Source organism: uncultured Merdimmobilis sp. (assembly GCF_902471145.1).
Lineage (GTDB): Bacteria > Bacillota > Clostridia > Oscillospirales > Ruminococcaceae > Merdimmobilis > Merdimmobilis hominis.
Genome location: NZ_CABRJC010000009.1, coordinates 1 through 53801 on the forward strand (window position 1 = coordinate 1; position 53801 = coordinate 53801).

Annotated in this window: 69 protein-coding genes; 53 read left to right on the forward strand and 16 right to left on the reverse strand. The window is 55.4% G+C overall.

Going from position 1 to position 53801, the window contains the following annotated elements; translation table 11 throughout:
- Positions 1 to 676 precede the first annotated feature (676 nt).
- The 32 genes from rpsJ (at position 677) to rplQ (ending at position 16211) form a co-directional block, all read left to right on the forward strand.
- Positions 677 to 988: a 30S ribosomal protein S10 gene (gene rpsJ, locus RDQ42_RS05725; RefSeq protein WP_054331553.1), complete on the forward strand. Its 312-nt coding sequence runs from the start codon at positions 677 to 679 to the stop codon at positions 986 to 988.
- 75 nt (positions 989 to 1063) lie between these two features.
- Positions 1064 to 1696, forward strand: coding sequence for a 50S ribosomal protein L3 (gene rplC / locus RDQ42_RS05730; RefSeq protein ID WP_054331315.1), 633 nt, complete (start codon positions 1064 to 1066; stop codon positions 1694 to 1696).
- Between the two features lie 17 nt (positions 1697 to 1713).
- The gene (gene rplD / locus RDQ42_RS05735) at positions 1714 to 2337 is read left to right on the forward strand and encodes a 50S ribosomal protein L4 (RefSeq protein WP_054331316.1); all 624 of its coding nucleotides are present in this window, start codon (positions 1714 to 1716) and stop codon (positions 2335 to 2337) included.
- Complete coding sequence (rplW, locus tag RDQ42_RS05740; RefSeq protein ID WP_071427590.1) at positions 2337 to 2633, forward strand: 50S ribosomal protein L23; 297 nt, start codon at positions 2337 to 2339, stop codon at positions 2631 to 2633. Before rplD ends, rplW begins: the two co-directional genes overlap by 1 nt.
- A gap of 70 nt (positions 2634 to 2703) precedes the next feature.
- Entirely contained in the window at positions 2704 to 3537 is an 834-nt protein-coding gene (gene rplB, locus RDQ42_RS05745) for a 50S ribosomal protein L2 (protein WP_054331317.1), read from the forward strand.
- 27 nt (positions 3538 to 3564) lie between these two features.
- Positions 3565 to 3846, forward strand: coding sequence for a 30S ribosomal protein S19 (gene rpsS / locus RDQ42_RS05750; RefSeq protein WP_054331318.1), 282 nt, complete (start codon positions 3565 to 3567; stop codon positions 3844 to 3846).
- 24 nt (positions 3847 to 3870) lie between these two features.
- Positions 3871 to 4206, forward strand: coding sequence for a 50S ribosomal protein L22 (gene rplV / locus RDQ42_RS05755; protein ID WP_054331319.1), 336 nt, complete (start codon positions 3871 to 3873; stop codon positions 4204 to 4206).
- 20 nt (positions 4207 to 4226) lie between these two features.
- Complete coding sequence (rpsC, locus tag RDQ42_RS05760) at positions 4227 to 4910, forward strand: 30S ribosomal protein S3 (protein ID WP_054331320.1); 684 nt, start codon at positions 4227 to 4229, stop codon at positions 4908 to 4910.
- A complete protein-coding gene (gene rplP / locus RDQ42_RS05765) occupies positions 4910 to 5335 on the forward strand; it encodes a 50S ribosomal protein L16 (RefSeq protein WP_054331321.1) in 426 nt (141 codons plus the stop codon). The genes rpsC and rplP overlap by 1 nt, the downstream gene beginning before the upstream one ends.
- A complete protein-coding gene (gene rpmC, locus RDQ42_RS05770; protein ID WP_054331322.1) occupies positions 5335 to 5535 on the forward strand; it encodes a 50S ribosomal protein L29 in 201 nt (66 codons plus the stop codon). Before rplP ends, rpmC begins: the two co-directional genes overlap by 1 nt.
- A gap of 21 nt (positions 5536 to 5556) precedes the next feature.
- The gene (gene rpsQ / locus RDQ42_RS05775; protein ID WP_054331323.1) at positions 5557 to 5814 is read left to right on the forward strand and encodes a 30S ribosomal protein S17; all 258 of its coding nucleotides are present in this window, start codon (positions 5557 to 5559) and stop codon (positions 5812 to 5814) included.
- Positions 5815 to 5935: 121 nt separating this feature from the next.
- A complete protein-coding gene (gene rplN, locus RDQ42_RS05780; RefSeq protein ID WP_054331324.1) occupies positions 5936 to 6304 on the forward strand; it encodes a 50S ribosomal protein L14 in 369 nt (122 codons plus the stop codon).
- 14 nt (positions 6305 to 6318) lie between these two features.
- Positions 6319 to 6636 carry a 50S ribosomal protein L24 gene (gene rplX, locus RDQ42_RS05785; protein ID WP_054331325.1) on the forward strand — a complete coding sequence of 106 codons (318 nt, stop codon included), beginning with the start codon at positions 6319 to 6321 and terminating at the stop codon, positions 6634 to 6636.
- A 17-nt stretch (positions 6637 to 6653) separates the two neighbouring features.
- The gene (gene rplE / locus RDQ42_RS05790; RefSeq protein WP_054331326.1) at positions 6654 to 7193 is read left to right on the forward strand and encodes a 50S ribosomal protein L5; all 540 of its coding nucleotides are present in this window, start codon (positions 6654 to 6656) and stop codon (positions 7191 to 7193) included.
- A 13-nt stretch (positions 7194 to 7206) separates the two neighbouring features.
- Positions 7207 to 7392 carry a type Z 30S ribosomal protein S14 gene (locus RDQ42_RS05795; RefSeq protein ID WP_054331327.1) on the forward strand — a complete coding sequence of 62 codons (186 nt, stop codon included), beginning with the start codon at positions 7207 to 7209 and terminating at the stop codon, positions 7390 to 7392.
- 24 nt (positions 7393 to 7416) lie between these two features.
- The gene (rpsH, locus tag RDQ42_RS05800; protein WP_054331328.1) at positions 7417 to 7815 is read left to right on the forward strand and encodes a 30S ribosomal protein S8; all 399 of its coding nucleotides are present in this window, start codon (positions 7417 to 7419) and stop codon (positions 7813 to 7815) included.
- Between the two features lie 14 nt (positions 7816 to 7829).
- On the forward strand, positions 7830 to 8375 hold the full coding sequence (rplF, locus tag RDQ42_RS05805) for a 50S ribosomal protein L6 (protein WP_054331329.1): 546 nt from the start codon (positions 7830 to 7832) through the stop codon (positions 8373 to 8375).
- A gap of 18 nt (positions 8376 to 8393) precedes the next feature.
- The gene (gene rplR, locus RDQ42_RS05810) at positions 8394 to 8753 is read left to right on the forward strand and encodes a 50S ribosomal protein L18 (protein ID WP_071427592.1); all 360 of its coding nucleotides are present in this window, start codon (positions 8394 to 8396) and stop codon (positions 8751 to 8753) included.
- Positions 8754 to 8768: 15 nt separating this feature from the next.
- The gene (gene rpsE / locus RDQ42_RS05815) at positions 8769 to 9269 is read left to right on the forward strand and encodes a 30S ribosomal protein S5 (protein WP_054331331.1); all 501 of its coding nucleotides are present in this window, start codon (positions 8769 to 8771) and stop codon (positions 9267 to 9269) included.
- Between the two features lie 13 nt (positions 9270 to 9282).
- Positions 9283 to 9459, forward strand: coding sequence for a 50S ribosomal protein L30 (gene rpmD, locus RDQ42_RS05820; protein WP_054331332.1), 177 nt, complete (start codon positions 9283 to 9285; stop codon positions 9457 to 9459).
- Positions 9460 to 9479: 20 nt separating this feature from the next.
- Positions 9480 to 9920 (forward strand): 50S ribosomal protein L15, encoded by a 441-nt coding sequence (gene rplO, locus RDQ42_RS05825; RefSeq protein ID WP_054331333.1) that lies wholly within the window; start codon positions 9480 to 9482, stop codon positions 9918 to 9920.
- Positions 9921 to 9922: 2 nt separating this feature from the next.
- Entirely contained in the window at positions 9923 to 11215 is a 1293-nt protein-coding gene (gene secY, locus RDQ42_RS05830) for a preprotein translocase subunit SecY (RefSeq protein ID WP_054331334.1), read from the forward strand.
- A 26-nt stretch (positions 11216 to 11241) separates the two neighbouring features.
- Positions 11242 to 11874 (forward strand): adenylate kinase, encoded by a 633-nt coding sequence (locus RDQ42_RS05835; RefSeq protein ID WP_054331554.1) that lies wholly within the window; start codon positions 11242 to 11244, stop codon positions 11872 to 11874.
- 3 nt (positions 11875 to 11877) lie between these two features.
- On the forward strand, positions 11878 to 12624 hold the full coding sequence (gene map, locus RDQ42_RS05840; RefSeq protein WP_071427594.1) for a type I methionyl aminopeptidase: 747 nt from the start codon (positions 11878 to 11880) through the stop codon (positions 12622 to 12624).
- Positions 12625 to 12639: 15 nt separating this feature from the next.
- A complete protein-coding gene (locus RDQ42_RS05845; RefSeq protein ID WP_231357981.1) occupies positions 12640 to 12909 on the forward strand; it encodes a KOW domain-containing RNA-binding protein in 270 nt (89 codons plus the stop codon).
- 1 nt (position 12910) lies between these two features.
- Positions 12911 to 13129, forward strand: coding sequence for a translation initiation factor IF-1 (infA, locus tag RDQ42_RS05850; protein WP_054331336.1), 219 nt, complete (start codon positions 12911 to 12913; stop codon positions 13127 to 13129).
- A 36-nt stretch (positions 13130 to 13165) separates the two neighbouring features.
- Positions 13166 to 13279, forward strand: coding sequence for a 50S ribosomal protein L36 (gene rpmJ / locus RDQ42_RS05855; RefSeq protein WP_054331337.1), 114 nt, complete (start codon positions 13166 to 13168; stop codon positions 13277 to 13279).
- Positions 13280 to 13353: 74 nt separating this feature from the next.
- The gene (gene rpsM / locus RDQ42_RS05860) at positions 13354 to 13722 is read left to right on the forward strand and encodes a 30S ribosomal protein S13 (RefSeq protein WP_054331338.1); all 369 of its coding nucleotides are present in this window, start codon (positions 13354 to 13356) and stop codon (positions 13720 to 13722) included.
- A gap of 19 nt (positions 13723 to 13741) precedes the next feature.
- Positions 13742 to 14143, forward strand: coding sequence for a 30S ribosomal protein S11 (rpsK, locus tag RDQ42_RS05865; protein WP_054331339.1), 402 nt, complete (start codon positions 13742 to 13744; stop codon positions 14141 to 14143).
- A gap of 26 nt (positions 14144 to 14169) precedes the next feature.
- Positions 14170 to 14796, forward strand: coding sequence for a 30S ribosomal protein S4 (gene rpsD / locus RDQ42_RS05870; RefSeq protein WP_054331340.1), 627 nt, complete (start codon positions 14170 to 14172; stop codon positions 14794 to 14796).
- Between the two features lie 78 nt (positions 14797 to 14874).
- Complete coding sequence (locus RDQ42_RS05875; protein ID WP_054331341.1) at positions 14875 to 15831, forward strand: DNA-directed RNA polymerase subunit alpha; 957 nt, start codon at positions 14875 to 14877, stop codon at positions 15829 to 15831.
- A gap of 38 nt (positions 15832 to 15869) precedes the next feature.
- Positions 15870 to 16211: a 50S ribosomal protein L17 gene (rplQ, locus tag RDQ42_RS05880; RefSeq protein WP_071427598.1), complete on the forward strand. Its 342-nt coding sequence runs from the start codon at positions 15870 to 15872 to the stop codon at positions 16209 to 16211.
- 33 nt (positions 16212 to 16244) lie between these two features.
- Here rplQ and RDQ42_RS05885 read toward each other — a convergent pair whose 3' ends face one another.
- From RDQ42_RS05885 to RDQ42_RS05900, 4 genes are all read right to left on the reverse strand, one after another.
- Positions 16245 to 17051, reverse strand: coding sequence for a GNAT family N-acetyltransferase (locus RDQ42_RS05885; protein WP_308588433.1), 807 nt, complete (start codon positions 17049 to 17051; stop codon positions 16245 to 16247).
- A gap of 47 nt (positions 17052 to 17098) precedes the next feature.
- On the reverse strand, positions 17099 to 18652 hold the full coding sequence (locus tag RDQ42_RS05890) for a peptide ABC transporter substrate-binding protein (RefSeq protein WP_308588434.1): 1554 nt from the start codon (positions 18650 to 18652) through the stop codon (positions 17099 to 17101).
- A gap of 347 nt (positions 18653 to 18999) precedes the next feature.
- Entirely contained in the window at positions 19000 to 20052 is a 1053-nt protein-coding gene (locus tag RDQ42_RS05895) for a nitrilase-related carbon-nitrogen hydrolase (protein ID WP_308588435.1), read from the reverse strand.
- A gap of 5 nt (positions 20053 to 20057) precedes the next feature.
- A complete protein-coding gene (locus tag RDQ42_RS05900) occupies positions 20058 to 20759 on the reverse strand; it encodes a nitrilase-related carbon-nitrogen hydrolase (protein ID WP_054331345.1) in 702 nt (233 codons plus the stop codon).
- 450 nt (positions 20760 to 21209) lie between these two features.
- Between RDQ42_RS05900 and spoVAC the strand changes: the two genes are divergently transcribed.
- Genes spoVAC through spoVAE form a run of 3 tightly spaced genes read left to right on the forward strand, consistent with a single transcriptional unit; the run spans position 21210 to position 23081 of the window.
- Positions 21210 to 21647, forward strand: coding sequence for a stage V sporulation protein AC (spoVAC, locus tag RDQ42_RS05905; RefSeq protein ID WP_231357983.1), 438 nt, complete (start codon positions 21210 to 21212; stop codon positions 21645 to 21647).
- A 14-nt stretch (positions 21648 to 21661) separates the two neighbouring features.
- Positions 21662 to 22711 (forward strand): stage V sporulation protein AD, encoded by a 1050-nt coding sequence (gene spoVAD, locus RDQ42_RS05910; protein WP_054331347.1) that lies wholly within the window; start codon positions 21662 to 21664, stop codon positions 22709 to 22711.
- 1 nt (position 22712) lies between these two features.
- Entirely contained in the window at positions 22713 to 23081 is a 369-nt protein-coding gene (gene spoVAE, locus RDQ42_RS05915) for a stage V sporulation protein AE (protein WP_353532310.1), read from the forward strand.
- 157 nt (positions 23082 to 23238) lie between these two features.
- On the opposite strand, the gene rpsT is transcribed toward spoVAE, so the two are convergent.
- Complete coding sequence (gene rpsT, locus RDQ42_RS05920; protein WP_054331349.1) at positions 23239 to 23499, reverse strand: 30S ribosomal protein S20; 261 nt, start codon at positions 23497 to 23499, stop codon at positions 23239 to 23241.
- Positions 23500 to 23630: 131 nt separating this feature from the next.
- On the opposite strand from rpsT, the gene gpr reads away from it, so the two are divergent.
- The 6 genes from gpr (at position 23631) to RDQ42_RS05950 (ending at position 29064) form a co-directional block, all read left to right on the forward strand.
- Positions 23631 to 24530, forward strand: a complete 900-nt coding sequence (gene gpr / locus RDQ42_RS05925; RefSeq protein ID WP_231357984.1) for a GPR endopeptidase — start codon at positions 23631 to 23633, stop codon at positions 24528 to 24530.
- A gap of 206 nt (positions 24531 to 24736) precedes the next feature.
- Positions 24737 to 25810: a stage II sporulation protein P gene (gene spoIIP, locus RDQ42_RS05930; RefSeq protein WP_308588436.1), complete on the forward strand. Its 1074-nt coding sequence runs from the start codon at positions 24737 to 24739 to the stop codon at positions 25808 to 25810.
- Positions 25811 to 25900: 90 nt separating this feature from the next.
- Positions 25901 to 26206, forward strand: coding sequence for a hypothetical protein (locus RDQ42_RS05935; RefSeq protein ID WP_308588438.1), 306 nt, complete (start codon positions 25901 to 25903; stop codon positions 26204 to 26206).
- Between the two features lie 184 nt (positions 26207 to 26390).
- The gene (gene lepA, locus RDQ42_RS05940; RefSeq protein WP_071427605.1) at positions 26391 to 28196 is read left to right on the forward strand and encodes a translation elongation factor 4; all 1806 of its coding nucleotides are present in this window, start codon (positions 26391 to 26393) and stop codon (positions 28194 to 28196) included.
- Between the two features lie 95 nt (positions 28197 to 28291).
- Positions 28292 to 28819, forward strand: coding sequence for a signal peptidase I (lepB, locus tag RDQ42_RS05945; protein WP_054331354.1), 528 nt, complete (start codon positions 28292 to 28294; stop codon positions 28817 to 28819).
- 26 nt (positions 28820 to 28845) lie between these two features.
- Positions 28846 to 29064: a DUF1653 domain-containing protein gene (locus RDQ42_RS05950; protein ID WP_071427607.1), complete on the forward strand. Its 219-nt coding sequence runs from the start codon at positions 28846 to 28848 to the stop codon at positions 29062 to 29064.
- A gap of 62 nt (positions 29065 to 29126) precedes the next feature.
- On the opposite strand, the gene RDQ42_RS05955 is transcribed toward RDQ42_RS05950, so the two are convergent.
- Positions 29127 to 29792: a nucleotidyltransferase domain-containing protein gene (locus tag RDQ42_RS05955; RefSeq protein WP_231357986.1), complete on the reverse strand. Its 666-nt coding sequence runs from the start codon at positions 29790 to 29792 to the stop codon at positions 29127 to 29129.
- A gap of 16 nt (positions 29793 to 29808) precedes the next feature.
- Complete coding sequence (hemW, locus tag RDQ42_RS05960; RefSeq protein ID WP_308588440.1) at positions 29809 to 30939, reverse strand: radical SAM family heme chaperone HemW; 1131 nt, start codon at positions 30937 to 30939, stop codon at positions 29809 to 29811.
- 629 nt (positions 30940 to 31568) lie between these two features.
- Between hemW and RDQ42_RS05965 the strand changes: the two genes are divergently transcribed.
- From RDQ42_RS05965 to RDQ42_RS05990, 6 genes are all read left to right on the forward strand, one after another.
- Complete coding sequence (locus RDQ42_RS05965) at positions 31569 to 33443, forward strand: LTA synthase family protein (RefSeq protein ID WP_054331357.1); 1875 nt, start codon at positions 31569 to 31571, stop codon at positions 33441 to 33443.
- A 59-nt stretch (positions 33444 to 33502) separates the two neighbouring features.
- Positions 33503 to 33721, forward strand: a complete 219-nt coding sequence (locus RDQ42_RS05970; protein WP_054331358.1) for a DUF896 domain-containing protein — start codon at positions 33503 to 33505, stop codon at positions 33719 to 33721.
- A gap of 281 nt (positions 33722 to 34002) precedes the next feature.
- Positions 34003 to 35343: a M20/M25/M40 family metallo-hydrolase gene (locus RDQ42_RS05975; RefSeq protein ID WP_071427609.1), complete on the forward strand. Its 1341-nt coding sequence runs from the start codon at positions 34003 to 34005 to the stop codon at positions 35341 to 35343.
- Positions 35344 to 35484: 141 nt separating this feature from the next.
- A complete protein-coding gene (locus tag RDQ42_RS05980) occupies positions 35485 to 36240 on the forward strand; it encodes an exodeoxyribonuclease III (protein WP_071427611.1) in 756 nt (251 codons plus the stop codon).
- An 81-nt stretch (positions 36241 to 36321) separates the two neighbouring features.
- Positions 36322 to 36648, forward strand: a complete 327-nt coding sequence (locus RDQ42_RS05985) for a cupin domain-containing protein (RefSeq protein WP_054331362.1) — start codon at positions 36322 to 36324, stop codon at positions 36646 to 36648.
- The gene (locus tag RDQ42_RS05990) at positions 36645 to 37703 is read left to right on the forward strand and encodes a hypothetical protein (protein ID WP_071427613.1); all 1059 of its coding nucleotides are present in this window, start codon (positions 36645 to 36647) and stop codon (positions 37701 to 37703) included. Before RDQ42_RS05985 ends, RDQ42_RS05990 begins: the two co-directional genes overlap by 4 nt.
- 60 nt (positions 37704 to 37763) lie before the next feature.
- On the opposite strand, the gene RDQ42_RS05995 is transcribed toward RDQ42_RS05990, so the two are convergent.
- Genes RDQ42_RS05995 through RDQ42_RS06005 form a run of 3 tightly spaced genes read right to left on the reverse strand, consistent with a single transcriptional unit; the run spans position 37764 to position 39867 of the window.
- Positions 37764 to 38423 carry a hypothetical protein gene (locus RDQ42_RS05995; protein WP_308588442.1) on the reverse strand — a complete coding sequence of 220 codons (660 nt, stop codon included), beginning with the start codon at positions 38421 to 38423 and terminating at the stop codon, positions 37764 to 37766.
- A gap of 15 nt (positions 38424 to 38438) precedes the next feature.
- Positions 38439 to 39305 (reverse strand): MBL fold metallo-hydrolase, encoded by an 867-nt coding sequence (locus RDQ42_RS06000; RefSeq protein ID WP_071427617.1) that lies wholly within the window; start codon positions 39303 to 39305, stop codon positions 38439 to 38441.
- 22 nt (positions 39306 to 39327) lie between these two features.
- Entirely contained in the window at positions 39328 to 39867 is a 540-nt protein-coding gene (locus tag RDQ42_RS06005; RefSeq protein ID WP_231357990.1) for a Chromate resistance protein ChrB, read from the reverse strand.
- Positions 39868 to 40182: 315 nt separating this feature from the next.
- Here RDQ42_RS06005 and asnA point away from each other — a divergent pair, with 315 nt between their 5' ends.
- The 5 genes from asnA to RDQ42_RS06030 all read left to right on the forward strand — a co-directional run bounded on the left by asnA (position 40183) and on the right by RDQ42_RS06030 (position 45293).
- Positions 40183 to 41190, forward strand: a complete 1008-nt coding sequence (gene asnA, locus RDQ42_RS06010) for an aspartate--ammonia ligase (protein ID WP_082398585.1) — start codon at positions 40183 to 40185, stop codon at positions 41188 to 41190.
- Positions 41191 to 41491: 301 nt separating this feature from the next.
- A complete protein-coding gene (locus RDQ42_RS06015) occupies positions 41492 to 43810 on the forward strand; it encodes an anaerobic ribonucleoside triphosphate reductase (protein ID WP_195254421.1) in 2319 nt (772 codons plus the stop codon).
- Between the two features lie 61 nt (positions 43811 to 43871).
- Positions 43872 to 44051 (forward strand): anaerobic ribonucleoside-triphosphate reductase, encoded by a 180-nt coding sequence (gene nrdD, locus RDQ42_RS06020; protein ID WP_054331369.1) that lies wholly within the window; start codon positions 43872 to 43874, stop codon positions 44049 to 44051.
- Positions 44051 to 44551, forward strand: a complete 501-nt coding sequence (gene nrdG, locus RDQ42_RS06025; protein ID WP_054331370.1) for an anaerobic ribonucleoside-triphosphate reductase activating protein — start codon at positions 44051 to 44053, stop codon at positions 44549 to 44551. The genes nrdD and nrdG overlap by 1 nt, the downstream gene beginning before the upstream one ends.
- Before the next feature lie 223 nt (positions 44552 to 44774).
- Positions 44775 to 45293, forward strand: a complete 519-nt coding sequence (locus RDQ42_RS06030) for a nitroreductase family protein (RefSeq protein WP_054331371.1) — start codon at positions 44775 to 44777, stop codon at positions 45291 to 45293.
- Positions 45294 to 46129: 836 nt separating this feature from the next.
- Here the strand turns inward: RDQ42_RS06030 and tadA are convergent.
- From tadA to RDQ42_RS06045, 3 genes are all read right to left on the reverse strand, one after another.
- On the reverse strand, positions 46130 to 46600 hold the full coding sequence (gene tadA / locus RDQ42_RS06035) for a tRNA adenosine(34) deaminase TadA (protein ID WP_231357991.1): 471 nt from the start codon (positions 46598 to 46600) through the stop codon (positions 46130 to 46132).
- Positions 46600 to 47667 carry a CPBP family intramembrane glutamic endopeptidase gene (locus RDQ42_RS06040; protein ID WP_054331374.1) on the reverse strand — a complete coding sequence of 356 codons (1068 nt, stop codon included), beginning with the start codon at positions 47665 to 47667 and terminating at the stop codon, positions 46600 to 46602. Before RDQ42_RS06040 ends, tadA begins: the two co-directional genes overlap by 1 nt.
- Before the next feature lie 520 nt (positions 47668 to 48187).
- Positions 48188 to 49126, reverse strand: coding sequence for a hypothetical protein (locus RDQ42_RS06045; RefSeq protein WP_054331375.1), 939 nt, complete (start codon positions 49124 to 49126; stop codon positions 48188 to 48190).
- 267 nt (positions 49127 to 49393) lie between these two features.
- Here RDQ42_RS06045 and RDQ42_RS06050 point away from each other — a divergent pair, with 267 nt between their 5' ends.
- Positions 49394 to 50257 carry a hypothetical protein gene (locus tag RDQ42_RS06050; RefSeq protein WP_231357993.1) on the forward strand — a complete coding sequence of 288 codons (864 nt, stop codon included), beginning with the start codon at positions 49394 to 49396 and terminating at the stop codon, positions 50255 to 50257.
- A gap of 365 nt (positions 50258 to 50622) precedes the next feature.
- Here the strand turns inward: RDQ42_RS06050 and RDQ42_RS06055 are convergent, their stop codons facing one another.
- The 3 genes from RDQ42_RS06055 to lpdA form a co-directional block, all read right to left on the reverse strand.
- Positions 50623 to 50781, reverse strand: coding sequence for a flavodoxin family protein (locus RDQ42_RS06055; protein ID WP_143117186.1), 159 nt, complete (start codon positions 50779 to 50781; stop codon positions 50623 to 50625).
- Positions 50778 to 52193, reverse strand: a complete 1416-nt coding sequence (locus RDQ42_RS06060) for a HAMP domain-containing sensor histidine kinase (RefSeq protein WP_071427622.1) — start codon at positions 52191 to 52193, stop codon at positions 50778 to 50780. The genes RDQ42_RS06055 and RDQ42_RS06060 overlap by 4 nt, the downstream gene beginning before the upstream one ends.
- Positions 52194 to 52388: 195 nt before the next feature.
- A complete protein-coding gene (gene lpdA, locus RDQ42_RS06065) occupies positions 52389 to 53792 on the reverse strand; it encodes a dihydrolipoyl dehydrogenase (protein WP_231357995.1) in 1404 nt (467 codons plus the stop codon).
- Positions 53793 to 53801 lie beyond the last annotated feature (9 nt).

A 53801-nucleotide genomic window follows, 5' to 3' on the forward strand; every position in this document is an offset into this window, starting at 1 on the left:
CTGGCCGGGGGTGCGGGGGCTGGAAGCCCCAGGCTACCGGGTATCAGGGTAACTACCCTGAAGAAAATGGGGCCGGGTGCAGGGCGGAGCGCCTGCATAGCCACTGCAAGATGGAATCTTGAAAAAGCCCTCCTGGCCGGGGGTGCGGGGGCTGGAAGCCCCAGGAGACCAGGGTTCCAGGGTAACTACCCTAAGAAGTGGTACCCTTGGATAAAGTCTCCTTTTCCTTTGTATAAAGTATACAAATTGTTCCTAGAATCTTCTTCGGAACCAACGAAAATAGAAAATCGCCAAAATTGCGAAAAAATGCGAAAAAACCCTTGCAATCGGCCCCGGAATCATGTATTATAATAAGGCGTGACTGCACAGGCACCCTGTAAAAGGGTACCAGATATGCGATGAAGCGAGAGGTGGCCGCTGTTTGCGGGGAATTTTCGCTGAGTATGTCCGATTTTAAACCGGGCGACTTTAAATACTGACATTATGTCACCGAAGGGTGTTTCCCTGCGGAATGGTATGGGTTTGCGTCAAAAACAAACCGAAAGTCCCGGCTAAACTGTGTCAAAAATGGCATAAGTTTATCCGGTTTTTTCTATGCCAGGCCGCGAAACACACGGCGGGGTGTTCAGTATAGAAAGCGTCGCTAACGAGTCAAATTATCAAGGAGGCGATGAAAGTGGCAGTCAAAGAAAAAATCCGCATCCGACTGAAAGGTTACGATCATCAGTTGGTGGATGCCGCAGCAGAGAAGATCGTGGAGACCGCGAAGCGCACTGGCGCCCGGGTATCCGGCCCGATCCCGCTGCCCACCGAGAAAGAGATCGTCACCATCCTGCGCGCTGTGCACAAGTACAAAGACAGCCGTGAGCAGTTTGAGATGAGAACCCACAAGAGACTCATTGACATCCTGAGACCTTCCAACAAAACCGTGGAAGCCCTCACTGGTCTTGAGCTCCCTGCCGGTGTCGAGATCGAGATTAAGCTGTAATCTCAAAAACAGGTCTTGGCAGCGGGTCAAGTTGGCAGAAAGACGCCAACCAATAACCTTAGGAGGTAGGAAAACATGCAAAAATGCATCGTAGGCAAAAAGATTGGCATGACCCAGCTTTTTGACGAAAAAGGCAAAGTAATCCCCGTCACTGTCATTGAGGCAGGCCCTTGCGTTGTCGTTCAGAAGAAGACAATCGAAAACGACGGTTATGAAGCCGTGCAGATCGGTTTCGGCGACAAGAGCGAGAAAAATGCAAACAAGCCCATGAAAGGCCACTTTGCAAAGGCTGACGTCGCCCTCAAGAGAGTGCTGCGGGAATTCCGGCTGGATGACTGCTCTTCCATCAATGTAGGCGACATCATCAAGGCCGACACCTTCGCCGTCGGCGACGCCGTGGATGTTTGCGGCACCAGCAAAGGTAAAGGTTTTGCCGGTTCCATCAAACGCCATGGGTATTCCAGATTGAAAGAGACACATGGTACAGGTCCTGTTCACAGACATGCGGGCTCCATGGGTGCTAACTCCACTCCGTCCAAAGTCTACAAGGGTAAAGGCCTCCCCGGCCACATGGGCGCTGAGCGGGTCACCGTTCAGAACCTGGACGTGGTAAAGGTCGATGTCGAGAACAACCTGATCGCGCTTAGAGGCGCTATTCCCGGCCCCAAAGGCGGAGTAGTGTTCATCACCGACAGCGTGAAGGCGTAAGGAAGGAGGAAAACACAATGGCACAGGTTACAGTGTTTGATATGGCTGGCAAAAGCGTCGGCGAGATGACCCTTTCGGATGCCATCTTCGGGATTGAGCCCAACACCGCAGTTATGCACGCTGCAGTTGTGAATTACCTTGCAAACCAGCGCCAGGGCACCCAGTCCACCCTGACCCGGACCGAAGTCAGAGGCGGCGGCCGCAAACCCTGGAGACAGAAGGGCACCGGACATGCAAGACAGGGTTCCATCCGCGCTCCCCAGTGGAGACACGGCGGCGTTGCCCTGGGCCCCAAGCCCCGCGATTACAGCTACACTCTGAACAAAAAAGTGAAGAGACTGGCTATCAAATCCGCTTTCTCCTCCAAAGTTTTGGAGAACAACATGATCGTTGTGGACAACATCGCTGTAGACGGTTACAAAACCAAAGCGGTTGTCAACATGCTCAAAGCTTTGGGTGCAGATAAAAAAGCGTTGATCGTTATGCCCTGTGTGGATGAAAAACTCATCGCCAGCGCAAACAACATTCCCGGCGTCAAGACCGCTCTGGTCAACACCCTGAATGTGTACGACATCCTCAACTACGACAAATTCATCGTGGCCAAAGATGCCGTAGCTAAGATTGAGGAGGTGTACGCATAATGAAAGCTGCACAGGACATTATCCTGAAGCCCGTCATCACCGAGGCTAGCATGTCTGGCATCGCCGACCGGAAGTACACCTTCAAGGTCGCCAAAGATGCCAACAAAATTGAGATTGCCGCGGCAGTCGAAGCTCTCTTTGCCGGCACCAAAGTTGCCAAAGTCAACACCATGAACTGCAAAGGCAAAGCGAAGAGAATGGGCGCCCACCAGGGCTACCGCCCCGATTGGAAAAAGGCCATCGTCACCCTGACCGCTGATTCCAAGGGCATTGAATTCTTTGAGAGCATGATGTAATGCGCGCTTGCGCAGTGTATGGGATAACTCATAAATCCCGCAAAACCGTTATGAGGAGAGTGAAACTGTAATGGCTATTAAGAGCTTTAAGCCGACAACGCCTGGCCGCCGTCAGATGACCGTGACCGATTACACAGGCCTGTCGAAGGTTGCTCCTGAAAGAAGCCTTCTTGAAGAGATCAAGAAGAACTCCGGCCGCAACAACTTGGGTAGAATTACCGTTCGGCACCGTGGTGGCGCCAACCGGAAAAAATACCGCGTAATCGATTTCAAGAGAGATAAAGTGGACATGAGCGCCACCGTTCTGACTCTGGAATATGACCCCAACCGCTCCGCTCACATCGCCCTGGTTCAGTACGAGGATGGCGAGAAACGCTATATCGTTGCTCCCAACGGCCTGAAGGTCGGCGACAAAGTGGTTTCCGGTGCTAGCGCCGACATCGTGGCCGGCAACGCCCTGCCCCTTGTCAACATCCCCGTTGGTACCTTCATCCACAACGTGGAGCTGTACCCTGGCAAAGGCGCCCAGCTGGCTAGAGCCGCTGGCATCCAGGCCCAGCTGATGGCAAAAGAAGGCGCTTACGCGCTGATCCGCCTGCCTTCCGGCGAGCTGAGAAACGTACCTGTCGAGTGTATGGCCACCATCGGCCAGGTCGGCAACATCGACCATGAGAACGTCCACATCGGCAAAGCCGGCCGGAAACGTCACATGGGCTGGAGACCGACCGTCCGCGGTTCTGTCATGAACCCCTGCGACCACCCCCACGGCGGTGGTGAGGGCAAGAGCCCTGTGGGCCGTCCCGGTCCTGTTACCCCCTGGGGTAAACCCGCACTGGGCTACAAGACCAGAGCGAAACATCACCGCTCCGACAAGTACATTGTCAAACGCCGCAACGACAAGTAAGGCGTGCTGAAAGGAGGCAGATGAACAATGGGCAGAAGTGTTAAAAAAGGACCATTCGTCCAGCCGAAACTGCTGGTTCGAGTAAAAGAAATGAACACTGCCGGCGAGAAGAAAGTTCTCAAAACCTGGAGCAGATCGTCCACCATTTTCCCTGATTTTGTTGGGCACACATTTGCTGTTCACGACGGCCGCAAACACGTTCCGGTCTATGTCACCGAAGATATGGTTGGACATAAGCTGGGCGAGTTCGCCCCCACCAGAACCTACAGAGGTCATGCCGGCTCTAAGAAATCCAATACAGGGAAGTAACCGGGCCGAAAGGAGGATTAACACATGGAAGCAAGGGCTTATTTAAATTATGCCCGCATTGCACCCCGCAAGGTGCAGATCGTGCTTGATCTGATTCGGAACAAGCCGGTCGACGTGGCAATGGCTACACTGAAACTGACCCCCAAGGCTGCTTGTGAGCCACTGGAAAAGCTCCTGAAATCGGCCATGGCAAACGCGGAGAACAACCACAACATGGATAAGAACAAACTCTATGTTGCCGAGTGCTTTGTTTGCCCCGGACCCATTCTCAAGAGAATCAGACCCAGAGCGCAGGGTAGAGCGTTTAAAGTTCTCAAGAGAACTTCGCACATCACCATCGTTCTGAAAGAGAAAGAATAAGCTGGAAGAGGAGGTAAATCATGGGCCAAAAAGTAAATCCACACGGCTTGCGCGTGGGTGTCATCAAAGATTGGGATTCCCGCTGGTTTGCTAAGGACAACGCTTTCGGCGATACCTTGGTCGAGGATTACAACATCCGTAAATTCCTCAAGAAGACCTTGTTCGAGGCGGGTGTTCCGCGCATCGAGATCGAGCGTGACGCCACAAAGATCCGCATTCATATCCACTGCTCCAGACCCGGCATTGTCATCGGTAAGGGCGGTGCTGAGATTGAGAAGCTCAAAGCCCAGGTTGAGAAGATGGTCAACAAGGGCAAGACCGAGAAGCTCAACGTTTTCATCAACGTTGTCGAGGTCAAACAACCCGATAAAAATGCCCAGCTGGTCGCTGAAAACATCGCCGCACAGCTGGTCAACCGTGTCTCCTTCCGCCGCGCTATGAAGCAGGCCATCGGTCGTGCCATGAAGCTGGGCGCAAGAGGCATTAAGGTTCAGGTTTCCGGCCGCGTTGGCGGTGCTGAAATCGCCCGGACCGAGCATTATCACGAAGGAACTATCCCGCTGCAGACCCTGCGTGCCGATATCGACTACGGGTTTGCTGAGGCGGACACCACCTACGGCAAGATCGGCGTCAAAGTCTGGATCTATGCAGGTGAGGTTCTGCAGGAAGTCAAGAAACCTCGTAAGGAAGGAGGCAACAAATAATGCTTCTGCCCAAAAGAGTTAAATACCGCAGAGTTCACAGAGGCCGCCTGAAAGGCAAGGCCATGAGAGGCAACACTGTCACCTACGGTGAGTTCGGTCTGCAGGCTCTGGAGCCCGCATGGATCACCTCCAACCAGATTGAGGCGGCTCGTATCGCCATGACCCGTTACATCAAACGTGGCGGTCAGGTTTGGATTAAGATCTTCCCCGACAAGCCCATCACCGAGAAACCCGCTGAGACCCGCATGGGCTCCGGTAAAGGCAGCCCCGAGTACTGGGTCGCCGTTGTAAAACCCGGCCGCGTTATGTTTGAGATCGGCGGCGTCAGCGAGGAGCTGGCAAGAGAGGCTATGCGTCTCGCCGCTCACAAGCTGCCCATCAAGTGCAAATTCGTTGTCAAGGAAGAAAAGGGGAGTGAAGAGTAATGAAGGCTGCTGAGATTAGGGAACTTTCGGTTGCAGAGCTGAACGAAAAGCTGTCCGACCTCAAAGCCGAGCTTTTCAACCTGCGCTTCCAGCACGCGATCAATCAGCTGGATAACCCTTCCCGCTTGGCTGTTGTCAAAAAGGACATCGCCAAAGTGAAAACTGTTATCCGGGAGAAAGAATTTAAAAACGTGCAGTAATTCGGGAGGGAGGACAAAGCTGTGAGCGAGAGAAACCTCAGAAAAACTAGGGTTGGCAAAGTCGTCAGCGACAAGATGGACAAAACCGTCGTCATCGCCATCGAAGACAATGTGAGACACCCTCTTTACAAAAAGATCATCAAACGCACCATCAAGCTGAAAGCCCATGACGAGCAAAACGCCTGCGGCATCGGCGACAAGGTGGAGATTATGGAAACCCGCCCCCTGTCCAAAGACAAGAGATGGAGAGTTTCCCAGATCATCGAAAAAGCGAAATAGGAACCTTAACAAGGTTGTTATGTTGCTAATTTAAGCGCCCGCATAAAACGGTTGCGGGTAGTTGCCGCCGCAATAGGGCGGCGGTACTGGTAAGTTAGTGAACCGAAAGGAGGAACGCATCGTGATTCAGATGCAGACCTATCTCAAGGTTGCCGATAACACTGGCGCTAAGGAGCTTATGTGCATTAGAGTGTTGGGCGGTTCCCGTAGGAGATATGCCAATATTGGCGACGTAGTCGTCGCTTCCGTTAAAAAAGCTGCACCTGGCGGCGTTGTCAAAAAAGGCGATGTTGTCAAAGCAGTAATCGTTCGTTCCGCAAAAGGCGTAAGAAGAGATGACGGCACTTACATCCGTTTTGACGAAAACGCCGCGGTTATCATCCGTGATGATAAAAACCCCAGAGGCACACGTATCTTTGGGCCAGTGGCCAGAGAGCTGCGCGATAAGGATTACACCAAAATCCTGAGCCTCGCACCTGAAGTGCTGTAATGGAGGTGTCGACAGTGAACAAACTTCATGTAAAAAAGGGCGACACAGTCGTCATTCTGTCCGGCAAAGACAACGGCAAGCAGGGTAAGGTTCTTGAGGTCAGCCCCAAAGAGCAGAAGGTTATCGTCGAAGGCTGCAACATGGTCACCAAACATGTGAAGCCCCGCAGAGCTGGCGAAAACGGCGGTATCGTGAAAGCGGAGGGCGCGCTGTACGCAAGCAAGGTTATGCTTGTTTGCCCCAAGTGCGGCAAACCTACAAGACTTGCCCATAAAATCCTTGCCGACGGAACGAAAGAGCGTCTTTGCAAAAAATGCGGCGAGACATTCTAAGTGAAGGAGGAGAGAACATGGCAAGATTAGAAAAATTCTACACTGATGAAGTAGCCCCCGCTTTGATGAAAAAGTTCGGCTACAAGAGTGTCATGCAGATTCCCAAGCTTGAGAAGATCGTCGTCAACGTAGGCTGCGGTGAGGCTAGAGACAATCAGAAGATTGTGGAAGCCATCATGGGCGACCTGGCCAAAATCACCGGCCAGAAAGCCGTTCCCTGCAAAGCGAAAAAATCCGTTGCGAACTTCAAGCTCCGTGAGGGCATGACCATTGGCGCAAAAGTGACCCTGAGAGGCGACAGAATGTACGAATTCCTGGATCGGCTCTTCAATGTCGCTCTTCCCCGCGTTCGTGACTTCAGAGGGATCAACCCCAACGGCTTTGACGGCAGAGGCAACTACGCTTTCGGCCTGAAAGAGCAGTTGATCTTCCCTGAGATCGATTACGATAAAGTTGACAAGGTTCGCGGTATGGACATTGTGTTCGTAACCACCGGCAGAACCGATGAAGAAGCCCGGGAGCTCTTAACTCTCATGGGCGCACCATTTGCGAAGTAGGAGGAAAAATTTCATGGCTAAAACGTCTATGATCGTAAAACAGCAAAAAGCACCGAAATTTTCCACTCGCGCATACAACCGGTGCAAAATCTGCGGCAGACCCCATGCCTATCTTCGGAAATTTGGCATCTGCCGTATCTGCTTCAGAGAACTGGCTTACAAAGGCCAGATCCCGGGCGTGAAAAAGGCTAGCTGGTAAGCACGAGCAAAGGAGGTTGACGGCATGCATATCACCGATACAGTCGCTGACATGCTTACTCGTATCAGAAATGCAAATTCTGCAAAACATGATACAGTAGACATCCCTGCTTCCAACATGAAGAAGGCCATTGCCCGCATTCTGTTGGAGGAAGGATATATTAAAAGCTACACCGTCGTTGAGGACGGCAAGCAGGGCGTGATCCGTATTGTTCTCAAATACGGCCCCAACAAGACTCAGGTTATCTCTGGTCTGCGCAGAGTTTCCAAACCCGGCCTGCGCATTTACACCAGCTGCGAGGACATGCCCCGCGTTATGAAGGGCCTGGGCATTGCGATCCTGTCCACTTCTAAGGGCATCATGACCGACAAAGAGGCTCGTAAAGAGAAGGTCGGCGGTGAAGTGCTCGCATTCATTTGGTAAGGAGGTGCAAATAGATGTCTCGTATTGGTAGAAAACACATTGCGATTCCCGCTGGTGTGGAAGTAAAGGTCAATGGCCATGAGGTCACTGTCAAAGGCCCCAAAGCTACCCTGACCCAGGAGTTCCACCACGATATGGCGATCGCTGTGGAGGATGGCGCGGTTGTTGTAACCCGTCCTTCCGATGAAAAAGAGCACAGAAGTCTGCACGGACTGACCAGAACTTTGATTGCAAACATGGTTCAAGGCGTTTCCGAAGGCTTCAGCAAAGAGCTGGAGATCAACGGCGTCGGCTACCGCGCAGCAAAACAGGGCAAAAACCTGGTGATGACCCTTGGGTTCTCCCATCAGGTGATCATGCCTGAAATTGATGGTATTACAATTGACGTGCCTGCACCAAACAAAATTATTGTCCATGGCGCCGACAAGCAGAAGGTTGGACAATTTGCAGCTGAGATTCGCGAGAAACGTCCTCCCGAGCCTTATAAGGGCAAAGGTATTAAGTACGTTGGCGAAACTATCATCCGCAAGGAAGGTAAAGCTGGTAAAGGCAAGAAGTAATTAAAGGAGTGAATCGACATGGTGAAAAAGCCTGATAGCAATAAAGCAAGGCTGAAACGGCATGCAAGAGTTCGTGCCAAGATCAGCGGCACTCCAGAGTGCCCCCGTCTGAATGTCTTCCGCTCCGCTAAACACCTCTATGCCCAGCTGATTGACGATGTAAACGGCGTCACCCTGGCGTCTGCATCCTCAATGGACAAAGGTTTTGAAGGTAACGGCGGTAACAAGGAAGCAGCTCACAAGATCGGCGTGACTCTGGCGCAGAGAGCTATCGAGAAGGGTATTTCCGAGGTCGTGTTTGACCGCAGCGGCTATATCTATCACGGCCGTATCAAAGAGTTGGCAGAGGGTGCCCGCGAGGGCGGCCTCAAATTCTAAGGAGGAGGGAATACTTTGGCTCGTATAGACGCTTCCACACTGGATCTCCAAGAGAGAGTCGTCGCCATCAACCGCGTATCGAAAACGGTTAAGGGCGGTCGTATCTTCAAGTTCGCAGCTCTGGTGGTTGTCGGCGACGGCAACGGCACCGTGGGCTTCGGCCTTGGCAAAGCCTCTGAGGTTCCTGACGCAATCCGCAAGGGAATTGAAGACGCAAAGAAGAACCTTCACAAAGTAGCGCTGAAGGGTACCACCATCCCCCACGAAATCGTCGGCGAGTTCGGCGCTGGCCGGGTTCTCATGATGCCCGCCCCCGAAGGTACCGGTGTTATCGCCGGCGGCCCCGTCCGTGCGGTTCTGGAGGTTGCCGGTATCCGCGACATCCGCACCAAGTGCCTGAGATCCAACAACCCCTGCAACGTGGTTTCCGCCACCATCCAGGGCCTGGCTTCTCTGAGAAACGTAGATGAAGTTGCTGCCATCCGCGGCAAATCCGTCAAAGAAATCTTAGGTTAAGGGGGACGCTCAAATGGCTTTTAAGATCAAACTTGTAAAAAGTCTTGTGGGCAGAAAAGACGACCAGATCGCCACTGCCAAGTCCCTCGGCCTGCGCAAGATCGGCCAGGAGACCATCCAGCCCGACAACGAGGCCACCAAGGGCAAGATTAAGAAAATTTCCCACCTCATCGAGGTAACTGAAGCGTAAGGCAAGGAGGTGCAGGTAACATGAAATTGCATGAGCTTTCTCCCGTCCCGGGTTCCACCAAAGCTGCTTTCCGCAAAGGCAGAGGTGCTGGTTCCGGCAACGGTAAAACAGCCGGCAAAGGCCACAAGGGCCAGAAAGCCCGCTCCGGCGGCAGCATTCGGCCCGGTTTTGAAGGCGGTCAGATGCCTTTACAGAGACGTATCCCCAAGAGAGGCTTTGTAAACATCTTCGCCACCCACTATGTCACCATCAACGTCAGCGACCTGAACCGTTTTGAGGACGGCGCTGTTGTGGATGCACAGGCATTGATCGATGCCGGCCTTCTCAAAAAGACCCTTGACGGCGTCAAGGTCCTGGGAAGAGGCGAGATCACCAAAAAGCTGACAGTGAATGTCGCTGCTTTTTCCGCGTCTGCTAAGCAGAAAATCGAGGCAGCCGGTGGTAAAGCAGAGGTGATGTAAGGATGTTTCAGACCCTAAGAAATGCGTGGAAAATTGCTGACTTAAGGAAAAAACTTCTTTACACACTGATGATCATTGCCATCTTTCGGATCGGCGCGGCCATTCCCGTGCCCTTCCTGAACCCCGAGGCAATCTCGGCGATGATCCACACCAGCGGCAACCTGCTGGGCTACCTGGACATCCTGAGCGGCGGTTCGTTCGCCCAGTGCACCTTGTTTGCGCTGAGCATTTCGCCCCACATTACATCTTCCATTGTGATCCAGCTGCTCACCGTGGCCATCCCCGCTCTGGAGCGGCTGGCCAAGGAGGGCGAGGAGGGAAGAAAGCGCCTGGAGAAGATCACCCGGTACACCATGGTGGCCTTGGCCCTTCTGCAGGCAACTGCTTACTACCTGATGCTGAAGAACTTCAATGCGGTTCAGTTTGTGGACGGCGGCGTGGGGATGTTTACTGCGGCGGTTATCATCCTGACCTTTACCGGCGGCTCATGCCTGCTGGTTTGGCTGGGTGAACAGATCGACAAAAAGGGCATCGGCAACGGCATCTCGATGATCCTGTTTGCCGGTATCGTTTCCAGAGGTCCCGCCTTGGTCGGCGAAGTGTGGAAATACATGCGGCTGGCCATGGCTGGTGAATCTAAGTACTTTATCAGCGTCCCCCTGATCCTGGTTCTCTTCATCGCAGTCATCGCTTTCATCGTGCTGATGACCAACGCCGAGCGGAGAATCCCGGTTCAGTACGCAAAACGGGTTGTCGGCCGGAAAATGTACGGCGGCCAATCCACCCATATCCCGATCAAGGTCAATATGACAGGCGTTTTGCCGGTTATCTTCGCCAGCAGCCTGCTGGGCATCCCCGGTATGATCAGAGGATTTATGCCTAACGCAACTGGTTGGTTTGCCACCTTCCTGAGCTGGTTCAACTACGATACCGCCTCCTATGCCATTTTGTACTTCATCTTGATCATGGGCTTTAACTTCTTCTATGTGGCGATTCAGTACAATCCTATTGAAATCGCCAACAACCTGAAGAAGAACAGCGGAGCCATCCCTGGAATTCGTCCCGGCAAGCCCACCGCGGACTTTATTGCCCGGATTGTTTCCAAGATCACCGTGATCGGCGGTTTGTTCCTTGGTATTATCGCCACCCTGCCCATCGCAGTCGGCGCCATCACTAAGATGAACATCGCCCTGGGCGGTACCACAGTTATCATCGTCGTTGGTGTTGCTCTGGATACTGTGAGACAGCTGGAGTCTCAGATGATGATGCGTCACTATAAAGGTTTCCTGGAATAAACCGTTAGGAAGGAACGTGCATGAATATGAAGCTGATTCTTCTTGGCGCCCCCGGTGCCGGTAAAGGCACCCAGGCAGAGATTTTAAGTGAACGACTGAACATCCCCACCATCAGCACCGGCAACATCATCCGCGAGGCGCTGAAAAACGGTACTGAAATGGGCCTTAAGGCCAAGTCCTTTATGGACGCCGGCCAGCTGGTACCCGACGATGTGGTCATCGGGATCATCGAAGAGCGCCTGGCGAAGGATGACTGCAAAAACGGCTTCATTCTGGATGGCTTCCCCCGGACGGTTCCTCAGGCTGAGGCCCTGGACCAGATGGGGATCATCATCGACAAGGCCATCGACATCGACGTGGCTGATGAAGTGATTGAAAAACGGCTTTCCGGCCGCCGGGTTTGTGAAAAGTGCGGCGCAAGCTACCACATCGACAACAAACCTTCCGCCAAAGGCGACCTCTGCGAAAAATGCGGCGGCGCCCTGGTCATCCGCAAGGACGACCGGCCGGAGACCATCAAACAGCGCTTGAGCGTATACCATGAGCAAACCGAACCCCTGGAGGGGTACTACAAAAAAGCCGGCAAGCTTTATGTGGTGAAAGGCGAAGGCTCGGTAGCCGAGATTACCGCAAAGGTGATTGAAGCTGTGGAGGCTTAAGCCATGGTAGTGCTTAAGACCAAAAAAGAATTGACGCCTATGCTTGAGGCGTGCAGAATCTCAGCGCAAGCTTTACAGCGTGCGGGCGAGGTCATCCGGCCCGGTATTACCACCGCCCAGATTGACCACGCCATCCACGATTTCATCCGTTCGCGGGGCGCTGTGCCATCGTTTTTAGGATATGGAGGCTTCCCCGCCAGCGCATGCATCTCGGTCAACGATGAACTCATCCACGGAATTCCCGGTCCCCGTGTCATCCAGGAAGGCGACATCGTCAGCGTAGACGTGGGCGCCTATTACAAGGGATATCACGGCGACAACGCGTACACCTTTGCAGTTGGCAGCATCTCCAGCGAAGCACAACAGCTCCTGGATGTCACCAAGGAGAGCCTCAACCGGGCGATCCAAGCAGCGGTTCCGGGCGCACGCCTGGGCGACGTGGGATACGCAGTGCAGTCCTACGTGGAATCTTTCGGGTATGCCGTCGTCAAAGAGTATGTAGGCCATGGCGTGGGAACAAAACTCCATGAAGACCCAGAGGTGCCCAATTACGGGACCCCTGGCAGAGGGATCCGGCTGATGCCGGGTATGACCATTGCCATCGAGCCCATGGTCAACCTGGTTGGTGAGAAGATCAAAGTCCTCTCCAACCAGTGGACTGTGGTCACGGCAAGTCACAGCCTTTCGGCTCATTTTGAGCACACCATCGCCATCACCGAGTCAGGCCCTGTTATCCTGACCCGGCCATAAGAGAAGGGGCGCTTCATGATGACCATTGAAAAAGGCAGCGTTGTCCGGTCTATCGCCGGGCACGACGCAGACCGGTTCTACGTGGTGCTGGAGATGGAAGGGGATTTCGCCTTCATCGCCGACGGCAAGGAGCGAAAGCTGGAAAAGCCTAAGCGGAAGCGGAAAAAACACCTGCGCGGGACCAATACCCGACTGGATGTGGACACCCTTACCACCGACAAAAAACTGCGGGAAGCCCTGCATCCATTTAACTATGGCAAACTGCCAAGCGAAGGAGGAATATAGCTTGTCCAAAGAAGACGTGATCGAGATCGAAGGCGTCGTTGTTGAGGCCCTGCCCAACGCCCAGTTCCTGGTGGAGCTGACCAACGGCCACAGGCTGCTTGCCCACATTTCCGGCAAGCTGCGGATGAACTTTATCCGAATCCTGCCTGGAGACAAAGTCACCGTTGAGATTTCCCCATACGATTTAACCAAGGGACGCATTACCTGGCGTTCCAAATAGAACCCGTTTTAGGCTATATAAGGAGGTAGTTTCAAAATGAAAGTAAGACCTTCCGTTAAGCCCATCTGCGAAAAATGCAAAGTGATTAAGCGCAAAGGCCGCATTATGGTTATTTGCCAGAACCCGAAGCATAAACAGCGCCAGGGCTAAAAGAATTTACGCCCGAAGCGCCCACAGCGCAATGGGATTGTGCAAAACCGATACAATGGAGGTGCAACAGGAATATGGCTCGTATAGCTGGTGTTGACTTGCCAAGAGAGAAGCGAGTTGAAATTGGTCTGACCTATATCTTCGGTATTGGTCGCAAGACAGCAAACGACATCTTAAAATCCACAGGCGTGAACCCCGATACCCGTGTGAAAGATCTGACCGAGGACGAGGTTTCTCTGCTGCGTGAATACATCGACAAACATCTCGTTGTTGAGGGCGACCTGAGAAGAGACACCGCCCTGAACATCAAGAGACTGGTCGAGGTTGGCTGCTACCGCGGCGTCCGCCACAGAAGAGGCCTCCCCGTAAGAGGGCAGAGAACCAAAACCAATGCCCGTACCAGAAAAGGTCCGAAGAAAACAATCGCCAACAAGAAGAAGTAATTAGGGAGGGATACGAGAGATGGCAAAGGCTAACGTTAAGAAGGCCACTACTCGCAAGCGTCGCGAGCGTAAAAATATTGAGCGCGGCGCCGCTCATATCCAATCTACCTTTAACAACACCATCGTCACCATTACCGACACTCAGGGCAACGCTCTGTCCTGGGCCAGCGCGGGCGGCTTGGGCTTCAGAGGCTCCAAGAAATCCACCCCCTTCGCAGCGCAGACCGCGGCCGAAACCGCTGCCAAAGCTGCTATGGAGCATGGCCTGAAATCGGTTGAGGTTTATGTTAAAGGTCCAGGTGCTGGACGTGAGGCCGCTATCCGTGCGCTGCAGGCCGCCGGTCTGGAAGTCAACATGATCAAAGATGTTACTCCCATTCCCCACAACGGCTGCCGCCCACCCAAAAGACGGCGCGTATAACAGTTTTTATCAGGAGGTGCAATTCAATGGCAAGATATACCGGTTCGGTATGCAGACTCTGCCGCCGCGAGGGCAAAAAGCTGTTCCTCAAGGGCGAGAGATGCTATTCCGATAAGTGCGCGGTCACCCGCAGAGCTTCTGTCCCTGGCCAGCACGGCAAAGCCCGGAAAAAAGTTTCCGAGTACGGCACCCAGCTGCGCGCAAAACAGACTGCCAAACGCTACTACGGCGTTCTGGAAAGCCAGTTTGCCGAGTACTTCAATATGGCTGAGCGCAAAGCCGGCGTGGCTGGTGAAAACCTGCTCCGCATTTTGGAGAGCCGCCTTGACAACATCGTTTACAGAGCTGGTTACGCTTCTTCCAGAAAAGAGGCCCGTCAGCTGGTTGGCCACGGCCACTTCACTGTAAACGGCAAGAGAGTGGACATCGCTTCTTATCTGTGCAAAGCCGGCGACGTAATCGCTGTCTGCGATAAGAGCAAATCCAGTGAGAAGATCAAGGCAATCGTGGAATCCTGCGGCGCCCGCCCCGTGCCCCAGTGGCTGGATGCGGACAAAGAAAAACTGCAGGTCAAGGTTGTCAACCTTCCGAACAGAGAGGACATCGACCTCGACGTCGAAGAGCATCTGATCGTCGAGCTGTACAGTAAGTAATGCCTCTAATTGAATCAGCATGGGAATGCGAATTGTACAGCAGAAGCCTCTTCTGCTTCTAAAGGAGGGTATCAGAACATGGTAAAAATTATTGAACCAAAAATCGAGACCGCTGAGCTCAAATCTGACGGCACCTACGGCAGATTTGTGGCAGAGCCCCTCGACAGAGGTTTCGGCACAACCTTGGGCAATAGCCTGCGGCGGGTGCTGCTCTCCTCGCTTCCTGGTGTTGCCGTTATTTCTGTGAAGATTGACGGCATCCAACACGAGTTCTCGACCATCCCCGGCGTGAAGGAGGATGTCACCGAAATCATCCTGAACATCAAGGGGCTGACCGCCAAGCTTTACACCGATGGCCCTAAGACCGTCGTCATCGACGCCGAGGGCGAGTGCGAAGTGACCGCTGGTTCCATCGAGACCGATGCTGAGGTCGAGATTTTAGACCCAAGCATGCATATTGCTACTTTGGGCGAAGGCGCCAAACTCCACATGGAAATCACCCTGAAAAAGGGCCAGGGCTATGTCTCCGCTGAGCGGAACAAAACCCTGGAGTTGGAGAAAGCGCCCCTTGGCACCCTGGCTGTGGACAGCATCTACACCCCGGTGCTCAAGGTCAACTACACCGTTGAAAACACCCGAGTGGAACAGATTACCGATTACGACAAACTCACAATCGAAGTCTGGACCGACGGAACCATCTCCGCGAAGGAAGCCGTCAGTCTGGCTGCCAAGATCCTCAATAGGCAACTCAACCACTTCGTCGACCTTTCCGACGAGGTGAGCTCTACCGAGATCATGGAAAAGAAAGAGGACACTGGGAAAGAAAAAGTTCTTGAGATGACCATTGAAGAGCTTGACTTGTCTGTTCGTGCATTTAACTGCTTGAAACGCGCTGGCGTGAATACCGTCAACGATCTGATCAACAAATCTCCCGAAGAGATGATGAAGGTTCGGAATCTCGGAAAGAAATCCCTTGAAGAGGTAATCAGCAAGCTAGAGTCCTTGGGTTTTAACCTTAGCAAGGAAGAAGAATAACATAGTTCCTACGAAGCACAGGTAAAGGAGTGAATTCGATGCCAGGTACCAGAAAACTGGGCAGAAGCACAGATCATAGAATGGCTATGCTGAGAGCTATGGTCACTTATCTGCTGGAAAACGGTAAGATTGAGACTACAGTTACCAGAGCCAAAGAGGTTCGTGCTATGGCCGAGAAAATGATTACTACGGCTAAGAACGATGATCTCCACTCCAAGCGTCAGGTGTACTCTTTTGTCACAAAAGAGACCGTTGCGAAAAAAGTTTTTGATGAGATTGCTCCCAAATACAAGGAGACCAACGGCGGCTACACCCGCATCATCAAAATCGGTCCTCGCCGCGGCGACGCAGCTGAGATGGCTATCATCGAGCTTATCTAGTTCGATCTTTTAAGCATAAAAAAGCCCACCGTTTTAAAACGGTGGGCTTTTTTGCGTGTTTTTGCCGTCATGCGTGGGAAAGGGCGGGAAACCGGAAAGGCTGTTTTCGGAGGAGTTCCTCTGCGGGGCCCTGGACAAACAACATATCATCGCCGCCCGGAAGGGGGGAGAGGGCATAGCCCCCCAGCCCATTTGGGGGAAATCCCAATATGGCCCGGGAAATACCCGGCTGGGAGAAGGCGGCAAGCACCTGGCCGATGGACAGCTTCTGCGGAGAGAAAACTTCCCACAGAAGGAGGGAGCCCCCTGGGGTTTGCCTCGCTGGACCATCTCCAGGAGCAGGGAAAAGTCGGCATCGGCATCCAGCCTGCGAGGGACTTCCCCGCTGGGGGCGGGCATTTCCCGGGAAAAGAGTGTCTCTTCCACAGGGGAAAACCCGAATTTTGGGTAAAATTCCAACACTGTGTGGTTGGCAAAAAGATAGATGAGGTCAACGGTTCCCCCATATACCTGGAGGATGCGTTCCATCAGGTACCGGGAGAGCCCCCTGCCCCGGAAATCCGGGCGGGTCATGACCGTCCCCAGCTGGATCATGGAAAGGGGGTGCCCCTCCCAGCAAAAGGTCATTCGATTGACTGAGATGTTGGCCACAACCTGACCATCTGCTATAAGGCAGTGGGGCTGGTACCCGTCGGTCCACAGGCCGGCTCTGTGCCAGGCGGAAAAGTCAAACCCAAAGGTGAGCTGGGTCAGCTGGTTAAAGCTGTCCCGCAGAAGCTTATCCTGCCGGATGGAGCTGGAAAACTGATAGGGGGTGCCATAGATGGAAAGAGACTCCATAAAAGATCCTCCAATGGAAAGCAAGGGGCCATAGCGGCCCCTTGTTTCTATTTGCGGTGTGCCAGTTTGAAGAAGGGGGTGCCATCCGGCAGGAAGGTGATCCCCTCCAAATCCTGGTTGGTGGCTTCATAGGAGGAAGAGGCCCCTACCGGCAAAGCGTAGCAATGCTCCAGTAGCCATTCCTCCGCTCGGTGGTATCCGGCAGCCATGGCCTTGGCGGAGGTAGCCCGCTGGGCCTCCTCCAGAAGGGAAAGGTACTCTTCCTCTTGCCAGCCAAACAGCTGGGACAGCTGGGCCAAAAACTCCCTGTGCCCATCCCCTCGGTTGGAGATGGGCACAAGAGCCAGATCGAACTCACCGGATTGGATGGCGGTATTCAGCTCCTCTTTGGGGAGGGGGGTTAGGTTGGCGTAGAGGGACAGACTCTCTCCCCAGGCTTTTTGCAGCAGGGCGGCGGCATCTTCTACTCCAGCATCCGCCGGATAGGAGAGGGCGGTCCGAGGCAGTTTTTCTAGCCCTAGGTCCCCGAGGGCGGCGATCAGCAGGTCCCGGGGCTCCTGGGAGGAGAGGAACACGGCGTTGCCGGCCAACTCCCGGTAGGGCTGCCCAGCCAGCCGGACCGCGGCGGGGATCAACCCGTCGGGAGAGTCGATATCCTCCGGCAGGGCATCCGAAAGGGCTTCCCGGTCGATGGGGGAGAGGATGGCCCGGCGCAGCGTCTCATTTTGGAAGGGGGCATGGCGGGTATTGAACACCAGGAGCCAAACCGTATCCTCCCGTGGGGAGGCAGTATTCCAACCGCCCAAAGAGAGGTATTCCTCCCGGCTCAGGCAGATGGCGTCGCTCTTGCCGGAGGTGAACTGTTCCAGGGGGTTTTCCCGCCCGATGAAAAAATTGACCCCATCGATGGTGGACTCCTCTTGGGAGGAATACTGGTCGTTGGGCCGCAGGGTGATAGAGGCGCTGTTGTCCCAGCTTTTCACCACGAAGGGTCCATTAGAGAGGAGCGTCTGGGTGGAGAGGCCGTACCGGCCTTTGCTTTCGTTGTAAAAATCCTCCTTACAGGGGAAGGCGGCCGGGTCGGCCAGCCGCTGCAAAAAGAGGGGGTCCGCTTCGGTCAAGCGGATCACCAAGGTGTAGTCTCCGGAGGCGGAAACCCCCAGGGGCTGGGCAGTGCCTTCCATGCGGGCGGAAGCCCCCTCGATGGAGGCGAACTTTCCGGCGTGAGGGGAGAGGGAGTCGGTGCGGAACATCCGCTGGAAGGCAAAGACATAATCCTTGGCGGTGACCGGGGAGCCATCCGACCACCTGGCGTCCTGGCGAAGGGTGAAGGTATACGTTTTCCCGTCGGCAGAGAGGGTGTGCCCGCTGGCTCCAGCGGGGATAAGGTCCCCGGCCTCGGACAGGCGGTACAGCCCCTCCATGGCGTTGTAGAGGACGGTGCGGGCGTCGGCACTGGTGGTGAATTGGGGGTCGAGGCTGGACACCTGCCCGGAAAGGTCGTACCGCAATATCAGGCTGTCGTCCTTACCGCTGCGGCAGGCGGCGAGGGAGAAGACAAAGAAAAGCGCCAAAAACAGCGCTAAAAATCGTTTTTTCATGGCAATTCCTTTATGACAACACGGCTATAAGGCAGCCGCCGGGGAAAAAATCTGTATTCGGGCTTTCCCGCTGCGAGGGCAGCGTTGGGTATTTTAGGGGATCGGGGGCGCATTTCGTCTCCTGAAGGCAATTTATAGCCCTCGGGCGAAACGGTATAACCCCTTAAAATATTGTAGCATTTTCCCGCAAAAGGATGCAACCGTTGGGGCCTGGATTCATAAAAAATTAAGGTTTCCCCATCTTTTGAGGCCAATGTTTTGTAAAACAGGGGGGAAAACTAACACAGGTTTTCCCTTTTTGCTTTGGCACAGGAAAAGGGCCCTCCCAAACTAGGAGGGCCGGGCGGTTATAGCCGTTTGGTCAGTTTTTGATAGGCACTCATCAGCTGGGTCTTGATGAATTCCGGGTTGGAGTCGCCGGTGTAGGCGTCGAACCCGGCATAGAGCTGTTCTAGGTTGAGGCGGGAGACGATGAGGCCGCCTGCGTCATCGCAGATCACCTGGTTTACAATGCCGTCCCGCTCTTTGGTGATGTTCAAGGGGCCGTAGCAGGCCGCTCTCCCACAGAAGCGGACCCCCATAGTGCCGGAGAGCACCGGCGCCGCTATGTAGACAGCCAAGGCGTCAGCTGCCGCCTTGTAGCCCCAATCGGCCAAGGATTCCTGCCGGGGGGTGAGGCTCCCTGACGGGGAGAGGATGATCTCCGCCCCCATACCCCGGGCGATGCGCAGTGGTTCCAAGGTGCGGCCGTCCTGTCCGATGAGGATAGCCACCCTGCCCGCTTTGGTGAGATCGGAACGGATCTCCTCCCCTGGCACAACGCCCAAGGCTTTTTCCAAGGGGCTGCGGTGCAGGAGGTCTTGGGTGCCCAGCACCAAGCCGTTTTCATCCAGGAGGTAGGAGCGGCAGTAAAGCTTGTCCCCCTCCAGCACATAGGTGCTCCCCGCCATGATATATACCCCATAGGCTTTGGCCAGGGCGGAGAAGGTGGTGAGGAAAATCTCCTGGAGGCTGGAGGAAAATTCATCCAGCAGCTGTAGGAGAAGGGCGGTCAATTCTTCAGAATTGTCCTTTACCCGCTGTAGCTCCTCCAGCAGGGTGTCGAAGTAGGGAGTGATGCCGATGGGCAGAAGGCCGCAGCCGTGGGGGAAGGCGACAATCTGCGCCCCTGCGTGGACCGCTTTGGCCACATACCGGTCCATATCCTCCACGTATTCGGCCAAGGTGCGGTACCGGCGGACCTCCACCTGGGCGGCCCCTACCCGCACCCCATCCCGGGAGCAGGCGGCGAGATTTTGGGACCGTTCGCTGTTCTTTTTGGCGACGATGTGTTCCACCCGCCGGGGGGAAAACTTCAAGGAGATAGCAAAGGACGACAATTTCAGTTTGACAGGCAGCACAACGATCACCTCCCCAAATAGGATGCGTATTTTTCATACAGCGCTGGCCGCAGCCTGGCAAGGGGAGAGGCGGGGTCGCTGCTTTTTTTATACAGACCGGTGTCCAGTGAATAGAAAAGGGGGACCGAATCGTCCTCCCGCACCAAAAAACCGCCAGGGCAGGAGGCGGTCTCCACCGGGGCGATCACCGAGGTGCTGGCATTACTGACATTGACGATATACACCCCATTGTCCGCCGCCTGGAAGGCCAGCTGGCCCAGTTTTTGGCTTTGGTAGTCATAGAGGGGGATGAACTGGCTGGAGAGGATGATCTCCGCCCCGGATAGGGCTGCTGCCCGCAGAATTTCCGGCCGGTAGATGTCCACATCCACCGCCAAGAACAGGTTGCCGAACTTCGTGCGGACGATATTCAGGTCGGTGGAGCGGCTAAGCGTCCCCCGGTAGGAGAGGTTGAGAGATACCGCCCGCTGCCCGCCGATGATCTTCCCCTTGTCGTCAAACAAAAAGAGGCAAAGGTAGCCGTCGGCCACCACCCGGCTAGTGAGCAGGTAAACCCCATAACTTTGGGCATACTTTTTACAGGAAGCCAAAAAATTCTGGTTGTCCCACTGGGCGACATAGTTTTTGATATCGGAAAAAATCACCAGGTCGGTGCCCTCCACCGGAGGGGTCAGCGGCCGGGTGACACACAGGTGAATCAGCGACATAGAAACATTACCCGCCATTTCTCCGGCGCTGGGGATGGCAACGCCCACCCCGCCGGAAGGCGGGCGCTCCGACGGGCCAAGCCGCCTAAAAAATTTTTGTGGTTTGCCGCAAACCCATCTTTCCAAAACAGCCATGAGGCGGCGTTTGTGCCGTGGCATCCACAAATCAACGGTGTGCCAGGCAAGGGAACCAATGGGTATAAAAGCTGTTTGAAATACTACTTTATTATAGCAAAACCCCAGGGAAATTGCGATAGGATTTTTGCGGATTTCCCCTCTGAGGAGCGCCATCGGATGAAAAACAGCGAAATTTGCCGAATCTCCGTTTCGGTAAATACAGCCACCCTCACTCCACCCTGCGGCGGCGGGGATTCTTACATAGTTTTTGAAAAGTAGGATACACTAACGGCGAACGCATCCCGTTTAAAAGAACAATGAGGTGAAAAAACCATGACCAACAAGGATTATGAACAGCTCAACAAGAAGGCGTCGCCCCCTTCCAAGAGCTATATCAACATCCCCTACGCTTTTCTCATCGGCGGAATCATCTGCACCTTTGGCGAGTTTTTAAGCAATACCTACCAGGGGATGGGAATGGACCAGGACACCGCAGGGGCGGTAGTCAGCGTGACCTTGGTCTTTCTGTCCGCCCTGCTGACCGGGCTAAAAATCTATGATAAAATCGCCAAACACGGCGGCGCAGGAACCCTGGTCCCCATCACCGGCTTTGCCAACGCTGTGGTCTCCCCGGCGCTGGAGTTCAAAAGCGAGGGGATGATCTTGGGCTTGGGGGCCAAGATGTTCGTCATCGCCGGGCCGGTTATTGTGTACGGCATTAGTGCCAGCATCGTATACGGCATCATTATATTCCTGTTTAAACTGTATTAAAGGAGGGAAACGCGATGTCGTCTAAACTTGGAAAATACACCTACCGGATGGACAACCCGCCATCGGTGCTGGCCTACGCCGCCATCGGCTCCAAAAAGGAATCGGAGGGGCCTCTCGCCAGTTATTTTGACATTATCAACGAAGATACTACCTTTGGGGAAAAGTCCTGGGAAAAGGCGGAGAGCCGCCTCCAGAAGGATGCGGTCAATAAGGCCCTGTCCAAAATCCAGCTGAGCACCGGGGATATCGACTGTGTGTTTGCCGGCGACCTGCTCAACCAGTGCATCGGCGCCACCTTTGGCCTGCGGGAGATGGGCATCCCCTTTGTGGGGATTTACGGAGCCTGCTCCAACATGGCGGAAGGGCTGGCCCTCTCCGCCCTCATGGTGGACGGCGGGGCGATGAAAAAAACCATCGCCGTCACATCCTCCCACTTTTGTACCGCAGAGCGGCAGTACCGCTTCCCCTTGGAATACGGCGGCCAGCGCCCCCTGACGGCCCAGTGGACAGTCACCGGCTCCGGCGCGGCCATCGTGGGGGAGAGGGTGTCCCCCCCTTATATTAAGGCGGTGACCCTGGGCTGTATTGAGGACTTGGGCATCAAAGACGCCAACAACATGGGCGCGGCTATGGCCCCTGCGGCGGCGGCGACCATCAAGCGCTTCTTTGAGGACACTTGCACCGTCCCGGATAACTACGACCTGATTTTGACCGGCGACCTGGGCCAGGTGGGTTCCGATCTGCTCCACCAGCTTTTGGAGCGGGAGGGCTATCACCTGGGCAAAAAACAGGCCGACTGCGGCCTGCTCATCTACGACCGGGAGACCCAGGACGTCCACGCCGGTGGCTCGGGCTGCGGGTGCAGCGCCTCGGTGCTCTGTTCTTATATCCTTCCCGCAGTCAAGGACGGGCGGATCAAAAACATGCTATTCGTGGCCACCGGTGCCCTTTTAAGCCCCACCAGTGTGCAGCAGGGGGAATCCATCCCCGGCATTGCCCATTTGATCCACCTTTCGGCGGACGACGACACCAAAACCCGCCCATCCACCGCAGGAGGTATGTAATATGGAACTGTTTTTGGAATATCTGAAGGCCTTTGTGGTGGGCGGCGCCATCTGTGCCATCGGCCAAGTGCTCATCGACTACACCAAGCTGACCCCTGCCCGAATTTTGGTCTCCTTTGTGGTGGCCGGCGTGATTTTGGGCGGCCTGGGTGTGTATCAGCCCCTCATCGAATTTGCCGGGGCGGGGGCCACCGTCCCCTTGACTGGATTCGGCTCCCTTTTGGCCAAAGGGGTGAAGACCGCCGTCCAGGAGAAAGGGCTCCTGGGGGCGTTGACCGGGGGCTTCACCGCTTCTTCCGCCGGCATCGGCGCCGCGGTGTTCTTCGGCCTGTTGGTCGCCCTGATCTTCAAGCCCGGCGATAAGGCGTAAACAAAAAAGCGGACGGCATGACACAGGTGGTCACAGCGGTCCGCTTTGTATTTTCTCGCCCTAGGGGATTTTGTTGGCGTCAAAGGACGCAAAAAAGCAGTCCCGCACACGGCTGCGAGGCTGCTTGATTTTGCCTTGATGCAGGATCTAAAGTCCATTAGCCAATTGCATTCAGCTTGCTGGCCAGTTTGGACTTCTTTCTAGCTGCGCAGTTTTTGTGGAGCAGGCCTTTGGCGGCAGCTTGATCAATTTTCTTTATTGCAAGCTTAACAGCTTCCTCTTTATCCTCGGCTCCGGTGGAGAGAGCGACATCCGCTTTCTTCAGAACGGTTTTCAGGTAGGATCTGGTAGCTTTGTTCTGCTGGGTTTTGGTGGCAATCACCTTGACTCTTTTCTTAGCAGATTTGATGTTCGGCATCGTTACACCTCCTTACTCTACATGACAGTACAAGTTATAATACCATTTTTTTAATGGAATTGCAACTGGATCTGAAAGATTTTTCAATTTTTCAGACAAAAATATTTTACCATAAAGGAGCGGTCAGTTCAATGGGAATTCGCACAGATTTGGCCATCGAAAGCACAAAAATAGAGGGGGGAATCCCCCAAAAAGGGGTGGAAATTGACCAATACCGGGGGGGAGAGCTCTCTTTTACCGCAGTGGAGGTAAAAACCCGGGAGGCAGCCCAGGCCATCGGCAAGCCGGTGGGCCGGTATATCACAGCGGAGCTTTCCTCCCCCAGCGACCTGGCTGAAGCCCGGACTGAGGAAGCGGCCGCCATCGCCGGGGAGCTGCGCCGCCTACTGCCCCAGGAGGGGACGGTTTTGGTGGTGGGCTTGGGCAACCGGGAAATCACCCCCGACGCCCTGGGCCCCTTGGTGATCTCCGACGTGCTGGCCACCCGCCATTTTGAAGGGCGCCTTATGGAGGAGAGCGGCCTTTCCTCCCTGCGGCCGGTGGCGTCCCTGGCTCCCGGGGTGCTGGGCCAAACAGGCATGGAGACCGGGGAGATCATCCGGTCGGTGGTAGGGGAGATAGAGCCGGCGGCGGTCATCGCCATCGACGCCTTGGCGGCCCGGTCCCTCTCCCGGCTGGGGTGTACCATCCAATTGGCGGACTGCGGCATCGCCCCCGGTTCCGGCGTGGCCAACCGCCGCAAAGAGTTGAGTCAGGAGACTTTGGGGGTACCGGTGATCTCTATGGGCATCCCCACGGTGGTAGATGGGGAGACCCTGGCCTTTGACCTGTTATACCGGCCGGAGGGAACCAGCGAAGAGAGTATGGAGCAGCTGCGTCAGATGTTCCAGCCCCAGGGCCGGTCGATGATGGTCACCCCCCGGGAGGTGGACCAGATGGTGGAGCGGGGGGCAAAACTCATCTCCATGGCCATCAATCTGGCCCTCCAGCCGGACCTTTCTGCCGAGGAGATCACCTACCTGCTGGCCTAACTGGCTGGCCTGCGCCCACCCCGCTAGGGGAGAAAATCCCCAGGCAAGGGCTTGTCATATCCGCCGGGTGAACTGAATATCCATGAGGGTAGACAGGTCGCTTCAGACCGAGTGCAGCGGACGTGGAGGGTGGACAGTTGAGAAGGAAAAGACAGACAAATCCCAAGGGAATCCTATCAGTTCTAGCCCTCTTGGCAGCGGGCCTTATGATGTTGCCCCTGGCCAAGGGGATCTCCTCCACTGCGGCAATGCCTGCCCTGGAGGAATTGACCCGCCAGGCGGCATTCCTCTCGGTGGCGTTATCCATGCCTGAAGGGGGGATCGCCCTGTTGGAGGAGCGGTTCAATTCCGAATTGTTCACCAAGGATGAAGTCCCCGATCCCCTGCCGGAAACGCCGGTGCCCTCCCCCAAGCCCAGTGAAAATTCCAGCAGTGCCCAGCCGGAAAAGAAAAAAGATCCGCCCCCTGAAATTGAGGAGAGATACCGGGGCAACATATCGGAAGAGGATCTTTCCGGGGCCGGAGGCGCGGCGCTGATCGCGGCAGGCAACGGGAGAATCCGCAACTATACCAAACTCACAGGGGAGCGAATCGCCGCCGAACTGGAGAAGCCCATCGATCTGGGGCTTGTGCCAGGCGGACCTCAGGTGCTGATCATCCACACCCATGCCACCGAGAGCTATGAGGAGTATGACACCGGCTATTACGATACCCGCAACGGCTGGCGCAGCACCGACGACAGTGAGAATATGGTAGCAGTGGGCAATGCCTTGGCCAAGAAGTTAGAGGAAAATGGCATTGGGGTCATTCACGACGCCATGCAGCACGATTACCCGTCCTACAACGGCTCCTACCAACGCAGTGCTGAAACCATCAAAAAGCACCTGGCCCAAAACCCCAGCATTCGCATCGTGCTGGACGTCCACCGGGACGGTATCCAGCGCACCGACACCTTAATTGTCAAACCCACCACAGTGATCAATGGGCGAAAGGCGGCCCAGCTGATGATCATTGCCGGGTGTGACGACGGCACCATGAATATGCCGGGTTGGAGTGAAAACCTCCGGTTTGCCGGCCGGCTGGTGGACGCGGTGGAGACCGATTCCCCCACCCTGATGCGCCCGGTGATGTTCTGCTACCGCAAGTACAACCAGGATCTGGCCCCAGGCTCCCTGCTGCTGGAATTCGGCAGCCAGGCCAACACCTTAGAGGAAGCCATTTATACGGCGGAACTGGTGGGTCAATCCCTGGCCGACCTCCTCCACGAGCTGGGGGTGTAGGGGGCGTAGCGCCTTGCATAGTCAGGCCGGGGATGCCTCCGGCCCTCTTGTAAACTGTGTTTTAAGAAAGCAAAAGGATGTGAAAGACCAATGAGACAAAAACTGCGGGGCTTTGCCGCCGCCTTTTTTCTGACCCTCCTTTTTGTGGGTGGGATAGCGGGGATGACCGCCGTGGGATACCAAGCCAGTCAGGCCCTCCCCGCCGACGGTTGGGTGGAATTGGCCCGGGAAGGGGAGACGCTGCGGCTCTCCCTTTCCGGCAAGGAGTTCTCCTTCCGCATCGCCCCCCTGGAACAGCTGCGCCATCTGGTGGAGCAATACCCCACCGTCTTTATCCCCCGGTCGGTGCGGTTCATCGTGGGGGTGCTGGCTTTGGCGAAGCCCCGAATCCCGTAAAAGTAGGGGAAATGCAGGGAGAATTTACAAAGCGGCAATTGCGCTGGGGCGGGAATATGTGCTACAATGATTGCATTGCAGGCGTCGGGGAAACATCCTGGCCGCAGGCAGATGATGGGGATACCGGAAGGGGTTCCCCGGATCTACATAACATTCAAGCAGAATAGAAAGTGGAGTAACAACAATGTCCAACAGACGTGAAAATATCCGTAACTTTTGTATCATTGCCCACATCGACCACGGCAAAAGCACTTTGGCCGACCGGCTTTTGGAGTGCACCTCCACCGTGGCCCAGCGGGACATGGAGGAACAGCTCCTGGACAATATGGACATCGAGCGGGAGCGGGGCATCACCATCAAGGCCCGTGCGGTCAAGATGCTCTACACCGCTAAGGATGGCAAGGAGTATGACCTGAACCTGATCGACACCCCCGGCCATGTGGACTTCAACTATGAGGTCTCCCGGTCGCTGGCCGCCTGCGAGGGGGCGGTCCTGGTGGTGGACGCCTCCCAGGGAATTGAGGCCCAGACGCTGGCCAACACCTACCTGGCCGTGGAGCATGATTTGGAGATCGTCCCGGTCATCAACAAAATCGACCTGCCCTCTGCCGACCCGGAGCGGGTGGCCCAGGAAATTGAGGATGTCATCGGCATCCCCGCCTTGGATGCGCCCCGGATCTCCGCTAAAAATGGCATCAACATCGAAGAGGTGCTGGAGCGGGTGGTCGCCGACATCCCCGCCCCCAAAGGGGAGGAGGACGCCCCCCTCAAAGCCCTCATCTTCGACTCGTATTATGACAGTTACAAAGGGGTCATCGTCTATGTCCGGGTGATGGATGGGGTCATCCGCCCCGGCATGCGCATCCGCATGATGTCCACCGGCGCAGAGTTCACCGTGGTGGAGACCGGGTACCTGACCCCAACCAGCCTGCGCCCCGCCAAGGAGGTTTACGCCGGCCAGGTAGGCTATATCGCCGCCAGCATCAAAACGGTGCAGGATACCGCCGTGGGCGACACTGTCACCGATGCGGACAACCCTGCCCTAGAGGCCCTGCCGGGTTACCGCAAGGTCAACCCCATGGTGTTTTCCGGCATCTACCCGGTGGATGGCGCCAAATACCCCGATTTAAAGGACGCCCTGGAAAAATTGCAGCTCAACGATGCCTCCCTCAGCTATGAACCGGAGACTTCGGTTGCCCTGGGCTTTGGTTTCCGCTGCGGCTTTTTGGGCTTGCTTCACATGGAGATCATCCAGGAACGGCTGGAGCGGGAATACAACTTGGACTTGATCACCACCGCCCCAAGCGTGGTGTATAAGATCCATCTGACCAACGGGGAGACGGTGGAGATCGACAACCCCACCAACTACCCCGACCCAGCCCTCATCGCCTCGGCGGAGGAGCCGATGGTCAAGGCCAGCATCTTTACCCCCAGCCAGTATATCGGCAACATTATGGAATTGTGCCAGGAGCGGCGGGGCGTCTACTTCGACACCAAATACCTGGACACCGACCGGGTAGAGCTCCACTATGAGCTGCCCCTCAATGAGATTGTCTACGATTTCTTCGACGCACTCAAATCCCGGACCAAGGGTTACGCCTCCTTCGACTACGAATTGGCGGGCTACCAGCCCTCCAAGCTGGTCAAGCTGGACATCCTCCTCAACGGGGAGGTGGTGGACGCCCTCTCCTTCATCGTCCACGCGGACAAAGCTTACAGCCGGGCCCGCAAAATGGCGGAAAAGCTCAAGGAACACATCCCACGCCAGCTGTTTGAGGTGCCCATCCAGGCGTCCATCGGCGGCAAGGTCATCGCCCGGGAGACGGTCAAGGCCATGCGCAAGGATGTCCTTGCCAAATGCTATGGCGGCGACATCACCCGGAAAAAGAAACTGTTGGAAAAACAAAAGGAAGGCAAAAAACGGATGCGCCAGCTGGGCTCGGTGGAAGTGCCCCAGGAGGCGTTTATGGCGGTCCTCAAGCTGGACTAAGCCCCGGTTTGCCCTCGTTCATCCCGGGGGATTGGCCAAAGCCCTTCCCCCGGTGCCCGTATAGGGGAGAATTTTGACGGCCTTGGAGGCGCAGTATGGACAATCAGCAAAAGTTCCGAAAAATTATGAAGGAATGGGTCATCCCGGTGGTGCTGGAGATCATCGTTGTCCTGTTCTTTGTCAAAAATGTGGCGTTCCTCATCCGGGTGCCCACCGGCTCGATGATCCCCACCATCGACGAAAAAAGCTGGCTGGTGGCAACCCGCATCCACAACCCAGAAAAACGGGTGGAGCGGGGGGACATCATCGCCTTTTACTCTGACGAGCTGGACAAGATGCTGATTAAGCGCTGCATCGGCCTGCCGGGGGAGACGGTGGACATCGACGACGACGGCCAGGTCTACATCGACGGCGAGCTGCTCAACGAAGAGTATGTGGTCTATCACTCAGGGGTCAGCGGCCACTTTGAAGTGCCTGAGGGGAGCTATTTCTTCCTGGGGGACAACCGGAGCGGCTCGTTGGATGCCCGGTTCTGGGAAGACCCCTATATCCCGGCAGAGAAGGTCTACGGCCAGGCCCACTTTACCCTTTGGCCCCTTGACAATTTTGGGCCGCTGAAATAACCGGATAGGAAAAGGAGGAACCCCCGTTGGAAGAGACCATCCGCCCCGGCCGGTACCGGCACTTTAAAGGCAAGGAATACCGGGTGCTGTACACCGCTACCCACAGTGAGACCCTGGAACCCTATGTAGTCTACCAAGCTCTGTACGGGGAGGGCGGCATATGGGTTCGCCCCGCCTCCATGTGGAACGAACTGGTGGAGCGGGACGGCAAAGCCATCCAGCGGTTTACCTTTATAGAAGAATAACGCCTTTCATGGCAAAAACCGGGCTGGGATTTCATCCCCAGCCCGGTTTTTTCATGGATAGATCATGCCCCTTTTCGGATCAAATCCCCTGCCCAAAGGAACAGCCTCTCCGACAGCGGTTCCAGCTCCCCTTCGGCCAAAGCCCTCTTTTTGAGGGCGAGGGAGATTTCCAGGATGCCCCGGTCCTCCGGCGAAAGGAGGGGGAGAAGGTCCCCCTGCCGGCGCAGGTATTGGCCGGTCACCCCAAAGTGCTTGGCCTGGAGGACAAAGGCCGCTGATTTGTACAGCCCCTTCAGGATGGAAGGATCCTGTTCATGGAGCATGTTGTGGACGCACATGTGGTAGATGTTGCAGGCGCCGATGCACACAGCCCGGTCCACATCTTCGGGGCCGATGCGGGGGAGAAGTTCATCTAGGCTCCCCCAGACCGGGGTGGTGTCGTGGTAGAACTGGAAGAGGTCGGAGGGTTCCCAGCCCAGCAGCTCCCCTTTGCCGGAGAGAAACCCGCAGACCTCTGCCCGGTGGGGGAGGGCAGCTAAAAGGGCCTGGTAGACCTTGATGTCCCGGGGGGTGAGCTGGTCCAGGATGACCACCACGTCGATGTCGCTGTCCGGGCCAGCCTCGCCCCGGCCGTAGCTCCCCTGCAATCCGATACAGTAGACCCGCTCGCCAAATGCGGCGCGGACAGCTGCAGTGAACTCCTCCATCCAGGGTGTGATGGAAACCATAGAAAACGCCTCCTTTTTAATTGCAGTTGGTGGATTCGGATAGAATCAGCCGGGCGATGACTTCGTTGGAGACGAGAAACCCTTGGGGGGTCAAGGCAAAGCCCTCTTCGGTGGCCCACAGGAAGCCCCCGGCCTCCAGCGGCCTTGCCCGGCGGATAAACCCGGCGGGGTCAAACTGGGGGTAGCGGATTTGTGCCTCCCGGAGGGAAACCCCTTGGGTGAGCCGCAGCCGGAGCATCAGGTACTCCTCCAAGGAGCCGCCGGGCCCGTCGTCTACCGCCAGGGAAAAGGGGGATGGAGCAGCCGAAAAGGATTCCACATCCCGGGGGAAATAGAACCGCCGGCCGTCCAGGCAGGAATGGGCCGAAGGCCCGACGCCCAAATAAGGCTCTAGGAGCCAATACTTCAGGTTGTGGCGGCTTTCGAACCCGGGGCGGGCGAAGTTGGAGATCTCATACTGCCGGTAGCCCAGGGACTCCAACCGGTCCACCGCCCGCAGGTAGATGTCCGCCTGAAGATCGGGGTCAAAGTCTTCCTCCCGGTAGCGGGCGGCGAAGGGGGTGCCCGGCTCGATCTTCAAAAGGTAGGCCGAGATGTGCTGTACCCCGGTATCGGCGCAGAACTGGATGGAAGTTTCCACATCTTCCGCCGTCTGCTGTGGAATACCCAGCATCAAATCCAGGGAGACATTTTGGAACCCGGCGCGGAAGGCGTCCTCCACCGCGGTCCTGGCATCTTCCGCCGTGTGGCGGCGGCCCAGGATTTTCAGCTGGGAGGGGATGGCCGATTGGAGGCCGAAGGAAACCCGGTTGAACCCCGCTGCCTTCAGCTCCCGCAGGGTGCCCTGCAGGGTGGAGTAGGGGTTGGCTTCCAGGGTGATCTCGCTCCCGGAGCTGAGGCCGTATTGGGATGAGGCCGCCTCCAGGATGGCCCCCAGCCGCCGGGCCCCCAATAAAATGGGGGTACCGCCGCCAAAGTAGAGGGTGTCGGCGTTCCGGGGGCCGAAGGGGTTGTCCTTCAGGGCGCGGATCACCGCCTGGGCATACCGGTCCATCCCCTCTTCCCCCGCCGGCAAGGAGTAAAAGTCGCAGTATGGGCACTTAGACACGCAGTAGGGCACATGGACATAAAGACCGATGGTTTCCACCGAATCCCCTCCTTTTGTGGAAAATTCCGGCGCGGCTGGAACCGGGGAATTGCCCCCACAGCTGCACCGGGGAAAAGCCATTGGAATAAAATGCCTAAAATAACAAGAGAGCCGCTGCGGGTGGAAAAAACAGCCCCCGGGAGAGCAGGATTCCCCCAAGGGGAAAAACCAGCCGAATCCACCGGTTTTCCCGTGGAGTTGGGGTGAAACCCATTTGACAACCGGTGGTTTGGAGCATACAATTCAAGGGGAACCGGTGCTATTTCCCGCAGAAATCCTCAAGCGGGTTCCCCGACCCTTAAGTTCTAGGCGACTCTTCAGGGGGTGCTGGGGTTCGTTCCTATTTTGTGAAAGGGCCTGGCTGTGCAGAAGCATGTGCTGGCCAACAGCGGTTCTGCGTTATGCGCTTCCCCGAGGGAAGGCTATGGTTTTACAGGCCGGATGGTCAAAAAATCCCGGAAAGGCTGTTTCCTTATTATACGATGGAATAAACCGCCGGTCAATTGCCCACCTTTTGTAAGAAAACAGAAAGAAAAACCACATTTGAATGTTCACAAATCTGTGGTTTACTGGTAATAGAGAAAATCCCATCTGCCTATCCATGGCGCCGGGAGAAAGGAGGCGCTCCAATGAAACTTTCACTGCCGCAGAAACAAAATGTCCACGAAAAAAATGCCCTCTTATTTTTTGGTTTTCCACTCTTGTTAAATATTGCTCTGTATTGTAACGTCATTTTTTCCAGTGGCCAGGTGGACTGGAGCTTCAGCCCCCGTGTCCTGGTTCAGTTCGCATTGTCCACTGGATTGCTGACCATTCTTTACGCCCTTGTGACCACCCTCTTCCCCAAGCCCTGGATCACTGCTTCGGCGGTGGGGGGAGTGTTCTACGTGGTTTCCCTGGCGGACTGCTTTAAGAAAAACAGCTTGGGGGTCCGCATCTCCATGGACGATCTGAAGATGGTCTTTAACATCGCCGACCTGTGGAGCCCCCGGGGCGGACAAGGGGCGGGGATGGCCATTCAGCCGGTGTTCTGGCTGACATTTGCCGCGCTGACCGGCTATGTGGCCCTCCTGTGGAAGGAAAAAGTCCACCTGCCCATCGGCGAAGGCACCCGCCGGGCAGTCTGTGCTGCCATGGCTACTGTTTTCTGCCTCCCTTTTCTGGTGCCCCAGTTGGCGTACGCCGTCTTTCAGCCCCAGATCAGCGGTTACGGCGAAGCGGCTACCCACCAGGAGAATTCCTCCCCCCTTGGGGTGGTGGACTGCCTGATCGGGTCCCTGTATTACGATACCACCCCGCCCCAAAGCGACCTGGATTACAATTACAACACGGTGAAGGCCATTCTGGACGGCTATGAGCCCACCGGGTCGGTACCTGCCAGCCGGGAACTGCCCGACGTCATCGTGGTGATGAGCGAATCCTATTTTGACCTGAACCGGGTGCCCGGTCTCACCCTTAATGAGGATATCTACAAAAACCTGAAACGGATGCAGCAGAAGGGCACCGGCGGCAGCATTGTGGTTCCCGCTTACGGCGGCGGTACCTCGGCGACCGAGTTTGAAGTGCTCAGCGGCACCAGCAATAGGGCCCAGAACAACACCAAGGCCCCTTACAACTACGTAGGGGATGGCAAAAACCTGTGGACTTTCCAGGATTATTTCTCCAGTTTGGGGTACCACACCAATTTTGTCCACCCATATAAAAGCTATTTTTACAACCGGGAGAAAGCCTTTACTGCTATGGGTTTTGACCGGCTGATGTTTGAGGGGGATTTGACCATCACTCCCGAACCTTATCCCCGGGACATCCACATGAGCGATTACAACCTGTTCCGCCAGGTGCGGGAGCTGCTGGAGGAGAACACCACCACACCGGAATTTATCTACACCACTTCGGTGCAGAACCATTCCCCTTATGTGATGCTTTCCGACAGCGACCGGAAGATCGTCACCAGTGACCAGCTGTCCGACGAGGAGCTGGAGAATATCAATGCCTACGCCAACGGCATCGCCGACACCGACAAGGCCTTAGGGGAGCTGCTGGATTATATTGATCAGCGGGAAAAACCCACTGCCCTTCTCTTTTTTGGAGACCATCAGCCCCTTCTGGACGGATGCAAACGCCTAGCTACCAAGGAAGGGGAAGACGTCTACAGCAACCTGGACAATCTCACCACCGAGTTCGCCATGTACACCAATTTTGCTGACACCCTCCCCAGCCAAAAATGCGACGCCGACGGGGAGCGGATCTCCGCCTTCTACCTGATGACCGTCTTCACCCGGTACCTAGACCTTCCCCAGACCGCTTACATGAATTTCCTGACCGACTGCCGGGAAAGCCTGCCGGTGCTTTCCGCCCGGTTGGAGGTGACCAAAGGGGACGCGGCCACCGCCCAGGAGATGCGGGACAAGCTGGTCATCCTCTCCTACGACCGTCTGATGGGCCGGCGGTATTCCTCCACAGAGCGGGACGGAGAAGATCGGGCATCCAGGCTGTATTTTTAGGGGAATTTCTGGTATACTGGATACCAAAGGGCTCGGCCCGAGGAAAAAGGAGATATTCCATGGAAGACAAAAAGATCCAGCGTATCAACGAACTGGCCCGCCAGAGCCGGGAACGGGAATTGACCCCCGAGGAAAAGGCGGAACAGAAAGCCCTGCGGGAGGAGTATATTGCCGCGTTTCGCAGCAATCTAAAGGCCCAGCTGGACGCCACGGTAGTGGTCCGGCCGGATGGGAGCCGCACCCCTCTCAAACAGCGCAAAACCGAACTCCCCAGCTAACAAAAAGGCAGAATGGCCAAAATCCATTCTGCCTTTTTTCGTTCTGTCACAAGAATTATTGGGGTGCAGGCAAAAAGGTTGCACTGCCCTGCAAAGTGTGATAGAATAAAAACATGGTCAGAAACAATAGTATTTTTTTCAATTCAATACAACGATTTAGCTATTTTTCTTTTCTATTCCGCTGACCGGTATATTGCGCAAATACGGTACAAAGGGCGGTTGTGTTTTTTAGGCGCAGCCGCCATTTATATTTATTTTCACCAATAAAGGAGAGAGCTATCATGAAATTGGATAACGATCTGTACGTCAAACACTTGCAAGGCATGATCAAGTATCCCACCGTTTCCAGTGTTGACCCGGAAAAGATCGACACTGAGGCGTTTTTAGCGTTCCATAAATACCTGGAGGAGACCTACCCTCTGGTACATAAAACCATGACCAAAGAGGTCTTCGGCAAAGTGGGTCTGCTGTATCACTGGAAAGGCACCGGCAAATCTGATAAGCTGCCTTTGATGCTGACCGCCCATCAGGACGTCGTCCCCGAGGGCGACCACTCCATGTGGAAATACCCTCCCTATGAAGGGGTTATCGCAGAAGGTTGCCTGTGGGGCCGTGGTTCTACCGACTCCAAGTGCAACATCCAGGCGTATATGGATGCTCTGGAAGCGCTGATCGCCGACGGTTTTGTGCCGGATTATGACATTTACCTGGGATTCGGCTACAACGAAGAGATCATGGGCGGCCCTGGTGCTGCCGGCGCCATCCTGTCCGAACTGCTCAAGAGCCGCGGCATCCAGCTGGGCCTTGAGATCGACGAGTGCGGTGGCATTATGCAGGAGGGCGACAAGCTGGTTGCCCAGATTTTCCCCTCTGAGAAAGGCTACGCCGACTTTGAGTTCTCGATGAAAGACCCCGGCGGCCATTCTTCTCAGCCCGGCGAGCACAGCTCTTTGGGCATCATCGGCAAGACTGCCTGCATCCTGGAGGAGAACGTTCTTCCCCAGCGTCTGGAGGCCCCTGCTATTGAGCAGATGAAGGCAAGAGCTCCCTTCCTGACCGGCGAGCTGGCTGAACTATTCAAAGACCCTGAGGCCAACTGGGAAACCTTGAAGCCCATCGTGGCCAAGGACCGTTCCCTCAACGCCATGACCCGCACCACCACTGCTGTCACCATGGCGAAGGGCAGTGACCAAGCCAACATCCTGCCAGAGCGCTCCTGGCTGGTGATCAACAACCGTCTGCTGGCTGGCGACACCATCGAGAGCCTACAGGCATTCTATGAGAGCATCGTCCCCGAAGGGGTCGAGGTCAAGCTGCTCAAAGGCCACAACATGCCCACCGTCTCCTCCACCGATACGGTTGGCTACCGCCTGATCCAGTCCATCGTGGAGAAGAAATACCCCGGCATCACCATGATGCCCTCTATGCTGCTGGGCGGCACCGACGCCAGATACTACTGCGATATCTGCCCCACCCACAGCGTGTACCGTTTCACCGGCCTGCGCTACAACAGCAAATGGGGCGGCGCCCACCAGGTCAACGAGCGGATTGACACCGACATCCTGGCCGACAACGTGGAGTTCTATGTGGAACTGATCAAGGGCTACGGCTCCGCGAAGTAATCTCAACAAACAACTGCAGGCAGGGCATAAAGCCCTGCCTGTTTTTTGTTGTTTTGGGGAAGGCTCGGTTGACAGGGCTGTTCCTATCCCCCATAATAGAGGGAGAAATGAGCGCCAGCAGGGGATATGGAGGTATTTGGGATGAAGTTGGTTTCTTGGAACGTGAATGGCCTGCGCGCCTGTCTGGGCAAGGGCTTTCTTGAATTTTTTGACAGGGCGGACGCCGATGCCTTCTGCTTGCAGGAGACTAAGATGCAGGAGGGTCAGGCGGATCTGGAACTGCCCGGCTATACCCAGTACTGGAACAGCGCCGAAAAGAAGGGCTATTCCGGCACGGCGGTGTTTACTAGGCTGCCGGTGGTATCGGCGGCATACGGCATAGGTATCCCGGAGCACGACAGCGAAGGCCGGGTGATCACTCTGGAATTTGAAAAATTTTACCTGGTCAATGTCTACACCCCCAATTCCCAGCGGGATTTGGTGCGGATTGATTACCGCATGGCCTGGGAGGACGCCTTTCGGGGGTATCTTGCAGGGCTCAAAGAGAAAAAGCCGGTAGTGGTATGTGGGGATATGAATGTGGCCCGGTGGGAGATCGACCTGAAAAACCCAAAATCCAACCGGGGAAATGCCGGGTTCTCTGACCAGGAGCGGGCCAAGATGGAAGAACTTCTGGCATCCGGCTTTGTGGACAGCTTCCGCTATTTCTACCCGGAGATGACCGGGGCTTACACCTGGTGGTCCTATAAATACAATTCCCGGGCCAATAACACCGGGTGGCGGATTGACTATTTCCTGGCTTCCCGGGAATTGGAATCCCGCTTAGAGGACAGCTTTATCTACCCGGAGGTCAGCGGCAGCGACCATTGCCCTATCTGCCTGCTGCTGGACCTGTAGCATGGCCATTCCCGCTACACGGCGAAGAAAATCCGCCGGACTGCGGGGGCCTGCCAGGCGGACCAAAGAGGAGGCATCCCTATGAATGTATATCAATGTCCGGCCGGCCCTCTTTCGGAGGAACAGGAGGAAATATTGGCCCAAGGGGAATCCCTTCGGGTGGAGCGGATCGTGTCCACCGGGCAGGTGTCCCCGCCCAGCTTCTGGTACGATCAAGAGGAAGACGAATGGCTGGTGCTCCTAAGGGGGGAGGGGCGTGTAGCCTACCCTGATGGAAAGGAGGACCGCCTTCTGCCTGGGGATACCCTGTTTCTCCCCGCCCACCGGAAACACCGGGTCTCCTACACCTCAGCGCAGCCGCCGGCGGTGTGGCTCTGCGTCTTTGGAAGGATGGAGGGGAAGAAATGAAATGGATTGCCTGGGCCTTTGCTTTTCTGTTTGTTGTGTTGGGGGGACAGGGGGAAGCCCCCCTTGCTCTCTCGCCGTTGGGGGAGCTGACGGTGGCGGATGCCTCCCTCTTTTACCACTGGGAGGGGGATCAATACCAGGTGGATATGGCTCGGGTTCAGGAGCTGTTTCCCCGGTACCGGCGGGAGGATTACAGCATCCGGGTGGGAGAGCCGTTCCCCGATCCTTATTATGAGCGATACCGGGACGTGCTGGTGGAGGAATGCTGGTATGACCCGGAGATGGGGGAAGTCCACCACTGGTCGGGGACCTATGGGGAGCAGTGGAAAGCACGGCGGGAGAAGCCCCTTTCGCCGGAAGAACAGGCAATATGGGCAGAGAGAGGACTGAACACCACCGGCTGGACGGTGGGGGACTGGGAGGATTGGAACCGCCTTCAGCCCTCGGGTAAGCTCCTTTTCAGCGCTGACGGCACGGTTATTCAAGAGGCACACCTGTCCTCCTACTCTGGGAGGGAGGGGGAATTTGTCCCCATCCCCATGGGCCTACTGAATATCGTGGACCAGAGCCGGGATTTCTCGCCCCCGGAATCCTACCGGTACACCCAGGCGGAGATCGAGACCATCCGCAGGTGGAGGATCACCAAGGAAGATTTCCACAGCTTGAGCAACCGGGGCTACCATCCTCCGGAACAGGTCCTCTCCTTTTCCGATGAAGAGCTGCTGGAACTGTTCTGCGGCTTTCAAGATGGCATTGGGTTTGATGAATGGTACGACGGACTGCCTCCCCAAGACCAAGCCTGGGTGGATTCCCTCATTGACCGGGAAGCGGGGGAAGGGTATCTTCTCTACAGCCTATTTGACAACATGGAGGACTGGAGGCGCATCCCGCCAGGGGAGGTTCCTTCTATCCTGGGCTGGGAAAACTGGCTGCGCTACGTGGAAAGCCATGGCTATACAAGGCAGGAGATAGAGCAGCTTCTGCGGTATGAGGGCAAATCCCATGGGGAAATCCTCCTGGAGATCTGGGGGGGCAATCAATGCCACACAGTATAAGTCAGCTTCTATCTGTACAGAAGAATGAAGAAAGAACGGGGCAAAAGTCCCGTTCTTTCTTCATTCAAAAAAACTGCTTTCAAAGGCTTCCAGACAAAATCCGGTCTCTGTTTTTTTCAGGGTGATAGTGAACTCCCCTGTTTGTCCATAGCCGGAATCGTAGATACCGTTAAAGGTATAACGATCATCTTTACAGATGCGGTCAGTAATTTTTAAGGTAGAAGTATCTTTTGAACCACCCCACATGGAAACCTCATATGCATTTAGGTTGGCGTTGTAAAATGAGATTTCACGCATATCTTCAGCAGAGATGGAAAGATAGGCCTTGGCAAAGTCCTCTACAATATTGGCAAAATAGTATTGATCATAACCAAGCAGCTGCTCTCCTTCTACGAGCCAGCTCTCCCAACGATCATAAAATTTATTTCCTTTCATACGCTCTGCAAGTGCATAGCTTTGGAAACACCCATAGGCATCATCTGGGGTAAGAGGATTTTCGGTATTGATCTGGCTTGGAAAACATATAAGCATTGGCTTATAGAATTCCATCAAGACGGCTTCAGCTTCTGCAAGCGAGGCAGTTTCGGAATGCTGTGATGACTGCTCAGAGCAAGAAGATGATACTTCAGAGGGCTGGGTGTCTCCCAAGGGTGCGCGGGCGGCGCAGGAGGAAAAGAGCAGGCAGACAAAGAAAGCCAAGGATAGAAGCTGTTTTCGCATAGAACTCCTCCGTTTTTATTCCAGCGCCAGGGTATCGCCGGTTTGCAGGTAGTGGAGAACCTCCCCCATCCGCTCTTTTAAGGTGCTGTAGGCGAGGCGGCCGGTGCAGTGGCAGGTGTAGATGGCCTCACAGCCCAGGGCCAGCAGCTGGCTGGCGGTTTCTTCCACAAATTCCGGCGGACAGACCAGCCGGGAGGACCCTCCCAGGTGGAACCCCCCCACAATGTACCGGATGGGCTTTCCGGGGAACTGGGCCATGGCCGACCGGGCGATGTTCACAATGCCGTTGTGGCTGCAGCTGCTGACGATGGCGAGGCCTTTGTCCCCCGCCTCCACCAGGAACATCTCGTGGGAAAAGTCGTCGGGGACCATCACCCCATCCGCCAAAGTGCAGAGGGTGCTGTCTTTACAGGAAAAATGGGGGTCAATTCCGGCAGCGGAGCAGAGGTACAGCCGGTTGGAGAGCTGGAAGGATTCCTCCACCCAGGTGATCCGGTCCCCCATGCGGGAAAAAAAGCCCTCCGGCTCACCGATGTACCGCTCCCGGAGGCCCACCTGCTCCCCAGGATAGATGCGAGGCTCTTCGCTCACCTGATAAGGGCGGTTGTGGGCGGCGTTCTTGAAGAAAAACCGCACTTGGGGGTCGTGTTCCGCCATCTGGCGGATGCCGCCGGTGTGGTCGTTGTGGTTGTGGGAAAGGATTACCCCATCCAGCCCCCGAAGGTCAAACCCCAGGGTCCGGGCGTTGGGGAGGAAAGCGTCGCTGGCGCCAGTATCCATGAGGTAGCGCCGCCCATCCGCTTCGATGAGGAGGGAGAGGCCGTGTTCGGCAAAAAGATCCTCCCGTGGGGATTCGTTTTCGATGAGAGCGGTCAGTTTCATAGGGGGAAGACTCCTTTCAGGATTATTTCTTTTCCAGGGCGCGGCGCAGCTGGGTGGAGAAATCGGTGGCAGTGCCCCGGAACGCCTCGATGATTTGGGAAAAACCATACTCGATGTCCTTGGAAAGCTCGGCGGCGAAATAGTCCCGGGACTTGACCTTGCGGTATTGGCGCATCATCTTTTTGACCTCATCTGCATACCGTTCCATGGAGGAGAGGGTAACCTGCTTTTTCAGGGCGGCCAAGACGTTGCGGCAGTCCTCCAGCAGCTCCTGATATTCCGCCTCCGACTGCCGGCGGAACCGGTCGATCATGGCGGATTCGTCCTTCTGCTCCACAAAGCGCAGCTCCACCAAGGTGGAATCGCCTCCCATCTCCCGGATTTTGGCCGCCAGTGCCTGGAATTGGGAACGGCTGTCCTTGGTGTTGGGGAGGATGGCCACGCCAGGACGGAAATACTCCGCGCCAAACTCTTTGAGCTTGCGCCAAACATATACCCGGTTTCGGGAAGGTTCGATGGGGACGTTGTACCCCAGCGCGATCCAGCGGCAGGAATCCAGCATGGCAATGCCTCCTTTTTCATCCAATTTTATAGGTGGGAACTCTTTGCACCCATTGTAACAACTGTTAGCCTTTCGGTCAAGGAAGTTTTGGGATGAAAGGCCTGTTTCCCCAGGGGGAAAACAGGAAATCTCCGATAAGTTTTTGCAGGAATAGAAAAAAATCTTGCAAAAAATCTGTGGCAAATGATGAAATACACCGAAAAAGAGGAAAAAATGTCCTGTAGGGGGTTGCGTATCTGCAAGAATCGTGATACTATTAGAGCATTGTTTTTACAAACACAAACCAACACTGTAAGGAGGGTATTGCCGATGTCACTGGAGAGATTGCAACTTCCAGAAGGGTACCAGCCCAAGCTGGACATTATGGAAACCGAAATCGCCATCAAACTGCTGAAGGATACTTTTGAGAGGGAGCTTGCCAATCAGCTCAATTTGACCCGTGTGTCGGCCCCCTTGTTTGTACTGCCGGGCAGCGGCCTCAACGACGACCTGAACGGGGTGGAGCGCCCGGTTCAGTTTGATGTCAAAGACATGGGGGAGGATGTGCAGATCGTCCACTCCCTGGCTAAATGGAAACGCCAAGCCTTGAAGCGCTACCACTTCCCCCTGGACAGCGGCCTGTACTGCGATATGAACGCCATCCGCCGGGATGAGGAGCTGGACAACATCCACTCCATCTATGTGGACCAGTGGGATTGGGAGCGGGTCATCAACCGGGAGGAGCGCAACGTGGAGTTCCTGAAGGAGACGGTCCGCAAGATTGTGGCCGCCCTGCGCCTCACCGAGGAGAAACTGATCGCCGCCTACCCGGCCTACACCCCCAAGGTGGCAGAGGACGTCACCTTTATCACCTCCCAGGAGCTGGAGGACCGGTACCCCGGCTTCACCCCCAAACAGCGGGAGGACGCCATCTGTAAGGAATGCGGTACCGTGTTCCTGATGCAGATCGGTGGCAAGCTCAAAGGCGGCAAGCCCCACGACGGCCGTGCCCCGGACTACGACGACTGGAAACTCAACGGCGACCTGCTGGTGTGGTACCCCATCCTGGGCCACGCCTTCGAGTTGTCCAGCATGGGCATCCGGGTGGACGAAAAGGCTATGGAGGAACAGCTGCGGCTGGCAGGATGTGAATCCCGCCGGGAACTTCCCTTCCACAAACAGCTTTTAGCGGGGGAACTGCCCCTGACCATGGGCGGAGGCATCGGCCAATCCCGCCTGTGCATGTATCTCTTGGAAAAAGCGCACATCGGCGAGGTTCAGGCGGCTGTCTGGCCGGAGAATATGATCCGCCGCTGTGATGAAAACGGCATCCACCTTCTGTAATCTGCTGAGAAAAAGGCGCCGAAAAAGCTGGAGACAGCCTAAGGCGCCTCTTTTGCAGGTCGAAAATGGAGTTATTTTGTATATTTTAAACAGTTAGGCGCCGTCTCTTTCTATCCGATAAAAAAACGGAAAAATAATGGCCCTTGAACTAGTACCATTGACGATTGACTTTACCCGCCAGATGCTATATCATAGTATTTGTGTCACAGGGGCATACAAGATATTGTGCTCATATTTTGTCGACTATACAATATCAATGATATATGGCCTTTTATACAAATAGGAAATCGGAGGAAGAGATATGATCAGGCAGATTGTGAAGCGCGATGGGAGAACCGTTCCCTTCGACAAAAAGAAGATTGCAGATGCCATCTTCAAGGCGGCGAAAGTGCTGGGGGGCGACAACTACGAGATGGCCCAGGACTTGGCCCATCAGGTTGTCCTCTACCTGGAACAGCAGTACGGTGAGGTAGAGCCCACCGTGGAACAGGTTCAAGACGCCGTAGAACACACCCTGATCGAAAATGGCCACAGCCGCACCGCCAAGGAGTACATCCTGTACCGCGCCCAGCGCACCCGGGTGCGGGAGATGAACACGAAGTTGATGAAGATCTATGAAGATCTGACCTTCCAGGACGCGGAGGACAACGACGTCAAACGGGAGAATGCCAACATCGACGGGGACACCCCCATGGGAACCATGCTGAAGTATGGGTCCGAGGGCGCCAAGCAGTTCTGTGAGATGTACATCCTCGACCCTGCGTATTCCAAAGCCCACATAGATGGGGATATCCACATCCACGACATGGACTTCTACACTTTGACCACCACCTGTTGCCAGATTGACATTGAAAAGCTGTTCCGCGGCGGTTTTTCCACCGGCCACGGTTTCCTGCGGGAGCCCAATGACATCCAAAGCTATGCCGCCCTGGGGTGCATTGCCATCCAGTCCAACCAGAACGACCAGCATGGCGGCCAGAGCATCCCTAACTTCGACTATGGGATGGCCCACGGGGTGGTAAAGACCTTCCGTAAGCTGTACCGTAAAAACCTGGCAAAAGCCTGTGAATTGCTGTGCGGCATGGAAAACGCCGAGGAGACCATCAAAGGGATGATGAACGCCATCCAGGAGGAAACCGGCTTGTACCCCATCCTGGCTGATGACAATGGCTATCGGGAAGAGGAAGCCAAACGCTTGGGCGAGATGATGGACCCAGCTTTGGCGGAACACTGCCAGCAGTTCGCCCACAAGAGTGCGGCACAGGAGACCGACCGCTCCACCTTCCAAGCCATGGAGGCGCTGGTCCACAACCTGAATACCATGCACTCCCGCGCTGGCGCCCAGGTGCCCTTCAGCTCCATCAACTACGGGACCGACACCTCCCCCGAGGGGCGGATGGTCATTAAGAACATCCTGTTGGCCACCGAGGCTGGCCTTGGCAACGGCGAGACCGCCATTTTCCCCATCCACATCTTCAAGGTGAAAGAGGGGATCAATTACAACGAAGGCGAACCCAACTATGACCTGTTTAAGCTGGCCTGCCGGGTGTCTGCCAAGCGGCTGTTCCCCAACTTCTCTTTCCTGGATGCACCCTTCAACCTCCAGTACTACAAGCCCGGCGACCCCAATACCGAAGTCGCCTATATGGGCTGCCGCACCCGGGTTATGGCTAACGTCCACGACCCCAGCCGGGAGACCACCTTTGGCCGGGGCAACCTGAGCTTTACCTCGGTGAACCTGCCTCGTCTGGCCATCAAAGCCAACCACGATGTGGATTTGTTCTTTGAGATGCTGGACCATGAGATCGACCTGGTCATCGACCAGCTGATGGCCCGTTTCCGCCTGCAAGCCTCTAAAAAGGTGCGCAACTACCCCTTCCTCATGGGGCAGGGGGTCTGGCTGGACTCCGATAAACTCTCCCCCGACGACGAGGTGGGCGAAGTGCTCAAACACGGCACCTTGACCATGGGCTTCATCGGCTTGGCTGAGTGCCTCAAGGCGCTGACCGGCTACCACCACGGAGAGTCGGCGGAGTCCCAGAAGCTGGGCTTGGAGATCATCGGCTACATGCGCAAACGGATGGATGAGGAATCCCAGAAAACCGGCTTCAACTATTCGTTGATCGCCACCCCTGCCGAGGGCCTCTCCGGCCGGTTCGTGCGGATCGACAAAAAGCGGTATGGCATCATCCCCGGGGTTACCGACCGGGAATACTACACCAACTCCTTCCACATTCCGGTGTACTATGAGATCAACGCCTTTGATAAAATCCGCTTGGAAGCCCCTTACCATGCCCTGACCAACGGCGGGCACATCACCTATGTGGAACTGGACGGCGACCCCAGCAAAAACCTGGAAGCCTTCGAAGCGGTTGTCCGTTGTATGAAGGAAGCCGGAGTGGGGTACGGCTCGGTGAACCATCCGGTGGACCGGGACCCGGTCTGCGGTTACACTGGCATCATCGACGATGTTTGCCCCCGCTGTGGCCGCCGGGAAGGGGAAGGGGTAAGTGTGGCCCACCTGAAACGGATTGGCGCCTATAAAAACTACAATGCCGACACCATCGGTTACCATGGAGACCCCCATGAGGAGGCCGACCGAATCCCCAACAAAGTGTAATAATTATTGTTTATTCAACAAATAGTATCTATATTCATCCATTTTGAAGGAGGAACCTGTTATGCAAACCACACAATACAATGAAGAAGAAATCATGATTGGTGAAGGCGTCGGCTTTGAGCGGATCCGCCGGATCACCGGTTACCTGGTGGGCACCTTGGATCGGTTCAACAACGCCAAACGGGCGGAAGAGCGGGATCGGGTGAAGCATTCGGTCACCTCCCCCATGGAGCGCATTTAATGCTGCGGATCGCTGGAATTGTCCGGGAATCCATTGTGGATGGCCCAGGCCTGCGGTTTGTGGTGTTTACCCAAGGGTGCCCCCACCACTGCCCTCACTGCCACAACCCGGAGAGCCATGACCCTACAGGTGGGTACCTGATTGAGGAGGGGAAGATTCTGGAGGAATACCGGAAGAACCCACTCCTCTCCGGGATCACCTTCTCCGGCGGGGAGCCCACCCTCCAGGCCAAAGAGCTGGTCCCCATCGCCCGGGCCGTGGTGGAGGATGGCAAGTACAATGTGATCTTCAGTGGGTACACCTTTGAGGAGCTGATGAAGCGCTGCGAAACGGAACCCGAGCTGTGGGAGCTGCTGGGCCTTTGCCGATACCTGATCGATGGGCGGTATGTCCACGAACAGCGGGATTTGACCCTTCATTTCCGGGGGAGCCGCAACCAGCGGATCATCGACCTGCCGGCCTCCCTGCCCTCCAAAACCCCGGTGGTGGTGGAGCTGTAATCAAAAGAGAAAAACGGACGGATCCATAGATCCGTCCGTTTTTTGCCATTCTCAGCCACCTGTGCAGGAGAGAAACTTTTCTTGGCCTACTTGCGCCGCCAGTTCTCCTTTGGTATTCTGGTAGCAAAGGGGAGAAGCGCGGGAACAGCACAGCTGGTCTGTAAAGAGGAACCGCTCCACCTCCCCAGCAGAGAAGAGTACAACGCTGCAAGGAGGATGTTTTATGGACTTTTTAGAGCTTGCCAAAACAAGATATTCGGTGCGCAGCTTCGCGCCTCAGCCTGTGGAGCAGGAGAAGGTAGATCTGCTGCTCCAAGCGGCCCAAGCGGCCCCCACGGCAGTAAATTTTCAACCTTACCGTATCTTGGTTCTTCAGGAGCAGGAGGCTCTTTCCAAGCTGAAAGACTGTACCCGGTATCATTTTGACGCGCCGCTGGCCTTGGTGGTATTGGCGGATCACGCCACATCCTGGAAGAGGAAATACGATGGCAAGGACGCCGCCGAGGTGGATGCCGCCATCGTCGGGACCCATATCATGCTTCAAGCGGTGGCTCTGGGTCTGGGGAGCACCTGGGTGGGTTACTTTGACCCATCAGCCTTGCGGGAGGCCTACCATGTGCCGGAGAATTTGGAGCCGGTAGCGGTTTTCCCGGTAGGGTATCCTGCCAAGGGATGCAAGCCCAGTGCCCAGCACACCCAGCGCAAACCACTGGAGGAGATTGTAATATACAATCAGTTCTAATTATCAAAAAATTTGCAAATAGTATTTCAAAAAAGATTTATATCGGATAAACACGCCTTAGGAGATCTTGAAACCTGCCGATTTTACTGTCACAGCGGCCCCTTGGCTCTCTCTAAATAAAAGGGAGCCAAGGGGTTTTTGTTGGAGAAAGGGGAGGGGCAAAACAAGGTTTTCCACATTTTCCACCGAATTTTCAGCCAAGTTTTCCCGCATGCTGGGGAAAACTTGGAGGAGAACAAGGGTTTTCACAGCAGAAAAAAATGGGTATTTGATGCGGTGTTTCGGGTGAGAAAGTGCAACTGATTTTACAAATCGTATATTAAATTTGTTTGATTACAAATGCTCCAGTATTTTTCCACAATTGGCGGTGTAAAGGCGTATACCCTTTGTAAAATTGGAGTAGAATATGATCTTTTAAACAGTTTCAACGGAGTTTTCCACAACATGACCGAAATTTTTTGCGGACAACCCGTGCAAAGCTGTGAAAAAATTCCCAGAATCCGGTGGAAAGAGGACATTTTTGCAGGGAAACCGCCATTTCCCGGAGAATGGAAGTCCATAAAATCTGACAAAAACAAATGTGGGAAGAATGCCAGCAAAAGTGGCAGGATAGCAAATCCCCCCAGAATTCAGCACCTGCATGGAAAGCCTGATGTTTTTGCCGCAATGATTTCCTAGGGGAAAAAGGGCAAAAAAATAGACGAGCAACCGGGCCCGTCTCAAAATAAGGAAAACTGGAAATAAAATAAAGGAGGGGGATTGACCGGAAACAAATTCGTTTCCGCAATCATTATATCCTTTTTACCTGGCTAAATGGTGAACAAATTGTGAACAGCCTACCGCTGGGAAGCTTTTCTTTTTTCCCGTAGGTATTGGAAAAACTGCTGAAGCAAGGCCTGGCATTCCTCTTCCAACACCCCGCGGACCACTTGGGGTTTGTGGTTGAAGGGGTATGCACAGAAGTCCGCGACCGAGCCCATGCATCCGGCTTTGTCGTCTGCTGCGCCATAAACTACCCGCTGAATCCGAGAGTTGATGATCGCCCCAGAACACATCGGGCAGGGCTCCAAAGTGACATAAAGCTCGCATTGATGCAGCCGCCAGCCCCCCAGAGCTTGGCATGCCCGGTTGATGGCGATGATCTCCGCATGGGCAAGGGCATTTTTGCCGGTCTCCCGCAGGTTGTGGCCCATAGAGACCACCTCATCCCCGCGGACAATGACAGCACCCACCGGCACTTCCTCCAAAGCCATGGCCTGTTCCGCCTCCTGGAGGGCGAGGCGCATAAACCGTTCTTCTCGTTCCATCACAGCACCTCAAAATACTGGGAGGATAAAAACCCGATAAACAACAAACAGGCAATCATCCCCGCGGAACCAAAGAAAAACAGGTATTTGTGCTGGTTAAGCTGCGGGCACTTTTCCTCCCGCACCTGAAACATCTCGCTGTCCTGCCGCACCAGATAGAGGGAGGCCACCACCGCCGCCAGAATGTATGCGGCGTAGAGGGTGAACATTATGAGGATGTACATCCGGTCACTGAGATAGGGGTCCAAGAAGGTGAATAGGATGGAAATTCCGTTGTTAAACAGGTGGATGAAGATACCTGTCCACAGGGAGCCGGTGCGCAGGACAAAATAACCGATGACCAGCCCCATCAAAAAGGCATAGGGAGCCTGGACAAAGTTGCCGTGGATCACCGCAAATAAAATGGAGGAGGTCAGGAGGGCAAACCCGTCGCCGAAGCGGCGGAGAGACTGCAAAATCGCCCCCCGGAAGACGATTTCCTCGATGAAGGCGGGGAGGATCATCCCATTGATGGCGTATAGGAGCATGGCCAACCCATCGGTGGTATCCGGACTGGATTGAGGGGCGACAGGGATGATCCCAAAGGTGGAAAAGAGGATGGAAATAAGGTTGGAAGCCACAATCCCCACCACCGAGACCCCCATGGCCACAGCGATGCCGGGCAGGGCAATGGATAGGTTGGGGCGGCGCATGGGAGCAGCGCTGTGCAATGGGATCTTGACAAATGCGATGTAGATGAAAAAGGGGATCAACATAGACAGGGAATAGGTCAAGCCATCGATCAGCTCGAAGATGGCAGGCGGGGCCACATATTGGAACCGCAGAATCCGCACCGAGGGCAAGAACATGGAAAGCATGTTAAACAATATTTGAGGCAGAATCGAGCTGAGAAACAGCATAAGCAGCGTCGCCAGGCCAATGGCATTGGCGTAGGAGCGGATCAAATGCTGTTCACTGACCCGCGGCGGCGGCGGGGTAAACCCATAGCCGTGGATATAGGTAAATTCCTTGGAGGTATTGTAAGGATCCCGCTGGTAAGGGGAAAAGTTTTGGGTATTGTAGAGCATAGAAATTGTAACCTTCCTTCCAAAGAAGGATCGAACGATGGGAAATCGATTCTTCTTGGCGATTGCAGTGGATTGTCACCGGAACACAGAGTTTCCGTTATTATATGTTACGAAAATGAGCGGTAAAGCCGGAGGCCGGTATAGGATTGCCCCGGCCCTTGGGAACGAGCCCTGTAGAGCGGCAGGAGGGCAGCCCCTCAAAATTGCATTGCCGCTGTACGGCAAAAAGCAATTTTGCGCATGTTACAAGCGGTGCTTGTAACAATGGAGAGAGGATTTCTTCCCCAATGATCGCTCTGCGATCACGGTGCCCAAAAGTCTCTGCAAGCCGGAAAAATCCCGATGCCGCTATGCGGCGGGAGGGCGTTCCGCCCGAAAGGGATTTCTTCCCCAATGATCGCTCTGCGATCATTGTATCACAAATCCCCACCTGAAAAAGCAAGGATTTGTAAACAAATCGCGGCGTAAGGGCAAAGAGAAAGCCGGACGATTTTTTCGTCCGGCTGTTTGTTTTGTAGCCTTATTGGGCAGCGTTGCGAAGCTCGATTATATGGGATACCCCCCGGGGGAGAAGAAAATAGTTACTATCGCTGTCTATCCCAGCGTAGGGGGCCCGTTTGTCCCGCATATGCTGGAAGACAACGGAATATTTTGGGGGAGCCGGACGCCCAGACGCTTCCCAAATTTCGCACAGCCGTGCAGCAGAGCGATTGCTTTCCCCCAAAACCTTCTCCAGATAATACAGGATCGCAAGCGCATAATTGACATTGGCCGACAAGTTATACCCTTTTGCAAATGCAGGGAAAGAGGGGATACTTCTAGACGGCTCCGAAGAGGGGGTAGATAGGGAGTCCAGCAGCTGGCGGGCAGCGAAAGACCCTTTGGGAAGAAGGGTGATGAAGGTGTTTTCCAGGGAGATCCACCCCCGCCTCTGAAAGGAGAAAAGATAAGAGGAAAGCCCCTTCTGCCATTTGGAGGTAAACTGGCCATACTCCCGGTAAATATTGGTGAGGGAGATCCGGCTGACCGGTTTTTCCCCATCCTGTGTCGCGAACAGCAGATGGACAATCAGCCATTCCGCAGGGGAAAAAGGCGGATCTTTTTCTATGATCGAAGCCAGAGTCCAGGCCGTCTCATCGGATAGGGGGGAGGATTCCCCCTCCGTGGAGCTGTCCTGCGGCAGCGCCGAAAGAGGGACTTCCGTATCAGAATCTGTGCCATTTTCTTTTTGGGCGGATAGAGGTTCTTTTCCTTCCTCTTTGATAAGGGAGGCTTCTCCTGATGAAAGCACGGGAGAATTGATCGCCTCAATGGTCTCGCAGCTGCCAAAAGAAGACGGGGTTAAGAGACCACTGCTGTACAATTTGTCATAAAAAGATAGAACATCGTTCGCCTCCCCATCAATATGGATGGTGGCGCCTTGGCCGTTCACATGAATTTCAAGTTTGACTGTAGACAATAGAATCCCCCCTCTTTTTACACATATCTTATCAAAAAAAAGCTAAAAAAGCAACGGGGCTATCTTGCGTTCCGAAAAATTTACGCTATAATAAGTTATAAAGCAGAAGAACGGATAAATCGGTAGTATTTTGTCGAAATTTAGAAAATTCGCACCAGTTACATGGAGAAGGAGCGGCCGATGATGAAGACAATATGGACAGAGACACCCAAAGGCGAGGAGGCACAACAGGAATGGATCGGAAGTCAATCTAGGCACAGGTTGCCCATGGTGCAAATCACCAAAAACGGTTGTCTAAAAATCAACAAACCACTCCAGGAACTGCTGCCTCCCTACTTCCAGCTGTCCTATTTCCCGCAGAATCAGGAGCTTCTCCTGCGGGAATCCACCCTGGAAGACGGGGGGATCCGCATGGGAAAAACTTTTGTCAAGCTTCTGCCCCTCTCGCGGAAACTGCACCGGTGCGGCGTGGAACTTCCAGCGTATTTTGAGGTGGGCCATGTGCCAGTGGGGAAGATCTGGCACGGGAAACTGCGGCAGATCCCCGATGAAAAACTGCTTGCCTCCATCTACAAAGACCAGAAAAAATCCTCTCGGGAAGAGGCGCGGTGTTCCCCGGCTATGGAGCGGATTCTGGAACGGTATGCCCCTCTCTGTGAAGAGATTGTCCAAAATTGTGCCAAGTCCATCCCTATCAAAGATCGCCGGGAAGAGGCTAAATTAGGGCTGATTGAAGCGGTTTTCCGCTATGAACCGGCTCTGTGTACTTTTGAAGAACACGCCAGGGAGTTTGTCCGGGATTGGCTGCTGTCGGCCAACAAAAGGTATACGCCGGCCGCCGCCAATGAGCGATTCAGCGCCGATAGGATCCGTAAGGCAGAGGATGAGGAGGTATCCCTATACGACCTCCTGGCCGGAAGCGACGACGGAGGTATGGGGCGTTGGGAAAACCAGCAGGAAACCGCAAGTTTTCAGGCGAGCCTTACCAAGGCGGAACAAGAAATGTTTCAAATGGTGCTGGGGAACGCTTCGGTTTCAGAAATTGCGGATCGGTTTTCCATCACAGAGGGCCATGTCCGCAGCAAATTGATGGACTTGGTGGTACAATGGAGGCAGTTTTCCCGGGAATGAGGGCTTTTGCCGCGCCGGGCACCCTCTCTCATACCGCGTAACAGGTTTGTATTTCATTAGTGCAGCTTCGTATCAAAAAACCGAAAATGATTTGGAAAAACGGATAATTCCACAAGTATAAAATAAAATAGACCTAGAAACAATTCGTTTCCCCCGCATCTTTTGAATCAATTTCGCAGCCAGGGCGTGTCCCTGGCTTTTTTGCGCCCTCGGGGTGAGGGAGATATCGCTGGTTATTTTGTGATTTAGAGGGGGGCCAAAGCAGCCGGAATTCTGTTGGAGGGCGTCCCCTGGCCGTGGAGGGCGGCAAACCGTTCCAGGGCCGGTTTGGGTACCTGCCCACTGTACGCTGGGACGCCCAAGGATCACAAAGTCCTCCGGCAGGAAGGTGGGGATTGGAGGGATCCCCAAGGTGAGTCGTATTCCTCCACCGGCATGGGAAGCGCCTCCGCTATAGCCCGGACCATCTGCCGGGTAGTCCCTGTTGGGCTGAAATAGACAAGGGAGATTTTGTTGACAGTCATGATGGTTCCTCCTGATTGCGGCAGCGGGCGGGGTTTTCCCCCACCGGCAGCCGCACTTGGATGACCGTGCCTTCATCAGGGCGGCTGGTCAGGGTAATCTGCCCGCCGTATTTGGCGGCCACGTGCTTGACGATGGAAAGGCCCAAACCGGTGCCGCCCTCCCGCTTGCTACGGCCTTTGTCCACCCGGTAAAACCGCTCGAAGATGCGGGGCTGATGCTCCATGGGGATGCCGATGCCGGTGTCCGACACGGTGACGCTGCAAGTTTCATCCCCCTGGTCGCAGACCACCGAGACCGAACCGCCGTCGGTGTTGTATTTTACCGCGTTTTCGATGATGTTCTTCAAAAGCTGCCGCATGTCGTCGGGAACTGCCCAGCAGCAGCCCTCCCCCTCCGCCTGGGCTGTAATATTTCGTTTGCTGATCTGAGGGGTGAGGCTGTAGAGGATGTCCTCCGCCATCTCCCGCAAATCCACCAGCTCCGGGCGCTGCTCCTGGCTCTGGCCGCTCTCCAGGCTGGATAGGCGCAGGATGTCCTCAATCAAATTGGTCATCCGCTCCGATTCCTCCCGGATGCGCCGAAGGTAGCTCTCCACCAAGGCATGGTCTTGCACCACGCCGGAATCCAGCAGCTCGGCAAAGCCTTTGATGGAGGTGATGGGGGTTTTCAGCTCGTGGGAGACGTTGGCTACAAATTCGCTGCGCATCCGCTCCATCTGGCGCATCTGGGTGACATCGGTAAAGATGAGGATGGCTGAGGCACTGCGGCCGCTGTCCGTCCAGGCTCCTTGGGTGGGGATGGCGCGCACCGACACCACAGTGCCGGATTTGTCCATCAGGTTGACGTCGAACACCGAGGAGATTTGGTTCTCTACCGCCTTATCCACCGACCTCAGGATATCCGGGTTGTCGGTGAGGGAGGTGATGGCTTGGCCCACAATTTCATCTCCGATGTCAAAATATTTGTGGATGGCGCTGTTGTGCTGCAAAATCCGCCGCCCTGCGTCCACCAGCACCAGCCCGCCGTCCATGTTGTTGAGGATGTATTCCGCCTTTTCTTTTTCGTAGGTCAGATCCTCCAGGGTGTGGGAGATGTTTTGGGTGAGCTGGTTGATCGCCCCGATAATGGGGGAGAGTTCATCGTCATAGGGGTAATCGATGTGGAGGTTGTAGTTCCCCCGCTGGATCATCTCCAGATGGTTGGTGATCCGCTGGATGGGGTCAGCCACGGTGCCGGCGATCTTCCGGGAGAAAAGGACGGCCAGGGGCAGGCAGGCCAGAAAGGTGGCCGCCAGGGGAAGCAGGATGTCAAAGGGGGGAGCCATTCCTTGAAGAACAGACACAGCTGCGGCATAGATGCAGAGGGCGCACAGCAGGAAGGCAAGCAGGCGCCAAAAGATGGTTCGTTTCATGAGGGGGCCTCCAATCAATTGGGATATGTATGAAACAGGGAAGCGGTTTCTTCCCCAATGGCCGCTTGCGACCATTGTAGCACAATTTTGGGCAGCAAGGAGGATTTTCTCTCATTTTAACGGAGACTTTTTTGTTTCAAGGCGCAAAAAGCGGCCCTTTTCCCTATAGGAAAAGGGCCGCTTTTTGATGCAGCTTTATTTTTTGGCCGGAGCCAGATGGATGGCCATGCCGTGAGCGCTCTCCACCGCCTCGGTCACCGCTTCGGTAAAGGTGGGATGGGGGCGGATCACCGAACTGAGCTCCTTAGAGGTCAGCTTGTTGACGATGGCCGTGGACAGTTCGCTGATCAGGTCGGTGGCACGGCAGCACATCAGGTGGGCGCCCAGCAGGACATCGGTCTTTTCATCAAACAACAGCTTGATAAAGCCCCGGTCCGCCTGTTCGATGATACTTTTGCCGTTTCCGGACATGATGTATTTGCCCTTGTGCACGGCGATGCCCTTCTCCTTGCACTCCTCTTCGGTCAGGCCGACGGTGGCGATCTCCGGGTCGGTGTAGACGCAGCCGGGGACGGCAGTGAGGCAGATGGAAGGCTCCTTGCCGGCGATGAGTTCAACGGCGGTGAGGCCCTGGGCGGATGCCATATGGGCCAGCTGGATCTTAGCGGTGACGTCACCGATGGCCCGGATGGAGGGCACGTTGGTCCTAAACGCCTCGTCGGTGACGATGCGGCCCCGTTCCATCTCCACCGAGAAACCCTCGGCAAAGAGACCGTCGGTGTTGGGGCGGCGGCCAATGGCCACCAATACGCCGTCGGCGGTGACCACCTGTTCCTTGCCCTTCTGGGTGAAGTGGCAGGCGATGCCTTCGGGGGTCTCCTCCAGCCGCTCCACCATGGCGCCGGTGTGGATGGCGACCCCCCGTTTTTTCAGGATCATGGCAAGGTTCTGGGAGATCTCCCGGTCCATGGGGGGCAGGATGCGGTCCATGGCCTCCACAATGGTCACCTTGCATCCAAAGCTCTGGTACACCGAGGCGAACTCCACCCCGATGACCCCGCCGCCGATGATGATCAGGTTCTCGTACAGCTTATCCTCCAAAAAGAGGAACTCATCGCTGGTGCCCACATGGGGCAGGTCCAGGCCGGGGATGGGGGGCCGGGAGGGCTTGGAGCCGGTGGCCACCAAGATATTTTCGCCGGCCAGTTCCACCGGGCCCTCCCCGGTGGCCACAGTGACGCTGTGAGGGCCGGTCAAGGTGCCGGTGCCTTGGTACAGGTCGATCTTATTGGCTTTGATCAGCTGTTCAATGCCGGAGCGAAGCTGTTCAATCACTTGGTTTTTGCGGTCGTGGACTTTTTGGATGTCAAAGGACACCCCTTGGGCACAAAGGCCCACCGATTCAAATTCCTGGACTCCCCGGTACAGGGCGGCGGCGTGGAGCAGGGCTTTGGTGGGGATGCACCCCCGGTTGAGGCAGGTGCCGCCCACTTGGCGGTTCTCCACCAAGGCGGTGGTAAGGCCCAGTTGGGCGGCCCGGATGGCGGCTTCATAACCGCCGGGGCCGGCCCCGATGACAATCAACTGATATTCGTTCATATCCATCCT

Bases quoted from the DNA above. Each gene is read 5' to 3' on its own strand.
- rplF (WP_054331329.1), top strand. From the start codon at position 7,830: ATGTCTCGTATTGGTAGAAAACACATTGCGATTCCCGCTGGTGTGGAA.
- rpsH (WP_054331328.1), top strand. From the start codon at position 7,417: ATGCATATCACCGATACAGTCGCTGACATGCTTACTCGTATCAGAAAT.
- RDQ42_RS05835 (WP_054331554.1), top strand. From the start codon at position 11,242: ATGAAGCTGATTCTTCTTGGCGCCCCCGGTGCCGGTAAAGGCACCCAG.
- RDQ42_RS06040 (WP_054331374.1), bottom strand. From the start codon at position 47,667: ATGCTCTACAATACCCAAAACTTTTCCCCTTACCAGCGGGATCCTTAC.
- RDQ42_RS06030 (WP_054331371.1), top strand. From the start codon at position 44,775: ATGGACTTTTTAGAGCTTGCCAAAACAAGATATTCGGTGCGCAGCTTC.
- rpsC (WP_054331320.1), top strand. From the start codon at position 4,227: ATGGGCCAAAAAGTAAATCCACACGGCTTGCGCGTGGGTGTCATCAAA.
- rpmJ (WP_054331337.1), top strand. From the start codon at position 13,166: ATGAAAGTAAGACCTTCCGTTAAGCCCATCTGCGAAAAATGCAAAGTG.
- nrdG (WP_054331370.1), top strand. From the start codon at position 44,051: ATGCTGCGGATCGCTGGAATTGTCCGGGAATCCATTGTGGATGGCCCA.
- RDQ42_RS05795 (WP_054331327.1), top strand. From the start codon at position 7,207: ATGGCTAAAACGTCTATGATCGTAAAACAGCAAAAAGCACCGAAATTT.
- RDQ42_RS05935 (WP_308588438.1), top strand. From the start codon at position 25,901: ATGAGACAAAAACTGCGGGGCTTTGCCGCCGCCTTTTTTCTGACCCTC.
- rpmC (WP_054331322.1), top strand. From the start codon at position 5,335: ATGAAGGCTGCTGAGATTAGGGAACTTTCGGTTGCAGAGCTGAACGAA.
- rplQ (WP_071427598.1), top strand. From the start codon at position 15,870: ATGCCAGGTACCAGAAAACTGGGCAGAAGCACAGATCATAGAATGGCT.
- rplE (WP_054331326.1), top strand. From the start codon at position 6,654: ATGGCAAGATTAGAAAAATTCTACACTGATGAAGTAGCCCCCGCTTTG.
- RDQ42_RS05875 (WP_054331341.1), top strand. From the start codon at position 14,875: ATGGTAAAAATTATTGAACCAAAAATCGAGACCGCTGAGCTCAAATCT.
- lepA (WP_071427605.1), top strand. From the start codon at position 26,391: ATGTCCAACAGACGTGAAAATATCCGTAACTTTTGTATCATTGCCCAC.
- rplD (WP_054331316.1), top strand. From the start codon at position 1,714: ATGGCACAGGTTACAGTGTTTGATATGGCTGGCAAAAGCGTCGGCGAG.
- RDQ42_RS06000 (WP_071427617.1), bottom strand. From the start codon at position 39,305: ATGAAACTGACCGCTCTCATCGAAAACGAATCCCCACGGGAGGATCTT.
- RDQ42_RS05995 (WP_308588442.1), bottom strand. From the start codon at position 38,423: ATGCGAAAACAGCTTCTATCCTTGGCTTTCTTTGTCTGCCTGCTCTTT.
- lepB (WP_054331354.1), top strand. From the start codon at position 28,292: ATGGACAATCAGCAAAAGTTCCGAAAAATTATGAAGGAATGGGTCATC.
- rpsT (WP_054331349.1), bottom strand. From the start codon at position 23,499: ATGCCGAACATCAAATCTGCTAAGAAAAGAGTCAAGGTGATTGCCACC.
- RDQ42_RS06060 (WP_071427622.1), bottom strand. From the start codon at position 52,193: ATGAAACGAACCATCTTTTGGCGCCTGCTTGCCTTCCTGCTGTGCGCC.
- rplR (WP_071427592.1), top strand. From the start codon at position 8,394: ATGGTGAAAAAGCCTGATAGCAATAAAGCAAGGCTGAAACGGCATGCA.
- nrdD (WP_054331369.1), top strand. From the start codon at position 43,872: ATGCAAACCACACAATACAATGAAGAAGAAATCATGATTGGTGAAGGC.
- RDQ42_RS05985 (WP_054331362.1), top strand. From the start codon at position 36,322: ATGAATGTATATCAATGTCCGGCCGGCCCTCTTTCGGAGGAACAGGAG.
- gpr (WP_231357984.1), top strand. From the start codon at position 23,631: ATGGGAATTCGCACAGATTTGGCCATCGAAAGCACAAAAATAGAGGGG.
- RDQ42_RS05975 (WP_071427609.1), top strand. From the start codon at position 34,003: ATGAAATTGGATAACGATCTGTACGTCAAACACTTGCAAGGCATGATC.
- RDQ42_RS05965 (WP_054331357.1), top strand. From the start codon at position 31,569: ATGAAACTTTCACTGCCGCAGAAACAAAATGTCCACGAAAAAAATGCC.
- RDQ42_RS06015 (WP_195254421.1), top strand. From the start codon at position 41,492: ATGATCAGGCAGATTGTGAAGCGCGATGGGAGAACCGTTCCCTTCGAC.
- RDQ42_RS06055 (WP_143117186.1), bottom strand. From the start codon at position 50,781: ATGACTGTCAACAAAATCTCCCTTGTCTATTTCAGCCCAACAGGGACT.
- spoVAD (WP_054331347.1), top strand. From the start codon at position 21,662: ATGTCGTCTAAACTTGGAAAATACACCTACCGGATGGACAACCCGCCA.
- rplB (WP_054331317.1), top strand. From the start codon at position 2,704: ATGGCTATTAAGAGCTTTAAGCCGACAACGCCTGGCCGCCGTCAGATG.
- rplV (WP_054331319.1), top strand. From the start codon at position 3,871: ATGGAAGCAAGGGCTTATTTAAATTATGCCCGCATTGCACCCCGCAAG.
- map (WP_071427594.1), top strand. From the start codon at position 11,878: ATGGTAGTGCTTAAGACCAAAAAAGAATTGACGCCTATGCTTGAGGCG.
- rplC (WP_054331315.1), top strand. From the start codon at position 1,064: ATGCAAAAATGCATCGTAGGCAAAAAGATTGGCATGACCCAGCTTTTT.
- RDQ42_RS06005 (WP_231357990.1), bottom strand. From the start codon at position 39,867: ATGCTGGATTCCTGCCGCTGGATCGCGCTGGGGTACAACGTCCCCATC.
- rplO (WP_054331333.1), top strand. From the start codon at position 9,480: ATGAAATTGCATGAGCTTTCTCCCGTCCCGGGTTCCACCAAAGCTGCT.
- spoVAE (WP_353532310.1), top strand. From the start codon at position 22,713: ATGGAACTGTTTTTGGAATATCTGAAGGCCTTTGTGGTGGGCGGCGCC.
- spoIIP (WP_308588436.1), top strand. From the start codon at position 24,737: ATGATGTTGCCCCTGGCCAAGGGGATCTCCTCCACTGCGGCAATGCCT.
- RDQ42_RS05980 (WP_071427611.1), top strand. From the start codon at position 35,485: ATGAAGTTGGTTTCTTGGAACGTGAATGGCCTGCGCGCCTGTCTGGGC.
- RDQ42_RS05970 (WP_054331358.1), top strand. From the start codon at position 33,503: ATGGAAGACAAAAAGATCCAGCGTATCAACGAACTGGCCCGCCAGAGC.
- RDQ42_RS05990 (WP_071427613.1), top strand. From the start codon at position 36,645: ATGAAATGGATTGCCTGGGCCTTTGCTTTTCTGTTTGTTGTGTTGGGG.
- RDQ42_RS06050 (WP_231357993.1), top strand. From the start codon at position 49,394: ATGGTGCAAATCACCAAAAACGGTTGTCTAAAAATCAACAAACCACTC.
- rpsD (WP_054331340.1), top strand. From the start codon at position 14,170: ATGGCAAGATATACCGGTTCGGTATGCAGACTCTGCCGCCGCGAGGGC.
- RDQ42_RS05845 (WP_231357981.1), top strand. From the start codon at position 12,640: ATGATGACCATTGAAAAAGGCAGCGTTGTCCGGTCTATCGCCGGGCAC.
- rplP (WP_054331321.1), top strand. From the start codon at position 4,910: ATGCTTCTGCCCAAAAGAGTTAAATACCGCAGAGTTCACAGAGGCCGC.
- RDQ42_RS05955 (WP_231357986.1), bottom strand. From the start codon at position 29,792: ATGGTTTCCATCACACCCTGGATGGAGGAGTTCACTGCAGCTGTCCGC.
- rpmD (WP_054331332.1), top strand. From the start codon at position 9,283: ATGGCTTTTAAGATCAAACTTGTAAAAAGTCTTGTGGGCAGAAAAGAC.
- secY (WP_054331334.1), top strand. From the start codon at position 9,923: ATGTTTCAGACCCTAAGAAATGCGTGGAAAATTGCTGACTTAAGGAAA.
- spoVAC (WP_231357983.1), top strand. From the start codon at position 21,210: ATGACCAACAAGGATTATGAACAGCTCAACAAGAAGGCGTCGCCCCCT.
- lpdA (WP_231357995.1), bottom strand. From the start codon at position 53,792: ATGAACGAATATCAGTTGATTGTCATCGGGGCCGGCCCCGGCGGTTAT.
- rpsS (WP_054331318.1), top strand. From the start codon at position 3,565: ATGGGCAGAAGTGTTAAAAAAGGACCATTCGTCCAGCCGAAACTGCTG.
- RDQ42_RS05885 (WP_308588433.1), bottom strand. From the start codon at position 17,051: ATGGAGTCTCTTTCCATCTATGGCACCCCCTATCAGTTTTCCAGCTCC.
- rpsK (WP_054331339.1), top strand. From the start codon at position 13,742: ATGGCAAAGGCTAACGTTAAGAAGGCCACTACTCGCAAGCGTCGCGAG.
- RDQ42_RS05890 (WP_308588434.1), bottom strand. From the start codon at position 18,652: ATGAAAAAACGATTTTTAGCGCTGTTTTTGGCGCTTTTCTTTGTCTTC.
- rplW (WP_071427590.1), top strand. From the start codon at position 2,337: ATGAAAGCTGCACAGGACATTATCCTGAAGCCCGTCATCACCGAGGCT.
- rpsM (WP_054331338.1), top strand. From the start codon at position 13,354: ATGGCTCGTATAGCTGGTGTTGACTTGCCAAGAGAGAAGCGAGTTGAA.
- tadA (WP_231357991.1), bottom strand. From the start codon at position 46,600: ATGGAACGAGAAGAACGGTTTATGCGCCTCGCCCTCCAGGAGGCGGAA.
- RDQ42_RS05900 (WP_054331345.1), bottom strand. From the start codon at position 20,759: ATGTCGCTGATTCACCTGTGTGTCACCCGGCCGCTGACCCCTCCGGTG.